Annotated in this window: 48 protein-coding genes and 1 pseudogene (2 of these 49 only partly in view); 30 read left to right on the forward strand and 19 right to left on the reverse strand. The window is 73.3% G+C overall.

From position 1 onward, the window contains the following. Together ngg and GA0070560_RS06460 are read right to left on the reverse strand one after the other, a co-directional pair. On the reverse strand, positions 1-1739 hold the 5' portion of the coding sequence (gene ngg, locus GA0070560_RS06455) for an N-acetylglutaminylglutamine synthetase (protein ID WP_091292517.1). It extends 91 nt beyond the left edge of the window; 1739 of the gene's 1830 nt are visible here — the first part of the coding sequence; the start codon lies at positions 1737-1739; the stop codon falls past the left edge of the window. Positions 1740-1741: 2 nt separating this feature from the next. Further along, a complete protein-coding gene (locus GA0070560_RS06460) occupies positions 1742-3526 on the reverse strand; it encodes an N-acetylglutaminylglutamine amidotransferase (protein ID WP_091292519.1) in 1785 nt (594 codons plus the stop codon). Positions 3527-3906: 380 nt separating this feature from the next. On the opposite strand from GA0070560_RS06460, the gene GA0070560_RS06465 reads away from it, so the two are divergent. Then, positions 3907-4233, forward strand: coding sequence for a hypothetical protein (locus GA0070560_RS06465; protein WP_091292520.1), 327 nt, complete (start codon positions 3907-3909; stop codon positions 4231-4233). An 80-nt stretch (positions 4234-4313) separates the two neighbouring features. On the opposite strand, the gene msrA is transcribed toward GA0070560_RS06465, so the two are convergent. Both msrA and GA0070560_RS06475 read right to left on the reverse strand, forming a co-directional pair. After that, on the reverse strand, positions 4314-4976 hold the full coding sequence (gene msrA, locus GA0070560_RS06470; protein WP_091292522.1) for a peptide-methionine (S)-S-oxide reductase MsrA: 663 nt from the start codon (positions 4974-4976) through the stop codon (positions 4314-4316). A 74-nt stretch (positions 4977-5050) separates the two neighbouring features. Beyond that, positions 5051-5470 carry an HIT family protein gene (locus GA0070560_RS06475; protein WP_091292524.1) on the reverse strand — a complete coding sequence of 140 codons (420 nt, stop codon included), beginning with the start codon at positions 5468-5470 and terminating at the stop codon, positions 5051-5053. A 192-nt stretch (positions 5471-5662) separates the two neighbouring features. Between GA0070560_RS06475 and GA0070560_RS06480 the strand changes: the two genes are divergently transcribed. From GA0070560_RS06480 to ilvA, 4 genes are read left to right on the forward strand one after another with little or no spacing between them, the layout of a single operon-like run. Next, a complete protein-coding gene (locus tag GA0070560_RS06480; protein WP_091292526.1) occupies positions 5663-6805 on the forward strand; it encodes a cystathionine gamma-synthase in 1143 nt (380 codons plus the stop codon). 16 nt (positions 6806-6821) lie between these two features. Further along, positions 6822-8231 carry an amidase gene (locus GA0070560_RS06485; protein ID WP_091292528.1) on the forward strand — a complete coding sequence of 470 codons (1410 nt, stop codon included), beginning with the start codon at positions 6822-6824 and terminating at the stop codon, positions 8229-8231. Positions 8232-8242: 11 nt separating this feature from the next. Then, positions 8243-9049 (forward strand): DUF4328 domain-containing protein, encoded by an 807-nt coding sequence (locus GA0070560_RS06490; protein ID WP_245675385.1) that lies wholly within the window; start codon positions 8243-8245, stop codon positions 9047-9049. Then, on the forward strand, positions 9046-10266 hold the full coding sequence (gene ilvA, locus GA0070560_RS06495) for a threonine ammonia-lyase (RefSeq protein WP_091292532.1): 1221 nt from the start codon (positions 9046-9048) through the stop codon (positions 10264-10266). Before GA0070560_RS06490 ends, ilvA begins: the two co-directional genes overlap by 4 nt. 70 nt (positions 10267-10336) lie before the next feature. On the opposite strand, the gene greA is transcribed toward ilvA, so the two are convergent. Together greA and GA0070560_RS06505 are read right to left on the reverse strand one after the other, a co-directional pair. Continuing rightward, complete coding sequence (greA, locus tag GA0070560_RS06500) at positions 10337-10837, reverse strand: transcription elongation factor GreA (protein WP_091292534.1); 501 nt, start codon at positions 10835-10837, stop codon at positions 10337-10339. Between the two features lie 144 nt (positions 10838-10981). Beyond that, positions 10982-11416, reverse strand: coding sequence for a DUF4307 domain-containing protein (locus tag GA0070560_RS06505; RefSeq protein WP_091292536.1), 435 nt, complete (start codon positions 11414-11416; stop codon positions 10982-10984). A 186-nt stretch (positions 11417-11602) separates the two neighbouring features. Between GA0070560_RS06505 and mca the strand changes: the two genes are divergently transcribed. From mca to GA0070560_RS06520, 3 genes and pseudogenes are all read left to right on the forward strand, one after another. Then, positions 11603-12484 carry a mycothiol conjugate amidase Mca gene (gene mca / locus GA0070560_RS06510; RefSeq protein ID WP_091292538.1) on the forward strand — a complete coding sequence of 294 codons (882 nt, stop codon included), beginning with the start codon at positions 11603-11605 and terminating at the stop codon, positions 12482-12484. Positions 12485-12532: 48 nt separating this feature from the next. Continuing rightward, the gene (locus tag GA0070560_RS06515; RefSeq protein WP_091292540.1) at positions 12533-12826 is read left to right on the forward strand and encodes a hypothetical protein; all 294 of its coding nucleotides are present in this window, start codon (positions 12533-12535) and stop codon (positions 12824-12826) included. A gap of 178 nt (positions 12827-13004) precedes the next feature. Then, positions 13005-15537: pseudogene (locus GA0070560_RS06520) on the forward strand (putative bifunctional diguanylate cyclase/phosphodiesterase). A 131-nt stretch (positions 15538-15668) separates the two neighbouring features. Here the strand turns inward: GA0070560_RS06520 and GA0070560_RS06525 are convergent. Next, entirely contained in the window at positions 15669-16700 is a 1032-nt protein-coding gene (locus tag GA0070560_RS06525; RefSeq protein WP_091292542.1) for a phosphatidylinositol-specific phospholipase C domain-containing protein, read from the reverse strand. Between the two features lie 134 nt (positions 16701-16834). On the opposite strand from GA0070560_RS06525, the gene GA0070560_RS06530 reads away from it, so the two are divergent. Then, positions 16835-18871: a thioredoxin domain-containing protein gene (locus GA0070560_RS06530; RefSeq protein WP_091292544.1), complete on the forward strand. Its 2037-nt coding sequence runs from the start codon at positions 16835-16837 to the stop codon at positions 18869-18871. A gap of 4 nt (positions 18872-18875) precedes the next feature. On the opposite strand, the gene GA0070560_RS06535 is transcribed toward GA0070560_RS06530, so the two are convergent. Continuing rightward, a complete protein-coding gene (locus tag GA0070560_RS06535; RefSeq protein WP_091292546.1) occupies positions 18876-19526 on the reverse strand; it encodes a pyridoxine/pyridoxamine 5'-phosphate oxidase in 651 nt (216 codons plus the stop codon). A 134-nt stretch (positions 19527-19660) separates the two neighbouring features. Here GA0070560_RS06535 and GA0070560_RS06540 point away from each other — a divergent pair, with 134 nt between their 5' ends. Both GA0070560_RS06540 and purE read left to right on the forward strand, forming a co-directional pair. Continuing rightward, positions 19661-20833: a 5-(carboxyamino)imidazole ribonucleotide synthase gene (locus tag GA0070560_RS06540; protein ID WP_091292548.1), complete on the forward strand. Its 1173-nt coding sequence runs from the start codon at positions 19661-19663 to the stop codon at positions 20831-20833. Between the two features lie 40 nt (positions 20834-20873). After that, on the forward strand, positions 20874-21365 hold the full coding sequence (gene purE / locus GA0070560_RS06545) for a 5-(carboxyamino)imidazole ribonucleotide mutase (RefSeq protein WP_091292550.1): 492 nt from the start codon (positions 20874-20876) through the stop codon (positions 21363-21365). Positions 21366-21966: 601 nt separating this feature from the next. Here purE and GA0070560_RS06550 read toward each other — a convergent pair. Then, positions 21967-26889 (reverse strand): zinc ribbon domain-containing protein, encoded by a 4923-nt coding sequence (locus GA0070560_RS06550; protein WP_091293005.1) that lies wholly within the window; start codon positions 26887-26889, stop codon positions 21967-21969. A 155-nt stretch (positions 26890-27044) separates the two neighbouring features. Next, positions 27045-28472, reverse strand: coding sequence for a UDP-glucose dehydrogenase family protein (locus tag GA0070560_RS06555; protein WP_091292553.1), 1428 nt, complete (start codon positions 28470-28472; stop codon positions 27045-27047). Between the two features lie 250 nt (positions 28473-28722). On the opposite strand from GA0070560_RS06555, the gene GA0070560_RS06560 reads away from it, so the two are divergent. Then, a complete protein-coding gene (locus GA0070560_RS06560; RefSeq protein WP_091292555.1) occupies positions 28723-29886 on the forward strand; it encodes an acyl-CoA dehydrogenase family protein in 1164 nt (387 codons plus the stop codon). Between the two features lie 42 nt (positions 29887-29928). On the opposite strand, the gene GA0070560_RS06565 is transcribed toward GA0070560_RS06560, so the two are convergent. After that, complete coding sequence (locus GA0070560_RS06565) at positions 29929-30600, reverse strand: hypothetical protein (RefSeq protein ID WP_091292557.1); 672 nt, start codon at positions 30598-30600, stop codon at positions 29929-29931. A 23-nt stretch (positions 30601-30623) separates the two neighbouring features. Between GA0070560_RS06565 and GA0070560_RS06570 the strand changes: the two genes are divergently transcribed. Next, positions 30624-31139, forward strand: coding sequence for an acyl-CoA thioesterase (locus GA0070560_RS06570; RefSeq protein WP_091292560.1), 516 nt, complete (start codon positions 30624-30626; stop codon positions 31137-31139). Positions 31140-31312: 173 nt separating this feature from the next. Then, positions 31313-33298 (forward strand): acetoacetate--CoA ligase, encoded by a 1986-nt coding sequence (locus GA0070560_RS06575; RefSeq protein ID WP_091292562.1) that lies wholly within the window; start codon positions 31313-31315, stop codon positions 33296-33298. Positions 33299-33614: 316 nt separating this feature from the next. On the opposite strand, the gene GA0070560_RS06585 is transcribed toward GA0070560_RS06575, so the two are convergent. Beyond that, a complete protein-coding gene (locus GA0070560_RS06585) occupies positions 33615-34304 on the reverse strand; it encodes a TIGR03089 family protein (RefSeq protein ID WP_091292565.1) in 690 nt (229 codons plus the stop codon). Between the two features lie 152 nt (positions 34305-34456). Here GA0070560_RS06585 and GA0070560_RS06590 point away from each other — a divergent pair, with 152 nt between their 5' ends. Further along, entirely contained in the window at positions 34457-35602 is a 1146-nt protein-coding gene (locus tag GA0070560_RS06590) for a glycosyltransferase family 4 protein (RefSeq protein ID WP_091292567.1), read from the forward strand. A gap of 63 nt (positions 35603-35665) precedes the next feature. Beyond that, complete coding sequence (locus GA0070560_RS06595) at positions 35666-36757, forward strand: mannose-1-phosphate guanylyltransferase (protein WP_091293007.1); 1092 nt, start codon at positions 35666-35668, stop codon at positions 36755-36757. Between the two features lie 63 nt (positions 36758-36820). Here the strand turns inward: GA0070560_RS06595 and GA0070560_RS06600 are convergent, their stop codons facing one another. Next, positions 36821-37426 carry an NUDIX hydrolase gene (locus tag GA0070560_RS06600; RefSeq protein WP_091292569.1) on the reverse strand — a complete coding sequence of 202 codons (606 nt, stop codon included), beginning with the start codon at positions 37424-37426 and terminating at the stop codon, positions 36821-36823. A 39-nt stretch (positions 37427-37465) separates the two neighbouring features. On the opposite strand from GA0070560_RS06600, the gene GA0070560_RS06605 reads away from it, so the two are divergent. Continuing rightward, the gene (locus GA0070560_RS06605; protein WP_091292572.1) at positions 37466-38503 is read left to right on the forward strand and encodes a hypothetical protein; all 1038 of its coding nucleotides are present in this window, start codon (positions 37466-37468) and stop codon (positions 38501-38503) included. A gap of 273 nt (positions 38504-38776) precedes the next feature. Beyond that, positions 38777-39775 carry an ArsR/SmtB family transcription factor gene (locus GA0070560_RS06610; protein ID WP_091292574.1) on the forward strand — a complete coding sequence of 333 codons (999 nt, stop codon included), beginning with the start codon at positions 38777-38779 and terminating at the stop codon, positions 39773-39775. A gap of 28 nt (positions 39776-39803) precedes the next feature. On the opposite strand, the gene GA0070560_RS06615 is transcribed toward GA0070560_RS06610, so the two are convergent. Together GA0070560_RS06615 and cofD are read right to left on the reverse strand one after the other, a co-directional pair. After that, positions 39804-40892, reverse strand: a complete 1089-nt coding sequence (locus GA0070560_RS06615) for a coenzyme F420-0:L-glutamate ligase (RefSeq protein WP_091292577.1) — start codon at positions 40890-40892, stop codon at positions 39804-39806. Then, positions 40889-41836, reverse strand: a complete 948-nt coding sequence (gene cofD / locus GA0070560_RS06620) for a 2-phospho-L-lactate transferase (protein WP_091293009.1) — start codon at positions 41834-41836, stop codon at positions 40889-40891. Before cofD ends, GA0070560_RS06615 begins: the two co-directional genes overlap by 4 nt. Positions 41837-41933: 97 nt before the next feature. On the opposite strand from cofD, the gene GA0070560_RS06625 reads away from it, so the two are divergent. The 6 genes from GA0070560_RS06625 (at position 41934) to GA0070560_RS06650 (ending at position 48527) form a co-directional block, all read left to right on the forward strand. Next, a complete protein-coding gene (locus GA0070560_RS06625; RefSeq protein WP_091292579.1) occupies positions 41934-42842 on the forward strand; it encodes a hypothetical protein in 909 nt (302 codons plus the stop codon). Between the two features lie 147 nt (positions 42843-42989). Next, positions 42990-45521 carry a bifunctional FO biosynthesis protein CofGH gene (locus GA0070560_RS06630; protein ID WP_091292582.1) on the forward strand — a complete coding sequence of 844 codons (2532 nt, stop codon included), beginning with the start codon at positions 42990-42992 and terminating at the stop codon, positions 45519-45521. 126 nt (positions 45522-45647) lie between these two features. Next, positions 45648-45929, forward strand: a complete 282-nt coding sequence (locus GA0070560_RS06635) for a hypothetical protein (protein ID WP_091292584.1) — start codon at positions 45648-45650, stop codon at positions 45927-45929. Between the two features lie 101 nt (positions 45930-46030). Then, positions 46031-47428 (forward strand): DUF4331 domain-containing protein, encoded by a 1398-nt coding sequence (locus GA0070560_RS06640; RefSeq protein WP_091292586.1) that lies wholly within the window; start codon positions 46031-46033, stop codon positions 47426-47428. 16 nt (positions 47429-47444) lie between these two features. Continuing rightward, on the forward strand, positions 47445-47795 hold the full coding sequence (locus tag GA0070560_RS06645) for a phospholipase (RefSeq protein ID WP_091292589.1): 351 nt from the start codon (positions 47445-47447) through the stop codon (positions 47793-47795). 474 nt (positions 47796-48269) lie between these two features. Further along, positions 48270-48527: a WhiB family transcriptional regulator gene (locus GA0070560_RS06650; protein ID WP_007455784.1), complete on the forward strand. Its 258-nt coding sequence runs from the start codon at positions 48270-48272 to the stop codon at positions 48525-48527. A 107-nt stretch (positions 48528-48634) separates the two neighbouring features. Here the strand turns inward: GA0070560_RS06650 and GA0070560_RS06655 are convergent, their stop codons facing one another. Then, complete coding sequence (locus GA0070560_RS06655) at positions 48635-49084, reverse strand: metallopeptidase family protein (protein ID WP_091292591.1); 450 nt, start codon at positions 49082-49084, stop codon at positions 48635-48637. Between the two features lie 154 nt (positions 49085-49238). Between GA0070560_RS06655 and GA0070560_RS06660 the strand changes: the two genes are divergently transcribed. Beyond that, entirely contained in the window at positions 49239-49607 is a 369-nt protein-coding gene (locus GA0070560_RS06660) for a DUF3499 domain-containing protein (RefSeq protein ID WP_091292594.1), read from the forward strand. Between the two features lie 175 nt (positions 49608-49782). Here the strand turns inward: GA0070560_RS06660 and GA0070560_RS06665 are convergent, their stop codons facing one another. The 3 genes from GA0070560_RS06665 to GA0070560_RS06675 all read right to left on the reverse strand — a co-directional run bounded on the left by GA0070560_RS06665 (position 49783) and on the right by GA0070560_RS06675 (position 53258). After that, positions 49783-51159, reverse strand: a complete 1377-nt coding sequence (locus GA0070560_RS06665) for an NAD(P)/FAD-dependent oxidoreductase (protein WP_091292596.1) — start codon at positions 51157-51159, stop codon at positions 49783-49785. A gap of 86 nt (positions 51160-51245) precedes the next feature. Further along, positions 51246-52592, reverse strand: coding sequence for an aspartate aminotransferase family protein (locus GA0070560_RS06670; protein WP_091292598.1), 1347 nt, complete (start codon positions 52590-52592; stop codon positions 51246-51248). 153 nt (positions 52593-52745) lie between these two features. Continuing rightward, positions 52746-53258 carry an Lrp/AsnC family transcriptional regulator gene (locus tag GA0070560_RS06675; protein ID WP_091292601.1) on the reverse strand — a complete coding sequence of 171 codons (513 nt, stop codon included), beginning with the start codon at positions 53256-53258 and terminating at the stop codon, positions 52746-52748. 208 nt (positions 53259-53466) lie between these two features. Here GA0070560_RS06675 and GA0070560_RS06680 point away from each other — a divergent pair, with 208 nt between their 5' ends. The 5 genes in view from GA0070560_RS06680 to GA0070560_RS06700 are tightly spaced (at most 40 nt apart) and all read left to right on the forward strand, a layout consistent with a single transcriptional unit that may run on beyond the window. Further along, positions 53467-54651 carry a polyamine ABC transporter substrate-binding protein gene (locus tag GA0070560_RS06680; protein WP_091292603.1) on the forward strand — a complete coding sequence of 395 codons (1185 nt, stop codon included), beginning with the start codon at positions 53467-53469 and terminating at the stop codon, positions 54649-54651. 5 nt (positions 54652-54656) lie between these two features. Beyond that, positions 54657-55823 (forward strand): ABC transporter ATP-binding protein, encoded by a 1167-nt coding sequence (locus GA0070560_RS06685; RefSeq protein ID WP_091293011.1) that lies wholly within the window; start codon positions 54657-54659, stop codon positions 55821-55823. A 40-nt stretch (positions 55824-55863) separates the two neighbouring features. Then, positions 55864-56775, forward strand: coding sequence for an ABC transporter permease (locus GA0070560_RS06690; protein WP_091292605.1), 912 nt, complete (start codon positions 55864-55866; stop codon positions 56773-56775). After that, the gene (locus tag GA0070560_RS06695) at positions 56775-57608 is read left to right on the forward strand and encodes an ABC transporter permease (RefSeq protein ID WP_091292607.1); all 834 of its coding nucleotides are present in this window, start codon (positions 56775-56777) and stop codon (positions 57606-57608) included. The genes GA0070560_RS06690 and GA0070560_RS06695 overlap by 1 nt, the downstream gene beginning before the upstream one ends. Continuing rightward, positions 57605-57671, forward strand: partial view of an NAD(P)/FAD-dependent oxidoreductase gene (locus GA0070560_RS06700; protein WP_091292609.1) — the start only. The gene runs 1355 nt beyond the window's last position; only the first 67 of its 1422 coding nucleotides appear in the window; the start codon lies at positions 57605-57607; its stop codon lies beyond the right edge, outside the window. Before GA0070560_RS06695 ends, GA0070560_RS06700 begins: the two co-directional genes overlap by 4 nt.

Below are 57671 nucleotides of genomic sequence, written 5' to 3' on the forward strand. Positions count from 1 at the left end.
GGCTGGGGCTCGTGGTTGGCCAGCCCCGGCCGTTCGTTCGCCTCGATGAAGACGTGCTCGGGTCGGTCGGGGGAGGCGACCAGCAGGTCGAGCCCGGTCACCGGAATGTCCAGCGCCCGGCTCGCCGCCACGCAGGCCTCGGCGATGGTGGGATGCAGTTCGGCCGTCACGTCATGGATCGTCCCACCGGTGTGCAGGTTCGCGGTACGCCGCACCGCCAGCACCTGTCCCTCGGTCAGCACGTCGTGCATCCGGTACCCGGCCTCCGCCACCACCTCGCGGGTCATGTCGTCGATCGGGATCCGGGACTCGCCTCCGGTCGCGGCGGCCCGCCGGCGGCTCTGCCGCTCGATCAGCTCGGTGACGTCGTGGACACCGTCCCCGGTGATCTGCGCCGGCCGGCGTACCGCCGCCGCCACCACCTCGTGGTCGATGACGACCACCCGCAGGTCCTCGCCGGCCCGCATCTCCTCGATCAGCACGTCGGGGCAGAACCGCCGGGCCAGGTGCACCGCCGCGGTCAGCGCCTGCGGCGTGCGTACGCCGACGGTGATGCCGTTGCCCTGCTCGCCCCGGGCCGGCTTGACCACGACCGGGCCGACGTCCTCCAGGAAGGCCAGGTCGTCCGGCTCGCCGGTGGCGGTCCGCCCACGCGGCACCGACAGCCCCGCCTCGGTGAGGATGCGCCGGGTGACCCGCTTGTCGTCGCAGCGGCTCATCGCCACCGCCGAGGTCAGCTCCGACAGCGACTCCCGGGTGTGGACGGTCCGGCCGCCGTTGCTCAGCCGCAGCTCGCCCCAGTGCGCGTCGGTCACCTCCACCCGGATGCCGCGCCGCATCGCCTCGTCGGCGACGATCCTCGCGTACGGGTTGAGCTCGTCGTAGCCCTCAGGGGCGGCGGGCAGGAAGAGCCGCTCGTTGATCGGGTTCTTCCGCTTCACGCAGAGCGTGTTGGTGCGGTGGAAGCCCAACCGCTCGTACAGCCGGATCGCGCCGGAGTTCTCCGCCAGCACCGACAGGTCGACGAAGGCGCGGCCGCGTTCGTCCAGCCGGTCGGCCAGCGCGGTGAGCAGCGCCTGGCCGGTGCCGGGCGGCGCGGAGTTGAAGTCGACGGTCAGGCACCAGAGGCTCGCGCCGTCGTCCGGGTCGGCGAAGACCGCCACGTGGTCCACCCCGGTGATGGTGCCGACGATCTCACCGGTGCTCCCCTCGGCGACCAGGTGCAGGAAACGGTCGCTGCGGGCGTTGTCCACCAGCACCTCGACCGGCGCGGTGACCATGCCGTTGCACGCGTAGATCCGGTTCACCGCGTCCGCGTCGTCGGCGTCGCGCAGCGGGCGGATCACCAGCCCCGGCACCTCGCCGCCGTCGTCGATGGCCGCCGGCCGCCGCTCGCCGAGCGGCAGCCGGTAGGTTAGCGACGGGTCGATGAACAGCTCGTCGGGGAGCCGGGAGACCAGCACGTGCGGATCGCGCAGGTAGATGCAGATGTCCCGCGCGCCGGCCGCCTCGGAGCGCAGCACGTCCGCCACGTCCGCCTGGTCGGTGAAGGTCTGCCCGAAGACCAGCCGTCCCCAGCCGCAGTCCAGCACCACGTCCGCCGCGCCGGTGGTCCGCTCGCGCGGTTCGGGTGCGCCGGGAGCCACCGGGTCGCCGCCGGGGCCGACCCGCTCCCGGCGTCGGCCCAGCACCCGCTCCCGGTCGGTCCGGGCCGCGCCGGTCGCCAACGTCTCGGTCACGGTCAGTCGATTCCGTGGCTCTGGAGCCACATTTCCAGGAGTCCCAGTTGCCACAGCTTGTTTCCGTTCAACGGGGTCAGTTCGGCGTTCGGATCGGCGAGCAGCGCGTCGACGTAGTCGGCCCGGAACAGGTCCCGGCGGCGGGCGGCGGGCGCGGAGAGCGCGTCGCGTACCCGGTCGAGGAGCTTGCCCTCGAGGTGGGTGAGGCCCGGCACCGGGAAGTAGCCCTTCGGCCGGTCGATGACCTCGTGCGGGAGGACCCGGCGGCCGATCTCCTTGAGCACGCCCTTGCCGCCCTGGGCCAGCTTCAGCTCCGGCGGGCAGCTCGCGGCGAGTTCCACGAACTCGTGGTCGAGGAACGGCACCCGGGCCTCCAGCCCGTGCGCCATGGTCATGTTGTCGACCCGCTTCACCGGGTCGTCGGTGAGCATGATCTGGGTGTCGATCCGCAGGCCGGCGTCGACCGCGGTGTCCGCCCCGGCCCGGGCCAGGTGCGCGGCGACGAACTCCCGCGCCGGGTCGCCGTCGGCCAGCCAGTCCGGGTTCAGCACCCGGGCCAGGCCGGCCGCGTCCCGGTCGAAGAACGCCGCGGCGTACGTCTCGAGCGCCTGCTCCCGGTCGATGCCGGCGAGCGGCGGGTACCAGTGGTAGCCGCCCAGGATCTCGTCCGCGCCCTGGCCTGACTGGACCACCTTGACGTGCTTGGCGACCTCCTGGCTGAGCAGGTAGAACGCGACGCAGTCGTGGCTGACCATCGGCTCGCTCATCGCCGCCACGGCCGCCTCCAGCGGCGGCACCAGGTCCTGGGCGGCCACCCGGAGCTGGTGGTGGTCGGTGCCGAAGGTCTTCGCGACCAGGTCGGAGTAGACGAACTCGTCGCCCTCCCGACCGCCGACGGCGTCGAAGCCGATGGAGAAGGTGGCCAGACCGGTCTGCCCCTCGCCGGCCAGCAGCGCGACGACCAGGCTGGAGTCGAGCCCGCCGGAGAGCAGCACACCGACCGGCACGTCGGCGACCATCCGGCGGCGTACGGCGGTGGTCAGCGACTCCAGCAGCGCGTCCTGCCAGTCCTGCTCGGACCAGCCGGCGCGCTCGGTGGCGCGGGTGAAGGCCGGGTCCCAGTAGACCCGCTCGTGGGTACGGCCGTCCGGCTCGTACACCCGGACGGTGGCCGGGGGGAGTTTGGCGACGCCGCGCAGGATGGTGCGCGGTGGCGGCACGATGCTGTGGAAGCTGAGGTAGTGCGCCAGCGCGACCGGGTCGATGGAGGTGTCGATCCCGCCACCGGCCAGCAGCGCCGGCAGGGTGCTGGCGAAGCGCACCACACCCGGGGTCTCGGCCAGGTAGAGCGGCTTGATGCCGAGCCGGTCCCGGGCCAGCACCAGCCGGCCGGTGTCCCGCTCGGTGATGGCGACGGCGAACATGCCGATCAGGTGGTCGACGAAGTCGAGCCCCCACTCGGCGTACGCCTTGACGACCACCTCGCTGTCGCCGCTGGAGAAGAAGCGGTGGCCCTTGGCCTGCAGCTCCTCGCGCAGCTCGCGGTAGTTGTAGACGCAGCCGTTGAAGACGCCGGTGAGCCCGGCGTCCGGGTCGACCAGTGGTTGGCCGCTCGCCGCCGACAGGTCGATGATCTTCAGACGTCGGTGCCCGAGGGCGACAGGCCCCTGGGACCAGACCCCACTGTCGTCGGGCCCTCGGTCACTCATCGTGGCCGCCATCCGCTCCACCGCCGCGACATCGGCGCGTGAGCCGTCACGTCGGAACTCCCCAGCCAGTCCGCACATGCCAGGCAATGCTGCCAGAGAGTATTGCGATTTGCCTGTTGAGACCATGACAGTCAGGTAACAGGGTTGCTATCATCCGCGCCCGCGCCAACCAGGTCCGTGATCCCGCCCGGGGCACTGGCGTTCCGTGTCCGTGCAGGTCACGCTGCGAGGATCCGGCCGGGTCGCCCGTGTGACAAAGACCGCACCGACGTGACGGCGTCGAGCCGGGACACCCGGAGGAGTGGACGCCGGTCGGCTACGCTCCGCCCACCGCCGGCAGTGAGGGGCGGTGCCGTGAGACGAGGTGGAGCCGGCTCGTCGCGCTCGTGACGACCTGGTGCGGATGGCTGGTGATCGTGGCCCTGATGAGCCTCAACTCCCGGCGGAGGGGGTGACTCGTGCCGGCCGAATTCCGGGGCACCCTGGCCGCGCTCGAACCGTGGCTGGTGTCCGCGGCCCTGGCGGGCTGGTGGATCTATGTGCTGGTGCGCGCCGTCCGTTCGCGGGCGGTGCCCTGGCGGTTCAAGGTGTGGTCCGTGCTCGCCTACCCGGTCGGCGTCGGCGCGCTTCTCCTGCCGCGACTGGAGTTTCCGCTCGGCGTGGCGTTCCTGGTGCTCGTCGTGATCGGCTTCGTGCTGGACGGGTTGTGGTTGCGGACGGACCTGCTGGGTCGGTTCGACGACCCGGCGCGTCCTTCGCGACCGGGTCGTCACCGCAACCGGTAACCGGCGCTGCCGGCCGGGTGGAGGCTGACGCGAGCGCCCGTCGACCTGCCTCCGCCCTTTCCGGGCGGAGCCGGTCTCGGTCAGCCGGCCGTACGCGCCACGCCGACCGGGCAGCTCAGCCCGTTCGGGCCGTGGTTGCAGTACCCGTTCGGGTTCTTCGTCGCTGCCAGGTACTGCTGGTGGTGGTCCTCGGCGAGGAAGTAGTCACCGAGCGGTGCGATCTCCGTGGTGATCTCGCCCTTGCCGGCCCGGGCCACGATCGGGGCGAACGCGTCGCGGGACGCCTGCGCGGTGGCCAGCTGCTCGTCGGTCGTGGTGTAGATGGTCGAGCGGTACTGGGTGCCGACGTCGTTGCCCTGGCGCATGCCCTGGGTCGGGTCGTGGTTCTCCCAGAAGACCTTGAGCAGGTCCTCGTAGCTGATCTGCGTCGGGTCGTAGACCACCTGGACCACCTCGGCGTGCCCGGTCCGGCCCGAGCAGACCTCCTCGTACGTCGGATTCGCCGTGTAGCCGCCCGCGTAGCCGGCGGAGGTGGTGAGCACCCCCGGCAGGGTCCAGAACAGTCGCTCGGCGCCCCAGAAACAGCCCATCCCGAAGACCGCGACCTGCGAACCGGCCGGGAACGGGCCCTTCAGCGAGGAGCCGAGCACCTCGTGACGGTCGGTGATCGGCATGGCGATCGGCCGGCCCGGCAGGGCCTGGTCGGGGGTGATCATGTCGGCCTTCATACGGCGCAGGAACACGGTGGGACTCCTCTCGTACCTCTCCCCGCGTGCAACGCCGCCGGGCCTGACTTCCTTACCCGCGCTGCCGGCGCTCAGGCCGCCGGCAGCGCGGCGGCGACCCGGTCGGCGTACTCCTGCGCCTCGGCGTCGTCGGCGTAGCGGGTGCGCGGCCAGAAGAAGCCGCGCAGGCCGTCCCCCTTCGTCCTCGGTACCACGTGGGTGTGCAGGTGCGGGACGGACTGGGACACCTTGTTGTTCATCGCCACGAACGTGCCACCGGCCCCCAGGCCGGTCTCCACCGCCACGGCCAGGCGTTGCACGAAACGGAAGTACCCGGGCAGCGAGTCGGCGGGCAGATCGGTCAGGGCGAGCATGTGGGTGCGGGGCACCACCAGCACGTGCCCCTTGAAGACCGGCCGGGTGTCGAGGAACGCCACCCCGTCCGCCTCGTCGGCGACCCGGAACGCGGGCACCTCGCCCGCCACGATCCCGCAGAACACGCATCCCGGCACCCCGGCAGCCTATCCGCCGCCCGCCGCCCGCAAGCCGGGTGGCGTGATCGACTCCATGTCGCCGAAGTGGCGGTGTCAGCGGGTGCCCGACACCGCGATATCGCCGTAATGGAGTGGATCGACTCTGCTGCCCGCCGACGCGCGGTGCGGGTTCCAGGAGATGGGACAGCGGCGGCGACTAACGTCTCGGTCATGAACCACGGCTTCGAGACGCTCGCCATCCACGCCGGCCAGGACCCCGAGGCCCGCACCGGCGCGGTGATCCCACCGATCTACCAGACAAGCACCTACGCCCAGGACGCCGTCGGCGCGCCCCGGCAGGGCTACGAGTACAGCCGCTCCGGCAACCCCACCCGCGACGCGCTCCAGGAGTGCCTCGCCGCCCTGGAGGGCGGCCCCGTCGGGCTCGCCTTCGCCAGCGGCCTGGCCGCCGAGGACACCCTGCTGCGGACGGTCTGCACGCCGGGTGACCACGTGGTGATCCCGGACGACGCGTACGGCGGCACGTACCGGCTCTTCGCCCGGGTGGCGGAGCGCTGGGGGCTGGCGTACACCCCGGCCAAGGTCTCCGACCCGGACGCCGTGCGGGCCGTGATCCGGCCCGGCAGCACGAAGATCGTCTGGGTGGAGACGCCGACGAACCCGCTGCTCGGCATCGCCGACATCGCCGCCCTCGCCGCCGTCGCGCACGACGCCGGGGCGCTGCTGGTGGTCGACAACACCTTCGCCTCGCCGTACCTGCAGCAGCCGATCGCGCACGGCGCGGACGTGGTGGTCCACTCCACCACCAAGTACGTCGGCGGGCACTCCGACGTGGTCGGTGGCGCGCTGATCGCCGCCGACACCGGGCTCGGCGACGAGCTGCGCTACCACCAGAACGCGATGGGCGCGATCAACGGCCCGTTCGACGCCTGGCTCACCCTGCGCGGCATCAAGACCCTCGGGGTACGGATGGACCGGCACTGCGACAACGCCGAGCGGATCGCCGCGTACCTGGAGGGGCACGCGAAGGTCGGTCAGGTCATCTACCCGGGCCTGCCCTCGCACCCCGGCCACGAGGTGGCCGCCAAGCAGATGCGCCGCTTCGGCGGCATGATCTCCTTCCGCGCGGCCGGCGGCGAGGAGCACGCCGTCCAGATCTGCAACCGGGCGAAGCTCTTCGTCCTCGCCGAGTCCCTCGGCGGCGTGGAGTCCCTGATCGAGCACCCGGGCCGGATGACACACGCAAGTGCTGCCGGCTCGCCGCTTGAAGTTCCCGGCGATCTCGTGCGACTGTCTGTCGGCATCGAGACGGTCGACGACCTGCTCGCCGATCTGGAGCAGGCGCTGGGCTGACCGCTGGCTGGGGAGGGTGGCCGTGCAGGACATCATGCCGACCTGGGTGGGGGCGACCGCCAAGCAGATCGCCCGGGGCGTACGCCGGGGCGACGTCTCCGCCACCCAGGTCGTCGCCGACCACCTGGAGCACATCGCCCGGGCCGACGCCGACCTCGCCGCGTTCCGCGCGGTACGCGGCGGGGAGGCGATCACCGAGGCGGAGAAGGTCGACGAGCAGGAGGACCTGGCCAACCTCCCGTTGGCCGGGGTTCCCGTCGCGGTCAAGGAGAACACCGCCGTCGCCGGCCTGCCCACCTGGAACGGGTCGGCGGCGGTGCGGACGCCCGTGGCGGAGGCCGACCACGAGGTGGTCCGCCGGCTGCGCGGCGCGGGCGCGGTGATCCTCGGGGTGACCCGGATGCCGGAGCTCGGCCTCTGGGGCCTCACCGACGACGAGACGGCGATCACCCGCAACCCGTGGGACACCGGCCGTACCCCCGGCGGCTCCTCCGGCGGCGCGGCCGCCGCGGTGGCCGCCGGGCTGGTGCCGATCGCGCACGGCAACGACGGTCTCGGCTCGATCCGCATCCCGGCGGCCTGCTGCGGACTGGTCGGGCTGAAGCCGGGCCGGGGCGTCGTCCCCTGCCAGCTCGGCGCGGAGGACTGGTTCGGCCTCACCGAGCACGGCATGCTCACCACCACGGTCGCCGACGCGGCCGTCGGCTTCCAGGTGCTCGCCGGCCGTCCCCAGGAGAAGCTGGTCCCGCCGTCGCGGCTGCGGGTCGGTGTCTCGCTCCGCTCCCCGGTGCGCGGTGTCGCGCCGGATGCGGCCAACCGGGACGCGGTGGCCGCCGCCGGCCGGCTGCTCGCCGCCGCCGGCCACGACACCGTCCCCGCCGACCCGGTCTATCCGACCGCGCTCGGCCTGCAGGGCATCGCCACCTGGTTCGCCGCGGCCGCCGCCGACGTGCGCGCCGCCGGCGTCGCGCCGCGCCACCTCCAGCGCCGCAGCCGCCGGCACGTCGCGCTCGGCGAGTGGGCGCAGCGGCGGGGATACGTCCGGGAGGCCGACCGGGCCGCCTGGCGGGACCGGTCGATCGGGTTCTTCACCGACCACTCGGTGGACCTGCTGCTCACTCCGGCACTGGCCGGACCGCCGCCGGAGGCCACCGCCTGGTCCAGCCGCTCCTGGCTGGCGAACATGAAGGCCAGCATCCGGTACGCCCCGTACGCGGCCCCGTGGAACATCGCCGGCCTGCCGTCGCTCGTGGTGCCGGTCGGCCGTCGCCCGGACGGCCTGCCGGTCGCCGCGCAGCTCATCGGTCCGCCCGGCTCGGAGCTGCTGCTGCTCGGCGTGGCGGGGCAGTTCGAGATGGAGGCGCCCTGGGCCCGGCACGCCCCCGGCTACCCGCGCGTCGGAACGGGGTCGCCGACCATCGCTTGATCGTCTAGCGTGTGCGCACCATCCCCACGCAACCCCTCGGACGGTCATCGGTGCCCTGCCCGACCTGCGCCAGCGAGGCGCCGCCCAGCTTCGACGCCTGCGGCACCTGCAACACCCCGGTCGGGTCGCCGCCGCTGTACCCGGACGTCCCCACGTACGGCGTACGTCAGATCGGAGTGGCCGCCGCGGTCGCGGTGGGCGTCGGCACCCTGAGCTACCAGCTGTTGGGGTTGGTGGCGCTGGCCGTCCCGACGCTGGCCGAGCAGGCGCAGGGGCAGGACGACGGCCGGTCGGCGCTGGTGGCCGTGGCCGCGACCGGCCTGGTGGGGTTGTTGCACCTGGTGTCGCTGGTCACCGCCGGGGTGCTGGTCATCATCTGGACCTACCGCGCCCGACGCAACCTCGACGCGTTCCCGGGCAGCCGGGCGTCACTCAGCGCCGGCGTGGGGATCGCCGGCTGGCTGGTGCCGCTGGTCAACCTCGTCCTGCCGTTCCTGGTGCTGGCCGAGCTGGCCCGCGACAGCCTCTGGCGGGAGCGCACCCCGCCGTCGGTCGTCCTCTGGTGGGCCGGCTGGCTGGCCTTCATGGTCGGTGACCGGATCTCCGGCAACATGGACGATCCATCGGCCTTCTGGCAGCTGCTCCCGATGGTCGGCTGCGCTCTGGCCGGCACCGCGCTGGTCGTCCTGATCATGCGGATCTCGTCCGCCCAGGAGGCGCGCGTGGCGTCGGGGAGGCCCGCCTGGCCGGTCCTGCCGGGGACGACGGTGACGTCACCGCAGGTCCCACCGGTGCCGGGTGGCACGATCGGGGCATGACGGAACTGGTCGGTCTCGCCGACGTACGGGCCGCGCGGGATCTGCTCGCCGGCGTCACCCGCACCACGCCGCTGGAGCCCTCCCGGCCGCTGAGCGCCGCGCTCGGCGGACCGGTCTGGTTGAAGTGCGAGAACATGCAGCGCGCCGGGTCGTACAAGGTGCGCGGCGCGTACGTGCGGATCTCCCGGCTGTCGGCGCAGGAGCGGGCCCTGGGCGTGGTGGCCGCGAGCGCCGGCAACCACGCCCAGGGGGTGGCGCTCGCCGCCGGTCTGGTCGGCACGCACGCCACGGTCTTCATGCCGGTCAACGCGCCGCTGCCGAAGGTGGCGGCCACCAAGGGGTACGGCGCGCAGATCGAACTGGTCGGCAACACGGTCGACGAGTCGCTGGTGGCGGCGCAGACCTTCGCCGAGCGCACCGGGGCGGTGCTGATCCACCCGTTCGACCACCGCGACGTGATCGCCGGCCAGGGCACGGTGGCGCTGGAGATCCTCGAACAGTGCCCGGCCGTGAAGACGATCGTCACCGGGGTCGGCGGCGGTGGCCTGATCTCCGGGATGGCGGTGGCGGCCAAGGCGTTGCGCCCCGACGTACGGGTGGTCGGGGTGCAGGCGGCCGGCGCCGCCGCCTTCCCGCCCTCGCTGGCCGCCGGCGAGCCGGTGCGCCTGCCGGCCTTCTCCACCATCGCCGACGGCATCGCGGTCGGCCGGCCGGGGGAGATCACCTTCACCCACGTCCGCAAGCTCGTCGACGAGATCGTCACGGTCGCCGAGGAGGACATCTCCCGGGCGCTGCTGATGCTGCTGGAGCGGGGCAAGCAGGTGGTGGAGCCGGCCGGCGCCGTCGGCGTGGCCGCGCTGCTGGCCGGGATGGTCGAGGTGGAGACCCCGGTCGTCGCGGTGCTCTCCGGCGGCAACATCGACCCGCTGTTGATGCTGCGGGTGATCGAGCACGGCCTGGCCGCCGCCGGGCGCTACCTGCGGGTGACGGTGCGCTGCTCCGACCGCCCCGGCCAGCTCGCCTCGCTGCTCGCCGAGATCGCCGAGCACCGGGCGAACGTGGTGGACGTCGAGCACCAGCGGGCCAATCCGCACCTGCGCCTCGGCGAGGTGGAGGTGGCGCTGTCGGTGGAGACCCGCGGTGTGGCCCACTCCGACACGCTGATCAGCGCGTTGCGGGCCAGCGGCTACCAGGTGGTCTTCGCGGCCGAGGCGTGACACCTGACGGCGCCACGCCTCGGCGTACGCGGGAAGGTCCCGCCGGGTCGTGGACCCGGCGGGACCGGAGTCAGCCGGAGAAGGGCTCGAAGCTGACGATCGTCACCTTGATGTCGGCGCCGCTCGGCGCCGTGTAGGTGCAGGCCTGGCCGGCGCGGCCACCCAGGATCGCCTTGCCGAGCGCCGACTCGGGGCTGTAGACGGTCAGCTCGGTGGTGGACGCGATCTCGCGCGACCCGAGCAGGAACGTCTCGGTGTCGTCGGTGTCGTCGTCGAAGTAGATCGTCACCACCATGCCGGGCGCCACCGCGTCGGCGGTCGGTGCCTCGCCGACCTGGGCGGTGCGCAGCAGCTCCTTGAGGTAGAGGATGCGACCCTCGGCCTTGCCCTGTTCCTCGCGGGCGGCGTGGTAGCCACCGTTCTCCCGCAGGTCGCCTTCCTCACGCCGGGCGTTGATCTCGGCGGCGATCACCGGCCGGTTGGCGATCAGCTCGTCGAGCTCGGCCTGGAGGCGGTCGTACGCGTCCTGGGACAGCCAGGTGGCGGGCGCCTCTTTGCCGTTGGTGGACACAGGGCGTTCTCCTCGGTTGTGCGGACTGGCTGACAGGTGAGTTACCAAGTTACCAGCGCGGCACACCCCGGGGTGTTGTCGATCAGCAGGGGGCAACCGAACGCGAATCGGACGTCGGAGCGTCCGCGCCGGTCGGCGCAGGGCTCAGCCGGCGGGCCGGCAGCGGACCACCTCGCCGATGAAGGGGCGCGCGGTGGTGGCGACCCGGTGCCGCACGGTGAGGTGCCGCTCGCCGGGCGCGGCGTCGACGGGCACCTCCGCCCGGCCCACCTCGGCTCCGTCGTGCGAGCGGGCCCGCAGCAGGCACACCGCCGCACCGCCCTCGGGCACGGTGACCCGGAAGTCGACCTGTACACCGGTGTCGGTGATGTCGGTGTAGGTGATCACCTCGGCGTCGTAGTCCGGGTCGCCGTAGCGGGCGTACTGCTGCACGGCGACCAGGCTCAGCCCGGCGACCACGGCGGCCACCAGCAGCCGGACCAGCAGCGGACGGCGTCGCCCGGGCTCGCGCCGGCGGCCGTACCGACCGGGCGGGAACACCGGCGCGCCCGATGGGATTGTGGCGTGCGTCTCGGTCACCGGCGGGCATCTCCTGGCGTCGTTGTCGGTGGCATCGGCAAGAATGGGAGGGTTCCATTCTCCCAGCCCGTCCTTCGTCAAGGATGACAGGTCGGTGCCGGCAGGGTCCGGTGCGGGGGGAGGATTCCGGCAGGTCAGCCGGGGCCCGGGCGGGTCGCCGGCGGACACAGACGAGGAGCGCCCGAGTTGGCAGAGCAGCTGCGTCTCATGGCCGTGCACGCGCACCCGGACGACGAGTCCAGCAAGGGCGCCGCGACCACCGCCAAATACGTCGCCGAAGGCGTGGATGTCCTGGTCGTGACGTGCACCGGTGGCGAGCGCGGCAGCGTGCTCAACCCGAAGATGGACCGGCCCGACGTCTGGGCCAACATCGCCGACATCCGCCGGGCCGAGATGGACGCGGCCCGGGCCGTGCTCGGCGTGGAGCAGGCGTGGCTCGGCTTCGTCGACTCGGGGCTGCCCGAGGGTGACCCGCTGCCGCCGCTGCCCGAGGGCTGCTTCGCCCTGCAGGACGTCGAGGTCGCCGCCGGCCCGCTGGTGCGGTTGATGCGCGAGTTCCGCCCGCACGTCGTCACCACGTACGACGAGGAGGGCGGTTACCCGCACCCCGACCACATCATGACTCACAAGATCAGCGTTGTGGCGTTCGACGCGGCCGGCGACCCGGAGCGCTATCCGGAGCTCGGTGAGCCCTGGCAGCCGCTCAAGCTCTACTACGACATCGGGTTCTCCAAGGGCAAGATCATGGCCCTGCACGAGGGGATGCTCGAAGCCGGTCTCGAATCGCCGTACGAGGAGTGGATCACCCGCTGGGAGGGCCGCCCGGACAAGGGCCCCCGGATCACCACCCGGGTCGAGTGCGCCGACTACTTCCCCGTCCGCGACGACGCGCTGCGGGCCCACGCCACCCAGATCGACCCGGACGGCTTCTGGTTCCACGTGCCGATGGAGCTGCAGAAGCACGCCTGGCCCACGGAGGACTTCGAACTCGTCCGCTCGCTGGTCGACAGCCCGCTGCCCGAGTCGGACCTCTTCGCCGGGGTACGCGAGACGGTCCATGCCCGCTGACCGGGCATCGGGCTACGCTGAAACCCCACCGCACATCGGAGACCCACCATGCTGACCGCTGCCCAGGTGCTCGCGGCGAACAACTTCGGTGACACCCGCACGGGTGGCCTGGCCGGGCCCATGGGCCTGCTCCTCATCCTGCTGCTGTCCGCCGCCACCATCCTCCTGATCCGCAACATGAACTCCCGGCTGCGCCGGCTGCCCGACCGCTTCCCCGACCAGCGCGGGTCGGCCGACGGTGGCCGGTCCGACGCGTCCGCCGTCGATCCGACCGACGGGACGGGGCCGCAGGAATCACGTACGAATGCTCCCAACGGCCACCAGCAGCACCGGAACGGGTGATCGGGTCGTGATTCACGCCGATCCGGGTCGTCGCCCCCTGTTGCGGCCACCCGGATTGGCTTAGCCTTCCGCCGGGGGATCGAAAGTCCCTGAGCCGTGCGCGGGAGGGGGGCGCCATGACCGTGGCAGCAACGTCCGTGCCGCGCGCCTCCCGGACGCCGGCGGACGGAGCGGGCCGGTGAGCTCCGGCAGGGCCGGCGATCCCGTCGACCGGCCCGACCCCCGCGGCACCCCGCCGCGGGTCCTCCTGCTGGTCGCCGCCGTCACACTCACCGCGCTGGCAGCGGTCGTGATCGGCCTGACCGTCCCGGTCACGCTCCCGCCGGACGACCCCCTGCCCGCGCCGGCGCGCTTCGGCCTCGCCGTCGCGGCGTTCGCGGTCGCCCAGTTGGCCCGGCTGCGGTTCCGCACCGCGACCGGCATGGTCAGCATCACCTGGGGCGAGGCCGCCCTGATCGTCTGCCTCTACTTCGTGCCGCCCGGGTGGCTGCCCGCCGCCGCGCTGCTCGGCGTCGGCCTGGCCTGGGGCGGGATGTCCCTGGCCGTCGACCGCCGGCCCCCGGTCGAGGTGCTGCGGATCGCCGCCTCGCTGACCGCCGCCACCGCGCTGGCCGTCACGGTCGCCACCGCGTTCGGCTCGCCGCTGCTGGCCGCGCCCACCCCGGGGCTCGCGACGGCCCTGATCGCCGGCTCGGTCACCTACCTGCTCGCCACCGCCTGCCTCGGCGGGGTCACCCTGGCCCTACGGCACGGCGTCCCCGTCGGCCCGCCGATCCTCGCCGCGCTCCGCGGCAAGCTGCTGATGTTCGTCGGCAACGTGGCGGTCGGTCTGGCCGTGGTGGCGCTGCTGGAGATCGACGCCCGCTGGCTGCTGCTGCTCCCGCCGCCGCTCTGGCTGCTCCAGCAGACCTACCGGCACCGGCTGCGGGCCGAACGGGAACGCCGGGACTGGCGGGCGTTCGCCGAGGCCACCGCCGCGCTCAACCAGCTCGACGAGCGGGGGGGTGGCCACCGCCGCGGTGACCGGCGCGCTGCACCTCTTCGGCGCCGACCTGGTCGACGTCGACGTGGTCCGGGGGGACGGCCGGTGGCGGCGCTACCGGGGTGACGCCACGGGCCAGGTGCGCGACCGGGAGGTGGGCCCGCCCGGGCCGTCCACCGCCGGTGAGCACGAACTGACCCGCCAGCTCGCCGTCGGCGAGGTCGTGGTCGGCCAGCTGCGGGTCCGCTTCCCCACGTCGGGGCCACCGAGCGCTCGCGAGCGCGACGCGGTGGCCGCCTTCTCCGACGCCCTCGCCGCCGCGCTGCACGACGCGGCCACCCATCGGGAGCTGCGGCTGGTCAGCGCCCGATCGTCGTACGAGGCGGTGCACGACGCGCTGACCGGGCTGGTCAACCGGGCGGCCATGCTCAGCAAGGGCGACCAGTCGCTGCGGCAGCTCGCCCACGACCATCCCGTCGCCCTCCTGCTGCTGGACATCAACCAGTTCAAGGAGGTCAACGACACCCTCGGGCACGCGGCCGGCGACCAGTTGCTGCGGCTGACCGCCAACCGGCTGGGCACGCTCGCCCGCCCCGGCGACCTGCTGGGCCGCCTCGGCGGCGACGAGTTCGCCCTGCTGCTGACCTCGGTCCCGGTGGTCGGCGACCGGGCGGCCCCGATGGCGTACGCGCTGCGCCAGGCCCGGGAGATCGCCGAGCGGCTGGCCGCACCGACCGAGGTGGCCGGGGTGCGGATGTCCGTCGAGGTCTCGGTCGGGGTGGTGGTGGCCGGTGCGGGCACCGCCGACCTGACTGAGCTGCTGCGCCGGGCCGACATCGCGATGTACCAGGCCAAGGAGGGCGGCGGCAGCGTCGCCGCGTACGACAGCTCCCGTGACGCCGCGAGCACCGACCAGCTCGCGCTGCTGGCCGAGCTGCGGGAGGCGTTGCAGACCGACGACCAGCTGGTGCTGGCCCTGCAACCGGCGGTCGACCTGGCCACCGGCGCCCCGACCGGGGTGGAGGCGCTGATCCGCTGGCGGCACCCCCGGCGCGGCTGGCTCGGCCCGGTGGACTTCATCCGCCCGGTGGAGAACAGCGAGCAGCTCGGCACCTTCACCCGGTACGTGCTGGACAAGGCGCTCGCGGTGGCGGCCGACTGGACCCGGCAGGGGCTGGACGTGCCGATCTCGGTGAACCTGTCGGCGCGCAGCCTGCTCGACCCCCGGCTTCCGGCCGAGATCGCCGACGCGCTGCGCCGGCACCAGGTGCCGCCGCACCGGCTGGTCCTGGAGATCACCGAGACGGTGGTGATGAGCGAGCTGGAGGTGATCGACGAGGTGCTGGCGACCCTGCGGGCGATGGGCGTTCAGCTCGCCGTCGACGACTTCGGCACCGGCTTCTCGTCGCTGACCTTCCTGACCCGGATCGCCGTGGACGAGTTGAAGGTCGACCGTTCCTTCGTGATCCGGATGGCCGACTCGCCGGAGGCCGCCGCGATCGTCCGGACCACCGTCGGGCTCGCCCACGAGTTGGGGCTGCGGGTGGTCGCGGAGGGGGTGGAGACCGCCGAGCAGCGACTCGCCCTGGCCGAGCTGGGCTGCACCGCCGCGCAGGGCTACCACTTCTTCAAGCCGATGCCGGCCGACAAGATCGGCGCGGTGCTCGGGTCGCTGCGCGACTCCGCCGAGTCGAACGTTCTCCCGCTGCGCGCCGACGGCGCCTCCTGACCGTCTGCGGCGGTGATCGACTCCATGCCGGCGAGATGGCGGTGTCCACGTCCGTCCGACCCCGCCACATCGCCGACGTGGCACGCCCGGCCCCGCCCGAACAGGCGGGCGGGGCCGGGGGGCCGGAGGGGTCAGCCGCGGGGGACGACCTCGCCGACCACGGTGGGCATCGCGGCCCAGTCCGCCGAGGCGATGCTGGCGTGGGCGGCCGCGAGCTGGGCGACCCGGGCCCGGGCGGCCTCGACGTCACCCGCCGGCACGGCCGGGGCGACGTTCTGCGCGTCGGTCATCACCAGCAGGTAGTGGTTGGCGTCGTACCAGGAGGTGTCGATCCCGCCGGTGACGTACGCGCCCGCGTCACCGTCGAACAGGACGAACCACGGGCGCAGACCGGCGTCGGCGTACCGGGTGCGAGGGTCGCCGGCCTGGGCCCGGTGTACGGCGGGGAACGCCTGCGCCCGCTCCAGCGTGCCGGCCGCGGCGAGCGCCCTCAGGTTCTGGGCGTATTCGACGTCGGTCCAGAGGGTGTCGGTCGGGTTGCCCTCCTCGACCGTGCCCGGGATCAGCTCGACGATCACCTTGCCGGCGAGCTGCTGCCGGCTCGGCCAGGCGTTCGCCCGGGCGGCGGCGTCGAGCGTCGGGTACCCGCCCTTCAGGTCGGCCGGGCGGAAGACCCGGGTGCCCAGGCGGGCCGCGAGCAGCGCGTCGAGCTGGACCGGCCCCTGCCCGGTACGGGAGCTGAAACCCGTCTTCAACTCCAGCTTGAGCTGGATCGGGCCGGCGTCGGGGTGGGCGTCGAGCCAGAGCCGGATGTCGTCCAGGCAGTGCTCCAGGTTCTTGTTGCGGGTGCCGGTGTAGAGCTGGGCGGCGCTGGTGGCGGCGACGCAGTTGTTGTCGTTGCCGAGCGGGTTGGAGTGGCTGACCCGCCACTGCCGGGTGAACACGTCCGGCCAGACGTCCAGCTCGATCAGGCCGGGCCGCGCGTCGAGCGCCTGCGCCAGGTAGGTGTAGGTGCTCTTCTCGTACGCGTTGTGGGTGCCGACGGCGGTGGTCCCGGAGACGCGGGTCTGCGGGTCCACGGCGGCGGAGGCGGGTTGTCCGGTGAGCACCGCCGTGAGCACCGCGACCGAGGTGAGGGCTGTCAGGGTACGGAATCCGCGCATGCGTGCCTCCTCGCGAGGCCGGCGACCACCGCCGGCATGCACAGATATAAATAGATGAACGTGAACGAGGGAAGGCCCCCGGGATGCCGTCGGTCCGACCGCCGGGTGCGTCGCGGGATGGATATGGTCGTCGGGTGAACCGACTCGCGGACGCCACCTCGCCGTACCTGCTCCAGCACAAGGACAACCCGGTCGACTGGTGGCCCTGGTGCGCCGACGCGTTCGAAGAGGCGAAGCGGCGCGACGTGCCGGTGCTGATCTCCGTCGGCTACGCGGCCTGCCACTGGTGCCATGTGATGGCCCACGAGTCGTTCGAGGACGAACACGTCGGCGCGCTGGTCAACGACGACTTCGTGGCGATCAAGGTGGACCGCGAGGAGCGGCCGGACGTCGACGCCGTCTACATGGCCGCCACCCAGGCGATGACCGGGCAGGGCGGCTGGCCGATGACCGTCTTCGCCACGCCCGACGGCACCCCGTTCTTCTGCGGCACCTACTTCCCGAAGCCGAACTTCGTCCGGCTGCTCCAGTCGGTCGCCACCGCCTGGCGCGACCAGCGCGAGGCGGTGCTCCAGCAGGGCGCCGCCGTGGTCGAGGCGATCGGCGGGGCCCAGGCCGTGGGCGGCCCCACCGCCCCGCTCACCGCCGAACTGCTCGACGCCGCCGCCGACCAGCTCGCCCGTGAGTACGACGAGACGAACGGCGGTTTCGGTGGCGCGCCGAAGTTCCCGCCGCACATGAACCTGCTCTTCCTGCTGCGGCACCACCGGCGTACCGGATCGGCGCGCAGCCTGGAGATCGCCCGGCACACCGGTGAGGCGATGGCCCGGGGCGGCATCCACGACCAGCTCGCCGGCGGCTTCGCGCGCTACTCGGTGGACGGTCACTGGACGGTGCCGCACTTCGAGAAGATGCTCTACGACAACGCCCTGCTGCTGCGCTTCTACACCGACCTCTGGCGGCTCACCGGCGATCGGACGGCCCGCCGGGTCGCCCGGGACACCGCCCGCTTCCTCGCCGACGAGCTGCACCGGCCGGGGGAGGGGTTCGCCTCGGCGTTGGACGCCGACACCCAGGGCGTCGAGGGCCTCACCTACGCCTGGACGCCGGCACAGCTCGTCGAAGCGCTGGGTGAGTCCGACGGCCGCTGGGCCGCCGACCTCTTCGACGTCACCGAGTCCGGCACCTTTGAACACGGCATGAGCGTGCTGCGGCTGGCCCGCGACGTGGACGACGCCGACCCGGAGATCCGGGCCCGCTGGCAGGACGTCGTCGGACGGCTGCTGGCCGCCCGGGACACCCGCCCGCAGCCGGCCCGCGACGACAAGGTGGTGGCCGCCTGGAACGGGCTGGCGATCACCGCCATCGCCGAGTTCCTCCGGGTCGCCGCCGGGTACGCCTCCCGCGAGGACGAGGACGCGAACCTGATGGAGGGCGTCACCATCGTCGCCGACGGGGCGATGCGGGACGCCGCCGAGCACCTGGCCGCCGTGCACGTGGTGGACGGGCGGCTGCGCCGCGCGTCCCGCGACAAGGTGGTCGGCGAGCCGGCGGGCGTGCTGGAGGACTACGGCTGTGTCGCCGAGGCGTTCTGCGCCATGCACCAGCTCACCGGCGAGGGGCGGTGGCTGGAGCTGGCGGGAACCCTGCTCGACACCGCCCTGGCCCGCTTCGCCGCCCCGGACGGCGGCTTCTACGACACCGCCGACGACGCCGAGCAGCTGGTCACCCGCCCGGCCGACCCGACGGACAACGCCACCCCGTCCGGTCGTTCGGCGATCGTGGCGGCGCTGGTGGCGTACTCCGCGCTGAGCGGGGAGAGCCGGTACCGGGAGGCAGCCGAGAAGGCGCTCTCCACCGTCGCGCCGATCGTCGGGCGGCACGCCCGGTTCACCGGCTACGCGGCGACCGTGGGGGAGGCGCTGCTCTCCGGGCCGTACGAGATCGCGGTGGTCACCGACGACCCGGAGGGGGACCCGCTGGTCGCCGCCGCGGTGCGGCACGCCCCGCCCGGCGCGGTGGTGGTGGCCGGCCGCCCGGACCAGCCGGGGGTGCCGCTGCTCGCGGACCGGCCGTTGGTCGACGGGCGGCCCACCGCGTACGTCTGCCGGGGCTTCGTCTGCCAGCGGCCGGTGACCTCGGTCGACGACCTGGTCGCCCAGCTCGGTTGACGGGTCACGGCCAGAGCAGCTCGCGGTCCCAGCCGTCCGGGGTCCGACGGTAGCGGAGCCGGACGTGCCGGCGTTCCCGGTCGGCCTGCCAGAACTCGACGGACTCGGGGCGTACCAGGTAGACGGTGTGGGCCTCGGCGACGAGGTCCGGGTCGGCGGCCAGCGCCGCGCGGACCCGGGCGAGTTCCGTGTCGAGGGCCGACCGGTCGGTGAGCTGCTCGCTCTGCCGGCCGGCCAGGGTGGCGACCCGGGAGCCGAGCGGGCGGGCCAGGAAGTCGCGCCGGGAGACCTCGGGGTCGGCCGGGCGGGTGATCCCCCGGACCCGCACCTGCCGGCCCAGTTCCCGCCAGTGGAAGGTCAGCGCCGCCCGGGGATCGTCGGCGAGCTGCCGGCCCTTGGCGCTGTGGGCGCTGGTGGCGAAGTGCCAGCCGCCGGCGTCGAGGTCCTTGAGGATGAGCACGCGCGCGTCGGGGAAGCCGTCGGCGTCCACCGTCGAGACGGTCATCGCGTGCGGCTCGTCCACCCCGGCGCTCACCGCCGTGGCGAACCAGGAGGCGAAGAGGGGCACCGGATCGTCCGGCACGTCGGTGGGGTCGAAGGAGGGCATCTCGTGTGCCAGCACCGGAAGTCCACGCAGCGTGTCACGGGTCGTCATGACGTGATCATGTCAATCGCCGGCCGTCGGAGTGGCCCCGCCCGCCGGCCGGGGCACGGGGTCGGTGGGTTCCGGCGGGTGCCGCCGGCCCTCCGATCGGGCGCCGCCGGCCGTCCCGATAGGCTGGCGGCGCTATGGATTCCCGTACCGGTCTGCCTGTCGTCGGCATGGTGGGCGGGGGCCAGCTGGCCCGGATGACCCACCAGGCCGCGATCGCCCTCGGCCAGTCGCTGCGCGTGCTGGCGCTCGCCCCGGACGACGGCGCCGCCCTGGTCGCCGCCGACGTCCAGTACGGCGACCACACCGACCTCGCCGCGTTGCGCACCTTCGCCAAGGGCTGCGACGTCGTCACCTTCGACCACGAGCACGTCCCCACCGAGCACATCCGCACCCTCACCGACGAGGGGGTGAAGCTCTTCCCGCCTGCGGACGCCCTGCTGCACGCCCAGGACAAGCGGATCATGCGGGAGCGCCTCACCGCGCTGGGCGCGCCGAACCCGGCCTGGCGTCCCGTCACCACGCCGGCCGAGCTGGTCGCCTTCGGCGAGGAGCAGGGCTGGCCGGTGGTGCTCAAGGCGGCCCGGGGCGGGTACGACGGCCGGGGCGTCTGGATGGTCGCCGACGCCGGTCAGGCCGCCGAGCTGGCCGCCACCCTGCTCGCCGGCGGCACCTCGCTGCTCGTCGAGGAGCGGGTGACGCTGCGCCGGGAGCTGGCAGTGCAGGTGGCCCGCTCGCCGTTCGGGCAGGTCGCCGCGTACCCGGTGGTGGAGACCGTGCAGCGGGACGGGATCTGCGTGGAGGTGCTCGCCCCCGCCCCCGCCCTGCCGGAGGAGCTGGCGCTCGCCGCCCAGCAGCTCGCCATCGACCTGGCCACCGCGCTCGGCGTGGTCGGCATGCTGGCGGTGGAGCTGTTCGAGACGCCCACCGGGCTCGTGGTGAACGAGCTGGCCATGCGTCCGCACAACTCCGGGCACTGGACCATCGAGGGGGCCCGCACCTCGCAGTTCGAGCAGCACCTGCGGGCCGTGCTCGACTACCCGATGGGGGACACCTCGCTCACCGCGCCGGTCGTCGTGATGGCGAACGTGCTCGGCGGTGAGCCGGGCGGGATCTCCATCGACGAGCGGCTGCACCACCTCTTCGCCGCCGAGCCGGGCGCCAAGGTCCACCTGTACGGCAAGCAGGTGCGACCCGGCCGCAAGATCGGGCACGTCACGCTGCTCGGCGACGACCTGGACGACGTACGGGCCCGGGCTGCGCGAGCCGCCCGCTGGCTGCGCGAGGGACACAGTGAGCGCGAGGAGTGAGCTCGCGAGCCCCGCGGTCGCGAACGAAGGGAAGTCGGGCATGAGCACCGTCGGGCTGATCATGGGCAGCGACTCGGACTGGCCGACCATGAAGGCCGCCGCCGAGGCGCTGGACGAGTTCGGCGTGCCGTACGAGGTGGGCGTCGTCTCCGCGCACCGCACCCCGGGCAAGATGATCGAGTACGGCCGGTCCGCCGCCGACCGGGGCCTGAAGGTGATCATCGCGGGGGCGGGCGGGGCCGCCCACCTGCCCGGCATGGTCGCCTCGGTCACCCCGCTGCCGGTGATCGGCGTGCCGGTGCCGCTCAAGCACCTGGACGGGATGGACTCGCTGCTCTCCATCGTGCAGATGCCGGCCGGCATCCCGGTGGCCACGGTCTCCATCGGCAACGCCCGCAACGCCGGCCTGCTCGCCGTGCGGATCCTGGCCGCGAGCGACCCGACGCTGCTCAAGCGGGTGGCCGACTTCCAGGCCGCCCTGGAGGCAATGGTGGCGGAGAAGGACGCCGCCCTGCGCGCCTCGCTCGGCTGAGCCGCCTCCCGGCCGGTTTTTCGGTGCCGGTCCCGTGACTGGTGCCCGGCCGGCCGGGCCCGCCTCGGTCGCCGTCTCCGTCGCCGATTCGGGGCGCGTGCTACCCGGTCAGCTCGCTCCATCCGCTGGCTGCTGGCTGGCTGGCTGCGGCTGCTGCGACGGCGGCGGCTGCTGCGGCTGCTGCGGCGATGAACTGCCGGATGCAGCATCGGCGACTCACTGTCCGTGGTCTGAAGCGGATGTCACGTAGTGTCATGTGCTTCGCGTCGGCGAGATGGGGTCGTCGCGTCCTTTGCTCTGCTTACCCGGACGCACCACCGCGCTGACCAGCACTGATGTGGCGAGTCCTCTGTATGGACTCCGGCCGGTCAGTCACTATCGGTGAGTGGTGCGTGGATGGGTGCAGAGCAAAGGATGAACACCGCATCACCCGGCCCTGCCCGAACCTCACCCACCGTGACGGATGCCCGATCCGCGCCGGGTCCCTGACGACCGACGAATGCACACCACCGCCGTCCTTCGGGAGCGCCGACGGAGATACCGGCACCATCCGCCCCGGGCCCCGGCCCCCGGGCCCCGCCCTCCGACCCGGGGCGCGGGCTCAGCGCATGCCGCGCAGCGCCGTCTGCAGGCGCTCCTGGGCCCGGCGGCGGCGCTCGTTGCTCGCACCGAGCACCAGCAGCACCAGCCCGACCGGGATCAGCACCAGCCACGGGCCGAAGCTGAACAGGGCGTGCACCGCCGCGATCGCGGTCACCGTGGCCCCCACGATCACCGGCGCCTGCTGCTGGCTCATCGAGCCGAAGACCAGTACGGCCACCGCGCCGAGCAGCAGCAGCACCTGCCGGAGCATGCTGGAATCGGTCGCCAGCACGATCGCCAGGGTCGGCACGAATGCGGCGACCAGCGCCGGGCCGTACGCGACCCAGCTCGACAGGTCCGGCCGGTGCCGTAGTTCGAGGACCCCCACCAGCAGCGCCAGCGCCGCGAACGGCAGCGTGTACGCCTCGGCCAGCGCCACGTCGGCGACCCGCATCAGGATCCACCAGGCGGTGATCTCACAGGCCACCACCGACCAGAACAGTATCCGCCGTTCCACCGGGCGCCGGCCGGGCCGGATCGCCGCCACCCCGAGCACGGCGCCCCAGGCGGCGAGCAGGGCGGCGATGTGCCGGGGCGAATCGAAGGCCAACGCCAGGGCGATCAGCGCGGCGGCGTACCCGCTCCACTCCACGGTGGCCGCCTCACGCTGCGCCTCGGGGCGGCGCAGCCGGGGCAGGGTTGCCGCGAAGACCTGCAACGCCGCGCCGACGGCCAGCACCCCGAACGCCGACCAGACCGCGGCGAACCCGGCCACCAGGCCGGCGGTGAGCACGAAGAGCTGCGCCATCAGCGAGGCGAAGAGCCAGCCCAGGATCCGCGCCCGCTGGGTGGTGCCGAAGAGCGCCGCCACCGTGCCGACGCCGACCGCCCCGCCCAGGGTGAACAGGGTCAGCCCCCGGGTGCCGAGACTGCCGGCCAGCCCGGCGCCGCCGGCGGCCAGCCCGATCACGAAGACCAGCACCCGGGCGACCCGCAGCGACCGGGCCCGCTCGACCAGCGGCGGTGGCGGGGTCAGCGCGAGCCCGAGCATCGAGATGGTGAAGACCGCGAGCGACGCCAGTGTGCTCTCCGGCCAGGCGTGACCCAGGGCGGTCGGCGTGATCAACAGGGTCACCGCGAGCCCCGGCAACACCACCGGTACGGCCCGCGAGCGCCGCCCGTCGCTGAGGCCGGTGGCGGCAAGCGCCGCCGTCGCGGTGAGCAGCAGGGCGGTGAGCACATGCGTGCCGTCGACCGCCTCCGGCGGCGGGGTGAGCAGCTCCGGGGGCGGGCCCTGCCAGATCCGGGAGAGCATCCGGTGCGGCTCCACCAGCGCGACGTAGAGCAGCGGGGCCAGCGAGACCAGCGCCAACAGGGTCGGTAGGGCGGCTGCGGCGAGGGCACCGGCAGCGGGGCTGACCCGCCAGCGGCGGCGCGTGCCGTCGTCCGGCAGCCGACGCAGGGCACCGTCCAGCAGCACCGCCCAGCGGCGTACCGGCTGGGCCGAGCCGACGGGCGGGACGGTGGCCGCCCGGACCAGTTCGGCGAGCACCCCGAGCAGCGCGGCAGCGGCGGCGTACACCCCGGAGGGCAGGCCGGCGACGATGGCGGCCAGCGCGCTGATCGTCGCACCTCCGACGACCGCCGCGCTCGCGTACGGCAGGTACTGCGGCACCTGGCGGCGGACCGCAGCCACCGCCGCCAGCCCGACGCTGGAGGCGGCCAGCGCGGCGGTCAGCACCACCTGGGCCGGATGACCGAACTCCGCGGCCAGCGCAGCGACCGCCCCCGGCAGCGCGAGCAGGGCCGCTCCGGCCGCCACCCCGCCGATCTGCACCAGGTGCGGCGGCATCCCCTCGGTCTCGACGTCCTCCACCAGGGACGGCGCGAACGTGCGAGCCAGGCTGGCGACGACCAGGCCGATGAGCGCGACGCCGCCCAACGCCAGCGCGGTGGTCCACGGGCGAACCAGGCCGGCCCCGGCCGCGTGCAGCGCGACGGCGCCGGCCACGGTGGCCCGGGACAGCGCCCCGCGCGGATCGACGGTGGCCGCCGAGGCCGTGCCGAAGACGGTGGCCACCGCCAGGCCCACCAGCACCGGCGACCACCACGGCAGGTCGAACGCGGCGGGCGCGCCGATCGTGGCGAGCACCGCGGCGGCGCCGGCCACGTCGTACTTCCAGGGCGGTGGGAGGAGGATCCCGGCGGCGGTGCCGAGCAGCGCCAGCGCGACCGGCGCCTGCCAGGCGGAGCCGCCGGTCGGCGCAGCCGGCCAGCCGGTCAGGTCACCGGCCCAGATCGGGCCCGGGGTGGCCAGCACCCCCCAGCCGCCGCGCAACGCCGACCAGCCGGCGATCAGCCCGATCAGCACCCCGCCGACGGCGATGCCGGCCACCGGGCCGCGCCGCCACTCCTCCGGCATCGCACGGGCGGCGACGGCGACCACCAGGACCAGCGCGGCGGCCACCACGAGCTGCCCGCCCGGGGAGATGACCGCGGCGATCCGGGCCAGCGTGGCGATCAGCGCCGCGGTGACCGCGGCGGCGGCCAGGTCCGAGCTGTCCAACGTGGCGTCTGAGCGGCGGGACGCGTCGATCTTCGGCGCGAGGAGCAGCAGCAGGGTCGCGACCAGCAGCAGCCCGCCCACCCAGGCGTCGGCGGCGGTCCGGCCCGGCGCGAAGAAGGCTGCCCCGACGACGGCGAACGCGCCGAGCCCGGTGCCGACCGCGTGCGGCAGGGCGATGTGCCGCTGGGAGACCTGGACCATCGCCGCGTACCCGAGGGTCACGCAGACGGCGAGGAAACTCGCGGCGAGGATCGGGACGGTCAGCTCGCGCAGCACCGCCGGGGTGGGCGCGGGGCCGGCCGGTTCGGTGGCGGCGACGAAGGCGGCCACCGCCCCGGGCAGCGCGAACGCCGCCCCGCCGGCCGCCCAGCCGGAGAGCGTGTCGGCGACCGCCGGGGTGATCCGCACCCGGGGCGCGAGCGCGACCAGCACCCCGGCCAGCATGAGCGCGGCCAGCGCCGCCGCGGTCAGCGCGGGCCGGCTCAGCGCGGCGCCGGCCCCGATGATCCCCACGACGGTCGCGGTGACGGCGTGCGCCAGCGCGGCCCGTTCGGTGCCGGCGGAGAGACCGAGCACCCCGATGGCGACCGCGGCCAGCACCATCGGCCAGGGCGCCGCCGCCCAGCCGAGGCCGAGGGAGGCGGGTACGGCGAGCGCGGTCAGCCCCGCGCCGACCACCGCGAACTCCCGGCGGATCTCCGAGGGCAGCGCGAGCACCGCCGCCACGGACAGCAGCAGGGCGCTGGCGGCGAGCTGCCAGGTGGTCGGCCCGACCGCGGCGGCCAGCTCGGCGGGGAACCGGTCCAGGTCGGCCGACCAGGCGGGCTGGGCGGCGCGGACCGGGGCCAGGCCGGCCCGCAGGGCACCTCCGGCGACCACCACGCCGCTGACCGTCAGCGCCGCCGCCGAGGCGAACTGCGGGCCGCGCCGGGCCGCCTCCGGTACCGCCCGGACGGCCAGCCCGGTGAGCGTGATGACGGCGGCGATCAGCAGCAGCGCGCGGCCGGGGAAGGCGACCGAGGCGATCCGGCCCAGCGCCCCGATCACGGCCAGGGTGAAGATGCCGGCGCCCACGTCGGGCAGCGGTGGCCGACGCAGCACCATCGTGCCGGCCAGGGCCACCGCCGCCGCCAGCAGCAGCGCCGCGCCGGCCACCACGGCCGTCGGCACGGTGCTCGCGCGCAGCAGCGCGGTGACGCCGTACGCCAGGGCGAGCGCCACCGCCGCGCCGTGCAGCAGCCAGGTCAGCTGGGGCAGCCACGGCACCGGTCGGGCCGCCTCCTCCGGCGCGGGGGCAGTCGCCTCGCCGACCACCTCGCCGGACTCCTCGGGGGCCGTCTCCGGCCGGGTCTCGCCGGAGGTGCGCTGCCGGGGCGGGACCGGTGTGGTCGGGGAAGCCGGGCCGCCCGGCGGCAGGTCCTCGCGGACCGGGCGTTCGAGGAGCAGCCCGGAGCGGGCCAGCCAGAGGTCGAGCACCGCCACCACGGTCAGCACGAGCGCCCACCCGCCCGGACCGGTGACCCGGTCGTACGCCAGCAGCGGCACCACGGGTTGGGCGGCGAGCACGGCGGCGAAGCGGGGCGCGCGCAGGCCGGTGCCCCTGGCGTAGGCGAAGGCGACGCCGGCGGTGACCGCGAAGATCATGCCGGAGAAGACCGCGCCGGAGGCACCCCCGTTGCCGATCCGGTCCACCGCCCACAGCGCGTACCCGGCGAGCGGCACCAGCAGCAGGCCGACCGTGGCGATGGTCTCGGCGGTCGAGGTGAGTCCACGCCGGGCCAGCACGGGCGGGGCGAGCAGCAGCAGCACGGTGGCGACGAGCAGGATGCCCAGCCGGGCCAGCGCGTCCATCGAGCTGGTGGCGACGGCGGCGAAGACCACGGCGGCCACGGCGAGCAGCAGCGCGCCGAGTCCGAGGGGAATGTTCTGCACCTCGCGGGAGGACGCCTCGGGCGGGTGCTCCGGGTCGTCCGCGTCCAGCCAGGTCGCGGCGGCGCGGGGCGGCGGGGGCGGTGGTTCGTCGGGACCGGCGGGGGAGGAACCCTGCCGGGGCACCCGGGACGGCGCGCCCGTGGCGGCGGTCGGCGGGCGGCGGCCGGGCTTGCGGCGCAGCACCCGCCGGGGGCGGGTGGCCTGCTTGACCTGTTCCTCACCGGCGTGCGCGAGGATGTCCCGCTGGAAGAGGGCGGCCTGCATCTTCGCGGCGATCTGCCGTTGCTCGGCGGCGATCGCGGCGTCGCGGGCCTTCAGTTCCGCGATGGAGCGTTCGATCTCCGCCAGGTGCTCGCGCCAGCGCGGCTGCTCGGCCCCGCAGTGCGGGCAGTGGGCGGCCGGCGTGAACTGCCGCCCGCACGAGGAGCACTGAAAGTTCTCCACCACACCCCTCCACCCGGCCGGACCGCACTGTGGATCCCCACTGTCGCAGCATGCCCTGACCCGGCGCGGATTTCGACACCCGGCAGTGCGATTCGGGACAACAAAAACGCGCCGGTCGGGAAGCGGTGCTTCCCGGCCGGCGCGTCAGGACGAGGTCAGGGGCGGCCCATGCCCCGGTACTCCCAGCCGGCCTGGGTCCACAGTGCCGAGTCGAGGCAGTTGCGTCCGTCGACCACCTTGCGGCCGGCGACCAGTTCGCCGAGGGCGATCGGGTCGGCGTTGCGGAAGTCGGCCCACTCGGTGAGCACGCACACCAGGTCGGCTCCGGTGACGGCGTCGTTCACGCTGGCCTCGTAGGTCAGCTCGGGGGCCACCCGGCGGGCGTTCTCGGTGCCCTGCGGGTCGTAGACGTGCACGTCGGCGCCGGACTTGTGCAGCAGCGCGGCGACGGCGAGCGCCGGGGCGTCGCGGACGTCGTCGGTGTTGGGCTTGAAGGTCGCGCCGAGCACGGCGATGCGGGTGCCGGCGAAGTCCGGGCCGGCCGGGCCGGAGCGGCGGCCGAGCAGGTCGGCGGCGAGCTGGAGCACCCGGGTACGGCGGCGCAGGTTGATCAGGTCCACCTCGTGCAGGAAGCGCAGCGCCTCGCCGGCGCCCAGTTCCTGCGCCCGGGCCTGGAAGGCGCGGATGTCCTTGGGCAGGCAGGCCCCGCCGAAGCCGAGGCCGGCCTGCAGGAACCGGTTGCCGATGCGCGGGTCGTACCCGATGGCCCGGGCCAGCTGCGTGACGTCGCCGCCGGAGGCTTCGCAGACCTCGGCCATCGCGTTGATGAAGGAGATCTTGGTGGCCAGGAAGGCGTTCGCGGCGACCTTGACCAGCTCGGCGGTGGCGAAGTCGGTGACCACCAGGGGGACCTCCCGGTCCTCGGTGGCGGCCAGGTCGAAGACGCCCTTGTGGGCGGCGTAGAGCATGGCGTTGGCCCACTCGCTCTTGACGCCGACCACGATCCGGTTGGGGCGCAGCACGTCGTCGACGGCGAAGCCCTCCTGGAGGAACTCCGGGCTCCAGGCCACCTCGACGCCCAGGTCGGCCGGGGTGTGCTTGCCGACCAGCTGCTCCACCCACTCGGCGGTGCCGACCGGCACGGTGGACTTGCCGACGATCAGCGCCTTGCGGGTCAGGTGCTGGGCCAGGCTGGTCACCGACGCCTCGACGTACGACAGGTCCGCGCCCATCCCGTCGGCGCGCTGCGGGGTGCCCACGCAGATGAAGTGCACGTCGCCGAACTCGGCGGTCTCGGCGATGTCGGTGCTGAACCGCAGCCGCCCGGCGGCCAGGTTGCGCTTGAGCAGCTCGTCGAGGCCCGGCTCGTGGATCGGCACCTCACCGGCGTTCAGCTTGGCGATCTTGTCGACGTCGACGTCGAAGCCGAGGACCTCGTAGCCCAGCTCGGCGTAGCAGATCGCGTACGTCGCGCCGAGGTACCCGGTGCCGAGGAAGGTGACCCGGGGCCGCGGCGCACCCGAGGGCGGCGTCACCGGGGCGATGGCGGGCACCGGCTGGATGTTCGGGTACGGGATCGTCACGCCTGTCTTCTCCGCTCGCACTGGCGGCGCTTCGTTGCGTCGCAATCGGCTGGGGCGCCATGGCCGGGCACCGAGGGGAACTTTGTCGTCTTGTGTGAGGGTAGTTGTGCCGTGTCGACGCCTGTCGTGCGCGAGCCTACCCGCCGGTAGGGTCCGGCCGGACCTGGTGGCTATCCTTCAGTCTGCGGCAGTCGGCGGTCTCTCGGACGCCACAGACTGCGCATGATAGCGGTGAAAGGGGAGGGCCGACATGGCCGCAGAGCAGTCGTTCGACGTCTACCGGTTGCCCGAGGAGCACGACGCGATCCGTGAGGCGGTCCGCGAGGTCTGTGACGCGAAGGTGGCCCCCAACGCCGCCGAGGCGGATGAGACCGGTGAGTTCCCGAAGGCGTCGTACGACGCCCTGCGGGCCGCGGACTTCCACGCCCCGCACATTCCCGTCGAGTACGGCGGCGCCGGGGCGGACGCCCTGGCCACGGCGATCGTGATCGAGGAGGTGGCGCGGGCCTGCGCCTCGTCCTCGCTGATCCCGGCGGTCAACAAGCTCGGCACGATGCCGCTGATCCTGGCCGGCTCCGAGGAGTTGAAGCAGAAGTACCTGACGAAGGTCGCCTCCGGCGACGCGATGTTCTCGTACTGCCTCTCCGAGCCGGAGGCGGGCAGCGACGCGGCGTCGATGACCACCAAGGCTGTCCGCGACGGCGACCACTGGGTGCTCAACGGCGTGAAGCGGTGGATCACCAACGCGGGCGTGTCGGAGTTCTACACGGTCTTCGCTGTGACCGATCCCACAGCTCGCTCGCGCGGCATCTCCGCCTTCGTGGTGGAGAAGTCCGACCCCGGGGTCAGCTTCGGCGCGCCGGAGAAGAAGCTCGGCATCAAGGGTTCACCGACCCGTGAGGTCTACTTCGACAACGTCCGGATCCCGGCCGACCGCATGATCGGCGCGGAGGGCACCGGCTTCGCCACCGCGATGAAGACCCTGGACCACACCCGGGTCACCATCGCCGCCCAGGCCGTCGGCATCGCCCAGGGCGCGCTCGACTACGCCAAAGGCTACGTCCAGGAGCGCAAGCAGTTCGGCAAGCCGGTCGCGGACTTCCAGGGCGTGCAGTTCATGCTCGCCGACATGGGCATGAAGCTGGAGGCGGCCCGGCAGTTGACGTACGCCGCCGCCGGGAAGTCGGAGCGGGGCGACGCCGACCTGACCTACTTCGGCGCGGCCGCCAAGTGCTTCGCCTCGGACGCCGCCATGGAGATCACCACCGACGCGGTGCAGCTGCTCGGCGGCTACGGCTACACCCGGGACTACCCGGTCGAGCGGATGATGCGGGACGCCAAGATCACCCAGATCTACGAGGGCACCAACCAGGTCCAGCGCATCGTCATGGCCCGTCAGCTGCTCAAGGGCTGACGTTCGGGCGGGCGGGCCGGTCACCCGGCCCGCCCGCGGCCGTCAACTGTTCTCGGTGCTGCTCTCCGACTTGGCCCCGTACCGGGGCGGCGGGGCCGTCCACGGCGACTCGGTGCCGGCGCGCCGGGGCAGCGGCTCATTGGGCGTGTCCGCAGCCGGGTAGCCGAGCGAGGGCGGGGCGGTGTCCGCCTCGCTGCGCGGGGCGGGCGGCGGCCAGTCGCTCAGCGTGAAGGTGTTCTCCGGGGGTGTGTCGTCGGCCGGGGTCAGCTCCGCCCCGGACGTCGACGGCACCGGCTGGCGCCGCCACCGCTGGAAGCTGAACGTCGCCATCAGCAGCAGCAGGCCGATCAGGAACAGGGTGCCGTTCTGCACGGGCAGGCTCAGCGGCAGCGGGTCCCCGAGGACCTTGCCGCCGTCCGGGATCCGGTCGAGCACGTTGAACGGTGCGATGAACATCCCGACGTACGGGGTGATCAGCAGCAGCCCGGCGACGAGCGGACCGAGCGGCGAGACGCGCAGCGTGCCGAGCAGGCCGAGCAGGATGCCGGCGACGCCGAGGTAGACGGCGGGTTCGATCAGGTTGGGCGTGCTGAACGTGCCGATCTCCACCCAGCGGCGCACGGTCCGGTCCGACCCGTCCTGCCCGAGGGTGACCAGCACCCAGGTGATCGGCGCCACCACCAGCCCGGCGAGGAAGCTCCAGAGATGTCGCATTGGCGCACCGTACCGTTTCCGGCATGACCGAGCACCCCTCCGCCCCACAGGGCAAGCCGACCTCGTACTCGCGGGTCACGCTGAGTCGCATCATGACTGCTGTCGATGTCAATCTGTACGGCACCGTGCACGGCGGGGTCCTGATGAAGTTCGTCGACGACGTGGCCGGCGCGGCGGCGGCCCGGCACAGCGGCGGCACGGCGGTCACCGCCGCGATCGACGAGATCGTCTTCTCCGAGCCGGTCCGGGTGGGTGACCTGGTCCACGCGCACGCCCAGGTCAACTGGACCGGGCACACCTCGATGGAGATCGGGGTGAAGGTGGTCGCCGAGCGGTGGGACCAGGTCGAGGACGCGCCGGTCCGGGTGGCAACCGCGTACCTGGTCTTCGTCTCCGTCGACCTGGGCGGCGCGCCGCGGCCGGTCCGGCCGGTGTTGCCGGAGACCCAGGAGGACGAGCGCCGCTACCGGGAGGCGGAGATCCGCCGGGCGCACCGGCTGGCGAAGCGGCGGGCGATCCAGGCGCACCGGGCGGGCTGAGGCGGCACCGGAGGGTGGGCGTCGGCCCCGCCCACACACCGGGCGGGCCGGTGGTGTGGGCCGGCCACGCCCCGTCACCGGCACCCGGTGCGGAGAATGGCGCTGCGAGGTAGGGCAAGATGGCGCCACGGCCCATGGACAGTGTCGTGCGGGGCCTCAGGGAGGGTGGAGCAGTGGGTGACGTGCTGTGGACGCCGCCGGCGGACGTACTCCAGCGGTCGCGGATCGGGAACTACCTGCGCTGGCTGCGTGAGCACCGCGGGCTCGACTTCGCCGACTACGACGAGCTGTGGCGCTGGTCGGTGACCGACCTGGACGCCTTCTGGCGTTCGATCTGGGACCACTTCGAGGTCGTCGCGCACACCCCGCCCACGGCGACCCTGACCGACGCGGGCATGCCCGGCACCCGCTGGTTCCCCGGCGCGACGCTCAACTACGCCCAGAACGTGCTGCGGATGCCGGGCCGGGCCGACGACGACCCGGTGGTGATCGCGCACGGCCAGACCCGCGCGCCGGTCACGCTGACCGCGGCCGAGCTGCGCGAGCAGGTCCGCCGGGTGGCGGCCGGGCTGCGCCGGCTCGGCGTGGTCGCCGGGGACCGGGTGGCGGCGTACGCGCCGAACATCGGAGAGACGTACGTGCTGCTGTTGGCCACCAGCAGCCTGGGCGCGATCTTCTCGTCCTGCGCCCCCGAGTTCGGCACCCGCAGCGTCACCGACCGGTGGCAGCAGATCGAGCCGAAGGTGCTGGTGGCCGTCGACGGCTACCGGTACGGCGACAAGCCGGTGGACCGGCGCGGCGAGGTGGCCGCGATCCGGGCCGCGCTGCCGTCGCTCCAGCACACCGTCGGCATCGCGTACCTCGACCCGGCCGGCGTGCCGGCCGGGGCGATCACCTGGGACGAGTTGGCGGCGGAGACCGACGAGCCGCTGACCTTCACCCCGGTGCCGTTCGACCACCCGCTCTACGTGCTCTACTCCTCCGGCACCACCGGGCTGCCGAAGCCGATCGTGCACGGCCACGGCGGCATCCTGCTGGAGCACCTGAAGATGCTGGCCCTGCACCACGACCTGGGCCCGTCGGACCGGTTCCTCTGGTTCACCACCACCGGCTGGATGATGTGGAACTTCCTGGTCTCCGGCCCGGCGGTGGGGGCGGCGATCGTGCTCTTCGACGGCAACCCGGGCCACCCCGACCTGGGGGCGCTCTGGCGGCTGGCCGAGGAGACCGGCACCACGTACTTCGGCACCTCGGCGCCGTTCCTGCTGGCCTGCCGCAAGGCCGGGCTGGTGCCGAAGGAGATCGCCGACCTCTCCGCGCTGCGCGGGCTCGGCTCGACCGGTGCGCCGCTGCCCGCCGAGGGCTTCACCTGGGTGTACGAGACGGTCGGCGACCGTCTCCAGCTCCAGTCGCTCTCCGGCGGCACGGACGTCTGCACCGGCTTCGTCGGCGGGGTGCCGCTGCTGGCGGTGCACGCTGGCGAGATCACCTGCCGGGCGCTCGGCGCGCGGGTGGAGGCCCGCTCCGCCGACGGCACCCCGGTCGTCGGTGAGCTGGGCGAACTGGTGATCACCGCGCCGATGCCGAGCATGCCGGTCGGCTTCTGGAACGACCCGGACGGCCGCCGCTACCGCGAGGCGTACTTCGAGGTCTATCCGGGCGTGTGGCGGCACGGTGACTGGATCACCATCAACTCCCGGGGCGGCTGCGTGATCACCGGTCGCTCCGACGCCACCCTGAACCGGGGCGGCGTGCGGCTGGGCACCGCCGAGTTCTACTCGGTGGTGGAGGGGCTGGACGAGGTCGTCGACTCGGTGGTCGTGCACCTGGAGGACGACGAGGGTGGCGCGGGTGAGCTGCTGCTCTTCGTGGTCCTCGCCGAGGGCCTGGAGCTCGACGACGACCTGCGGCGCAAGATCTGCCGCGAGCTGCGCACGTCGCTCTCGCCCCGGCACGTACCGGACGAGATCCACCAGGTACGCGCCGTGCCGCGCACCCTGAGCGCGAAGAAACTCGAGGTCCCGGTCAAGAAGATCCTCACCGGTACCCCGGTCGACAACGCCGCCGCCAAGGGCGCCCTGGCCAACCCGGAGTCGTTGACCGCCTTCGCCGCCCTCGCCCAACGCCGCACCGCCACCGACACCCCCACCCCCGCCTAACTCGGAAGTAGACCTACTTCCTCCCGATCAGGGCCGCTTCGCGCAGCGGAGCGACAGCGACCAACCCCCACCCACCCCACCCACCCCACCCACCCCACCCACCCCACCCCACCCCTGCCCCGCCCCGCCGCCCCCGCGATCTTGCACTTGTGGTCGCGACTGAACGGGCAAATGCCGCGAAACGGCGACCTGAAGTGCAAGATCGACGGGGTGGAGGGACGGGGTGGAGGGACGGGGTGGCGGGACGGGGTGGAGGGACGGGGTGGAGGGACGGCGGGGAGGGACGGCGGGGAGGGGAGGGGTGGGGGCGGGGCAGTCAGGTGAGGGGGCGGGTGATCTTCTCGGTGGTGGTGCGGGACGTCACGCGGGTGGGGTCGAGGTTGGCGCAGAGAACCAGTGTCGCGGCGCGGGTCAGCGGGGCGAGCAGCCAGTCGACCGGGTCCGGGTGGCGGGCCGTGTCGACCAGGAGGCGGTCGCCGACGGCGATGCCCAGTTCGGTCGCGCGGGCGTCCGCGCGGGCCAGCAGGTCCGCGTCGCCCGGGCCGCCCTGCGGGTACGGCGTGAAGTGGTCGCCGTGGCCGCGTACCTCGCCGACGAAGTCGGCGAAGCCGGCCGGCACCTGGCGCATCGGCAGCCCGAACGGGTCCAGCGCGAGGGCGTAGCGCTCCCCGGCCGACCAGGCGTCCGCCTCGGCGACCCGGGAGGTGGCGGCGAAGAGCACGGCCACGTCGCCCGGAGCGTCGACCACCGTCAGCTTGGCCGACCAGCAGCCCAGCAGCACCGCGGCGGTCTGCCAGTGCGGCGGGAGCAGCACTCCGGCCACGTCGCCGGGGGCGAGGGCCAATTCGTCGACGAGCAGGTTGGCGGTCTTGGCCACCCAGTTCGCCAGCGTGGCGCCGGACAGTTCGGTGCGCTCGCCGGTGGCGTCGTCGTACCAGGTCAGCAGGGGGCGGGTGGGGTCGGTCGCGATCGCGTCGGCGAAGACCCGGGCAATGTTGTCGGCCATCGGCGCGAACGATACGCCGGTCGGTGTCCGTACTCGATGTCGATGACAAGTCGGCGTACCGTCGGGTCGCAGTCGGCGTCCGGACCGGGCACCGGCGTAGGCTTGCCCGGAGTGTTGTTCCCCACAGCCCCGCCAGTTCAAGGAGTCGCCCCGTGACCGCCGGTCGCCCGCCCCGCGTACTCATCGACGCCACGAGTGTCCCCGCCGACCGTGGCGGCGTCGGTAGATACGTCGACGGCCTCCTCGGCGCCCTCGGCACGGTCTGTGGATCGGCGGTCGACCTGGTCGTCGTCAGCCTCCGCACCGACCTGGAGCGTTACACCCGCATGCTGCCGGGGGCGGAGGTCGTCCCCGCGCCGGCGGCCGTCGCCCACCGCCCCGCCCGCCTCGCCTGGGAGCAGACCGGCCTGCCGCTGCTCGCCCAGCAGGTCGGCGCCGAGGTGCTGCACTCGCCCTTCTACACCTGCCCGCTGCGGGCCGGATGCCCGGTCACGGTCACGGTGCACGACGCGACCTTCTTCACCGAGCCGGAGCACTACGACAAGTCCCGGCGGACGTTCTTCCGCAGCGCGATCAAGACGTCGCTGCGCCGCGCCGACCGGGTGATCGTGCCGAGCAAGGCGACCCGCGACGAGCTGATCCGGCTCCTCGACGCCGACCCCACCCGGATCGACGTGGCCTACCACGGCGTCGACCACGCGGCCTTCCACGCGCCCGGCGACGAGGAGAAGGCCCGGGTCCGGGCCCGGCTGGGGCTGGGCGGGAGCAGCTACGTGGCCTTCCTCGGGGCGAAGGAGCCGCGTAAGAACGTGCCCAACCTGATCCGGGGCTGGGCCCGCGCGGTGGCCGACCGGGAGAACCCGCCGGCCCTGGTGGTCGCCGGCGGCCAGGGGCACGACGACGACATCGACCGCGCGGTGGCCGAGGTCCCGTCGCACCTGCGGCTGCTGCGCCCCGGCTACCTGCGCTACGCCGACCTGCCCGGCTTCCTGGGCGGGGCGCTGGTGGCGGCCTACCCGTCGTACGGCGAGGGATTCGGGCTGCCGATCCTGGAGGCGATGGCGTGCGCCGCCCCGGTGCTGACCACCCCCCGCCTCTCCCTGCCCGAGGTGGGCGGGGACGCGGTCGCCTACACCAGCGAGGACCCGGACCAGATCGCCACCGACCTGGCCGCCCTCCTCGACGACGAGCCGCGCCGGTTGTCGCTGGCCAAGGCGGGCTTCGACCGGGCGAAGGAATTCACCTGGGAGTCCAGCGCGGAGGTGCACATCGCGGCGTGGAGCCGGGCGCGGTCCTGACCGGGCGCCGACCGTACGGCCGACCCGGCTTCCCGCCTGTGCCGGTTCGGGCATGATGTGCTGATGCTCTACGCCGTCATCCCGGCGGGTGGCAGCGGCACGAGGTTGTGGCCGCTGTCCCGCGCGGGGCACCCCAAGTTCCTCCACCCGCTCACCGGCACCAACGCGTCCCTGCTCCAGGCGACGGTGGACCGGTTGGGACCGTTGACCACACCGGAGCGGATCCTGGTCGTCACCGGGGCAGCCCACGCGGCGGCGGTGGCCCGGCAGCTGACCGGGCTGCCCGAGGAGAACATCCTGGTGGAGCCCTCGCCCCGGGACTCCTGCGCGGCGATCGCGTTGGCCGCGGCCGTGATCGCGCAGCGCGACCCAGAGGCGGTGATGGGCTCCTTCGCGGCCGACCACCTGATCCGGGACGCCGACGCCTGGGTGGAGACGGTCCGCGCGGCGGTGCGCGGCGCGGAGCAGGGGCTGCTGATGACGGTGGGCATCACCCCGACCCGCGCGGAGACCGGCTACGGCTACCTGGAGACGGGCGAGCCGACCGGTGACGGTCCGCTGCGTCCGGTGGCCGAGTTCAAGGAGAAGCCGGCGGCGCCGGTCGCCGAGGCCTACCTGCGCTCCGGACGGCACCTCTGGAACGCCAGCATGTTCGTCTGGCGGGTGGACGTCTTCCTCGCCGAGCTGGCCCGCCAGCAGCCGGCGCTGCACGCCGGGGTCATCGCCATCGCCGCCGCCTGGGGCACCCCCGAGCAGGACGACATCCTCGGCACGGTCTGGCCCACGCTGCCGAAGATCTCAGTGGACTACGCGGTGATGGAGGGCGCGGCGACCGCCGGCCGGGTGGCGACGGTCCCCGGCGACTTCGGCTGGAACGACGTCGGCGACTTCCACACCCTCGGTGAGGTGCTCCCCGCCGACGAGGCGGGCAACGTCGTCCTCGGTACCGACGGCAAGCCCGACGTGCTGCTGCACGACACGCACGACCTGGTGGTGGTGCCGCAGTCCGGTCGGCTGGTGGCCGCGCTCGGGGTACGGGACCTGATCGTGGTGGACACCCCGGACGCGGTGCTGGTCTGCCCCCGCGACCGCGCCCAGGACGTCAAGGCGCTGGTCGACGAACTGAAGGGACGCGGCGAGGAGGGCCTGGTCTGACCGCCGGCCACCGGTGGCGGCGCGGGGTCGGCAGACGCCGGTCGGCGGGCCGGCAGGGGCGGGTCAGCGGGCCGGTGCGTGTCGGGTCAGGGCGGCCAGTGCCGGCGCGACGAGCTGGGCCGTCCCGCCGGCCAGCGGCTCGGGCAGCCGGTCCGGCGGGAACCAGCCCAGCGCCTCGGACTCGTCGCTGACCCGCTCGACCGCGCCGGGCGGGGCGAAGACCGCGAAGCGTACGTCGTGGTGCAGCGAGCCACCCTGGCAGCCGACCGGGTGGATGTCGACGTCGATCGGCACCGGGTCCACCACCAGGCCGGCGATGCCCGACTCCTCGGTCGCCTCGCGCAGGGCGGCGGCGGCCAGCGTACGGTCGGTCTCCTCGCAGTGCCCGCCGAGCTGGACCCACTTGTGGAACTTGCCGTGCAGGCAGAGCAGCACCCGGGAACCGGTGGTGTCGAGGATCAGCGCGCTCGCGGTGACGTGACCGGGCCGGTGGCTCCGGTCCATCGCCACCGGGCCCGCGGTGAGCAGGTCGAGGGTGCGGTTCCGCGCCTCGGCGGCCGCCGGGCTGGTGGGCGCCCATCCGGTCAGCACCGCGACCGCGTCGGCGTGCAGCGCGCGATGCCGGTCGGTGGGGCCGGCGGAACGTGGGGCGGGGGTGGTGTCGGGCACCCCGACACTCTACGAGCGTCGGCTCCGTACCCTGGCCCGGTGACCTTGCGACTCGTCGAGTTCGTCGTGGCCGGCAACGAGGCCAGTGATCTGCTGCCGGTCCGTTCCCCGGCGGTGCTGCGCGCCCACCGGGCCCGGCGTGGCTTCTGGACCGTGTTGGACGAGGGCCCGGTGGAGCGCTGCCTGGCCCTGCTGCTGGAACTCGAGGACGGCGAGTGGGTCGCCCACCACGTGCCGGCCGACGCGGGCCCGGAGAACGGCCGTACCGAGGACGGTGAGGCGCTGGCCCACCATGACGGCTGGGTGTACGTCTTCGGCTCGCACTTCGGCTCGAAGGGCGGCCCGCTGCGCCCCCGCCGCGCGTTCGTGGCCCGGTTCCGGGAGGACGACGCGGCCCTCGGGACGCTGCCGGTGCAGGTGGTGCGCAACAGCTTCCGGGTGCACCGCGCGATCAACGACGCGCTGGCGAAGGCGCCGTTCGCCCCGTTGTCCCCGGGTGAGCGGGTGCGCAGCCGGTTCATCGTCGAGACGCGGGCCCGGGGGACCGCCCGGGCGAAGAGGTGGGTGACCCGGCTGGCCGAGGACGACCTGCCGCTCAACGTGGAGGCCGCGGCCTTCGCGCCGGACGGCACCGTGCTGCTCGGGCTGCGGTTCCCGGTGACCGCCGCAGGGGAGCCGACCCTGGTCGAGCTGTCCGGGGTGCCGGAGATGTTCACCGGCGGGGACTGGCCCCGGGCCGGCCGGGCGTACGCGCTGACCGGGGTGACCCCGCCCGGCACCCTGGTCGGCTTCCGGGCCGTCACCCCCACGCCCGACGGCGGGTACGCGGCGGTGGTCGGTTCGATCGACGCCCTCGGCAAGGGTTCGGTGCTGCTGGACGACCACCCGGAGGGTGGTGAGGTGACTTCCCGGCACGTCCGGTTCCGCTGGGAGCCGGGTGCCGACGAGTACCGGATCGCCGGGGAGGTGGTGGCCGACCTGGCGCCCTTCCACCACGTCGAGGGCCTGGCGGAGCAGGACGGGGCCTGTTTCTACGTCACCGACGAGGACCACCGGGTGGCGCTCTGGATCGGCTGACCGTGGGACGCCGACGCCCGGGTGACACCTCTGCGGAACTGGGGCCGCAGACCCTCGTGGTGCCGCCCGGGCGCCGCGTCCACCCGGCCCCCGTGACCCGGGCGCGTGACGGGAGTACCCCCGTGCACGCCGTACCGGGCAGTAGGAGCATGCCAAGCGACGGCGGGGCACGTCGAGGAGTTTCAGCCCACGCTTAAAAGTGCAGGTTAGTGCCGCACGGTACAGTGCAGAGGGTCGGCGGGCGTCCCTCTGCCCGCCCTCGGGAGCGCCACCATGCTGACGATCCACTTCTCCCCGGAGGACATCCTCCGGACCCGGATGGCCCCGGCCGCGGACCCGGTCTGGGAGCTGGTACTCAGCCTGCACCTGCTCCAGGGGCGCAGCAGCGACCCACTGATGGCGCACTGGCGTCAGGGCGTCACCCGCGAGCTGCGTCGCGACGCCGCCTCGGAGCGGCTGCGGCTGCTCTTCGCGCTCAACCCACCCCGCGGATACTTCCCCGACTTCCTCACCCCGTACGACAGCGTCGAGGGCTTCGAGGCGGGGCTGGAGGCCGTCCGGTCCACCCCGGCCGGGATCCTGCACCGGGACCTGACCGTGCTGGCCGGCGCGAACACCCTGCCCACGTCGGCCGCCCCGCTGGCCCGGGGCGAGCCGGAGGTGCTGCGGCACCTGACCGAGTCGATGTCCCGGTACCGGTCGGTGGCGCTCACGCCGTACTGGGGGCGGATCCAGGCGGCGGTGGAGGCGGACCGGACCCGCCGGGCACGCGCCCTGCTCGACGGCGGCGTGGAGGGACTACTGAACAGCCTGCGCCCCGCCATGATCTGGAAGTCCGACCGGCTGGAGATCCACGGGTACCCGGACAGCCGGGAGCTGCACCTGGGCGGGCGCGGGCTGCTGCTGGTGCCCTCGTTCTTCTGCGCGCGCACCCCGGTGGCCCTGCTCGACCCGGCGCTGCCGCCGGTCCTGGTCTACCCGGTGGACCGGTTGGGTGGGCTCGTCCCGGGTGACGGTGCCGGCGGGGCCGGGAACGGGGCCGGCCGGGAGGCGCTCGCCGCGCTGCTCGGGCGGACCCGGGCGGCCGTGCTGGCGGCCAGCGACGACGGCTGCACCACCGGTGAGATGGCCCGCCGGCTGCACATCTCGCCGGCTGCCGCCAGTCAGCACACCGCCGTGCTCCGCAGGGCCGGGCTGCTGGTGAGCCAGCGGGACCGCAACACCGTGCTGCACACCCTCACCCCGCTGGGCCGCGCCATGCTCGACGCCTGACGCCACCGTGGGCGCGCCTGCCGGGGTGTCAGAGCGCCAGGCAGGCGCTCGCCGTGCTGCCCGCGGGCGGGGGCAGCAGCGCCGACGGCACGCCCTCGGCGGCCAGCGCGGTCCGCAGCCGCTGCACGTCGGTGCCGAAGCGCACCAGGTCGGCGCGGTCGATCGGGGTGGGCGCCGCGCCGAGGAGCAGTCCGGTGGCCTGCTCCGGCCAGCCGGGCACGCTCGCCACCAGTCCGGCGCGTACCTCGTCGTCGGTGACGTGGGTGAAGGCGGTGCCGGGCGCGACCACCTCGGCCACGGCGGCGATCGCCCGGGCCACCGCCGCCGGGTCGGCCGGCGTCGCCCCGGGCCCGTCGGTCAGGGTCGCGGCCTCCCGCAGCCCGGCGGCCTTCGCCTCGGCGGTGCCGAGGGAGAAGAGGTCCATCGCCGCGTCCCGGATCAGGGTGGCCGCGCCGCCGCCGTCGTCGGTACGGGTGGCGGCCAGGTAGCCACGGACCACCGCGACCGGGACCTGGTCGCACTTGCCCTTGATCAGCTCACCCGCGCCGGCCAGCTCGTCCACCACGGCCATCTGGGTGAGCTGCAGCTCGTTGCCGTACGGGTCGATCTCGCCCCGGTGGTCCCGGAGGGCGGACATGCCGGCCACCCCGAGCGCGACGTCGGTGAGCCCGTTGCGCCAGGGCCGGCCCATCGTGTCGCTGATGATCACGGCGACGTCCAGCTCGTAGCGCTCGCGCAGCGCCGCCCGCAGCGCCCGGGCGGAGGCGTCCGGGTCCGTGGGGAGCAGCACCAGCCGGGTCTTGCCGACGTTGGAGGCGTCGATCCCGGCGGAGGCCATCACGAAGCCGTGGTGGGTCTGCACGATCCGGGTCGCGCCCCGGGTCGCCACCACCCGCGCGGTCTCGGTGGCCAGCACCTCGTCGCGGGCCGCGAGCCGCTCCGGCCCGTCCGCCGGCACGTCGACCAGCCGGCCCTCCGCCTTGGACACGATCTTGCTGGTGACGACCAGCACGTCCCCGTCGCGCAGCCACGGTGCGGCGGTGGCGATCAGCGCCGCCAGATCGTCACCCTCGGTCACGTCGCCGATGCCCGGCACCGGCAGGATCTCCAGCCTCACACCAGCTCCAACGCGGCCCGGACCATCTGCGCCGTCGCCGCCTCGTCGGTCATCCGCAACGGCGCGGACCGGACCGTCGTCCCCGGCACCACCGTGCCCTCGTCCTCCGGCGCCACCAGCCAGGCGTCGAGCAGCCCACCCTCGCTCCGCGCACCGTACAGCCGGCCGACCCCGGCCGCGCTGCACTCCACGCCCAGCACGGACAGGCAGCGGTCGGCCATCCCCCGGACCGGGGCACCACCGATGATCGGCGAGACGCCGACGACCGGGGCGGAGCCCTCGGTGACCGCCTCGCGCAGGCCCGGCACGGCCAGCACCGGGGCGACGCTGACCACCGGGTTGCTCGGCGCGATCAGCACCACGTCCGCGCCGGCGATCGCCTCCAGCACCCCGGGGGCCGGCTTCGCGCTCTCCGCGCCGACGAAGACGAACCGGTGGGTCGGGATGTCCGCCCGGTGGCGCACCCACCACTCCTGGAAGTGGATCGCCCGCTGGCCCTGCTCCCCGTCGACCACCACGTGGGTCTCCAGGCGGTCGTCGGTGGCCGGCAGCAGGCGTACGCCGGGCTGCCAGCGGGTCGCCAGCGCCTGCGTCACCTCGGACAGCGGATATCCGGCGTTGAGCATGGTGGTCCGCACCAGGTGGGTGGCGACGTCCTTGTCGCCGAGGCCGAACCAGCTCGGCTCGGCGCCGTAGGCGGCCAGTTCCGCCTTGACCGTCCAGGTCTCGCCGACCCGACCCCAGCCCCGCTCCGGGTCGGCCCCGCCGCCCAGGGTGTACATGACGCTGTCCAGGTCCGGGCAGACCTTGAGCCCGTGCAGGAGCAGGTCGTCCCCGACGTTCACCACGGCGGTCACCTCGGCGCCCACCTCCCGGGCGTACGCCCGGACGCCGAGCAGGAACCGGGCGCCCCCGATGCCGCCGGTCAGAACCACGATGCGCATGCCGTCCATCCTCGCGTACGCGACGCCTGCGATCGGCCGGTGGTCCGGGAGACTAGGCTCACGTCGGCATCTGTCCGTTTCGCCCGAGGGAGAACTCGTGACCAGCCCCGCCGAGCCGGCGTCGAACGACGCCTCGCAGGCCAGGAACCTCACCCGCCCGTTGCGCGAACTGGCCGCGCTGGTGCTGCTCGGCGCGAACGCCGTGCTGCTCTTCGTCGGACTGATCCGGCTGCTCGCGCCGGCCAACGAGTACAGCACCTTCTCCGGCCGCGCGGGCAGCACCTTCTTGGCGTTCGTGGGCATCGAGTCGACGGTCCTGCCGCTGCTGGCCGTCCTGCTCGCCACCCACGTCCCGCCGGTGGTCGGCCGGGCGCGGCAGATCACCCAGGCCGCCGTCGCCGAGTACGCCTTCGGCGCGCTGTTCGGTGCGCTGACCTTCCTGATCTGGCTGGTCGGCCGGCTCGCCAAGGCGGAGGTGCTGGAGGCGCTGCTGGGCACGCTGACCCGGGCGGCCTGGTTCGCGATCTTCGGGGTGGCCGCCTTCGTCGCGTACCAGGTGTGGCGGACCCTCTACCACGTTCCGAAGCCCAAGCCGCAGCCCGGCGTGTACGGCCAGCCGCAGCCGGGCTGGCCGCAGCAGCCCGCGCAGGGCGGCTTCCCCTCCGCCGGGTACCCGCCGCCGGGCCAGTCCGGCTTCCCCGGCCCGGGTGCCCAGTACGGTCAGCCCGCCCCCGCCGCGGCCCCGCCGTTCGGCGCCGCCCCGCAGCCGGCCCCGCCGTACGGCCCGCCCCAGTCGGCGCCGCCGTACGGGAGCGTGCCGCAGTCCGCGCCGTCCTTCTCCGGGCCGAACACCGCCCCGCCCTTCGGGCAGCCGCCGTCGGCCGACCCGACCCAGGCCATCCCGCGGCAGCCCGGTGAGGCCGGCACGTCGCCGGCCGGGCCGGGTGGCGAGGACAGCGACCGGACCCAGCGGTTCCAGCGGGACGACCCCCACTTCCCCCGCTGACCTGGACGCCCTGCCGGGCGGGACGCGCGGGCGTCCCGCCCGTGGCGGGTCCGGCGGTGGTGAGCGGGCCGCCCGCGCTGCCGGGGGCGACGTCACACCGCGTTCCGTGCGCGTCGCGCCGTCGGCCGCAACGCATAGGCTGAGCGGATGGTTGACCGCACCGATCCCGGCCCGACCACGGCGAGCGTGCGGCGCGCGCTGCGTCGGGCGGCCTCCGGGCGCGCGTTGGACGTCGAGGAGGCGACCGCGCTGCTGGCGGCCCGGGGCCCCGAGCTGGACGAACTGCTCCGGATCGCCGGGGAGGTGCGCGACGCCGGGCTGCGGGCGGCCGGGCGGCCGGGCGTGGTGACGTACTCGAAGAAGGTCTTCATCCCGCTCACCCGGCTGTGCCGGGACCGCTGCCACTACTGCACCTTCGCCACCGTGCCGCACCGGCTGCCGGCGGCGTTCCTGGAGCAGGACGAGGTGCTGACGATCGCCCGCGAGGGGGCGGCGCTGGGCTGCAAGGAGGCGCTGTTCACCCTCGGCGACCGGCCGGAGGAGCGCTGGCCGGCGGCCCGACGTTGGCTGGACGAGCGCGGCTACGACTCCACGCTGGACTATCTGCGTGCCTGCGCGGTGGCGGTGCTGGAGCAGACGGGGCTGCTGCCGCACCTCAACCCGGGTGTGCTCTCCTGGTCGGAGCTGCAACGGCTCAAGCCGGTGGCGCCGAGCATGGGGATGATGCTGGAGACCACCGCGACCCGGCTCTGGTCGGAGCCGGGCGGCCCGCACTTCGGCTCGCCGGACAAGGAGCCCGCCGTCCGGCTGCGGGTCCTCGACGACGCCGGCCGGGTCGGGGTGCCGTTCACCACCGGCATCCTGATCGGCATCGGCGAGACCCCGGCCGAGCGGGTCGACGCGGTCTTCGCGATCCGCCGCGGCATGCGGGAGTACGGCCACCTCCAGGAGGTGATCGTGCAGAACTTCCGGGCCAAGCCGGACACCGCGATGCGCGGCATGCCCGACGCGGAGCTGCACGACCTGGCGGCCACGGTGGCGGTCGCCCGGGTGCTGCTCGGCCCGAGGGCCCGCATCCAGGCCCCGCCCAACCTGATCGAGGGCGAGTACGACCTGCTCCTGCGCGCCGGCATCGACGACTGGGGCGGGGTCTCCCCGCTGACCCCGGACCACGTCAACCCGGAACGCCCGTGGCCGCAGCTCGACGAGCTGGCCCGGCACACCGAGAAGTCCGGCTTCACGCTGCGCGAGCGGCTGACGATCTACCCGGAGTACGTCCGGGCCGGCGACCCGTGGCTCGACCCGAGGCTGCTGCCGCACGTCGGCGCGCTGGCCGACCCGGAGACCGGCCTCGCCGTGGAGTCCGCCCGTCCGGTCGGGCGCCCCTGGCAGGAGCCGGACGAGACGTACGGCGGTCGGACCGACCTGCACGCCACCATCGACACCACCGGCCGCACCGGCGACCGGCGGGGCGACTTCGACAGCGTGTACGGCGACTGGTCGGAGGTGGCCGGCAAGGTCGCCCCGGAGGCGGCAGCCCGCGGGCCGGGCGGGGGCGTACCGGTGGCCGGCGGTGACCTGGCGGCGGGCCTGCGGTTGGCGGCGGACGACCCGGCGGCGCTGCTGGAGCCCCGGCACGCCGACGCCGCGCTGGCGCTGTTCGGCGCGGACGGCCCGGCGTTGGACGAGTTGTGCCGGCTCGCCGACGACGTCCGGCGGGACACGGTCGGCGACGACGTGACGTACGTGGTCAACCGCAACATCAACTTCAGCAACGTCTGCTACGTGGGCTGCCGGTTCTGCGCCTTCGCCCAGCGGGAGCGGGACGCCGACGCGTACCGGCTCTCGGTGGAGCAGGTCGCCGACCGGGCCGAGGAGGCGTGGGCGGCCGGGGCGAGCGAGGTCTGCCTGCAGGGCGGCATCGACCCGAAGATGCCGGTGACCGGCTACGCCGACCTGGTCCGGGCGATCAAGGCCCGGGTGCCGGGGATGCACGTGCACGCCTTCTCCCCGATGGAGATCGTCACCGCCGCCGCGAAGGCCGGGGTGCCGGTGCGGGAGTGGCTGACCCGGCTCCGCGAGGCCGGCCTGGACACCATCCCGGGCACCGCCGCCGAGATCCTCGACGACGACGTGCGCTGGGTGCTCACCAAGGGCAAGCTGCCGGCCGCCGCCTGGGTCGAGGTGGTCTCGACGGCCCACGGGCTGGGCATCCGGTCCAGCTCCACGATGATGTACGGCCACGTCGACCACCCCGGCCAGTGGCTCGCGCACTTCCGGGTGCTGGCCGGCGTGCAGGACCGCACCGGCGGCTTCACCGAGTTCGTGGCGCTGCCGTTCGTGCACACCAACGCGCCGATCTACCTGGCGGGCATCGCCCGGCCGGGTCCCACCTGGCGGGAGAACCGGGTGGTGCACGCGATGGCGCGACTGCTGCTGCACGGCCGGATCGACAACATCCAGTGCTCCTGGGTGAAGCTCGGCGACGACGGCACGGTGGCGATGCTCCGGGGCGGCTGCAACGACCTGGGCGGCACGTTGATGGAGGAGACCATCTCCCGGATGGCCGGTTCCGGGAACGGATCGGCGCGTACCGAGGAGCAGCTGCGGGCCATCGCGACGGCGGCCGGACGACCGGCGCGCAAGCGGACGACCGCGTACGGTCACCGATCCGGATAGCGTCGAACCTTTCTCCGGCGGGAGCCGTACCACTGGTCGCCGGCGGCGGTTTGGGCGAGGGCCGCTGCCGGCAGCCTCGCGCTCCACACCGCGCGCGCTGACGCGCCGCCGGAGGAAAGGTTCCCCATGACGAGTGAAGTGCGGAAGCGTCCCTGGCCGCGACTGACCCGCAGGCAGACACTGACCGCCGCCGCGAGCGCCACGCTCGGCGCGGCGGCGCTGACCGTGACCGGTGTGTCGGCGGCGCAGAACGCCCCGTCGGCCGCGCGTTCGAAGGACGACCGGATCGTCGTCCACCTGCGCGACGCCGCCTCCGGGACGATGGACATCTTCGTCGGCACGTCCCGGATCGAGGTACGCGACCGCGGCCTGGCGGACCGGCTGCGCAGCGCCGCCGGGCGGCGCTGACCCCGTTCTCGTTCCGCTCTTCCGCACGACCCGGCGCAGGCTCCCGGCGCCCGGCTCGTCATGCCCCGACGTCCTCCTGATCCCGCAAAGGTTGGCCCGCCATGTCCTCCCACCGCGAAGCACCGGAGATAAGCAAGGACCCGGTCGCCGACAGCTCCGACCTGTACGCCTTCGTCACGCCTGACCGGCCCGACTCGGTGACGTTGATCGCGAACTACGTGCCGTTGCAGCTCCCCTCCGGCGGACCGAACTTCTTCGAGTTCGGCGACGACGTGCGGTACGAGATCCATATCGACAACGACGGCGACGGCCATCCCGATGTGACCTACCGTTTCGAATTCACCACCGAGATCACGAATCCGAACAGTTTTCTCTACAACACCGGGCCGATTGAGTCGCTGGACAGCAGGAACTGGAATCGCCGCCAGTTCTACAAGCTGACCAGGGTGACCGACGGCCGGGAGCACGTGCTGGCGCACAAGCTGCCCTGCCCGCCGTGCAACGTCGGCCGGCTCTCCATCCCGAAGTACAACGACCTGGTCCGGCAGGCGACGTACCGCCTCTCGACTGGTGAGAAGGTCTTCGCCGGGCAGCGCGCGGACGGCTTCTTCGTCGACCTGGGGGCGATCTTCGACCTGGGTACGCTCCGGCCGTTCCAGCAGCTTCACGTGGCCGGGAAGAACATCTTCAAGGCCGAGGGTGAGCCGGTCAACGCGCTGGACCGGATGAACGTCCACAGCATCGCGGTGCAGGTGCCGCTGAGCAAGGTGCGCCGCAGGGCCAACCGGTACGGCGCCGCGGACCGCGCCTCGGTCATCGGGGTGTGGACGACGGCCTCCCGCCGGCAGGTGAGGATCCTCGGCGACAGGGTCGCGGCGGACTCCGCCGCCGGGCCCTGGACGCAGGTGTCGCGACTCGGCAACCCGTTGTTCAACGAGGTCATCGTGCCGATGTCCAAGAAGGATCTGTGGAACACGCTGCCGCCGTCGGAGGACAAGCGCTTCGCCCGCTTCGTCGAGCAGCCGGAACTAGCCGCCCTGCTGCCGGCCCTCTACCCGGACGTCTTCCCCAACCTGGACAGGCTGAACAGGTCCAGGAAGGCGCGGGCCGACCTGGTGGCGATCATGCTCACCGGCATCCCGTCCGGGCTGATCGACGGGTTCACCAACAACACCGGCGACGTCCAGGCCGACATGCTGCGGCTCAACACGGCGATCAGGCCGTCGGCGAAGCCGGACCGGTTCGGCGTGCTCGGCGGTGACCTGGCCGGCTACCCCAACGGTCGGCGGGTCGGCGACGACGTGGTGAGCATCGCGCTGCGGGCGGTGGCCGGGGTCACCGTCCCGCTGGTGGACAGGAACTTCACGCCGGACGCGGCGGCCGGCGCGGTCACCCCGGGGCTGAGCGCGGCCGACGTCACCGCGCCGTTCCTGCGCAACTTCCCCTTCCTCGGCACGCCGTACGACGGGTTCAACAACCCGCCGGCGTCGGCGTCCTGACCGGACGGAGACCGGCATGCACGAGCACCACCACGACCACCGGTACGGGCCGACGGAGAGCGGGACCGTCATGCTCGACCTCGGTGCGGACACCGGCGCGCTGATCATCTACACCGGACGTGATCTGCACGGTCGGGAGATCGAGATCAGCCGGGCCGACCAGCCCGCAGCGAAGCGGATTCATGCGGCGGTGCGCGAGCGGATCGTCCGGGACGGGGTGTTCCACAGTGCCGTCTACCCGGACCTGCCCGGAGGGCTCTATACCGTCTGGTGGGACGAGGAAACGCCCGCCGGGGCGATCTCCGTCACCGGGGGCGCGATCGCCGAATTCGCCTGGCCGAGCAGTGCTCCGCCGGGGGTGGGCTGATCGCCGTGCCGTGCTGGAACCGTCGCGCCCCGTCCACATTGTGGACGGGGCGCTGTCGGCATTTCCGCCTCGACGGGCGGCTCGCGCCGAACCGCGTTAACCTGTGCCCCACTGAGAACCTGATCTTGGTTGGCTGGTCCACCGGAGCCTCCGCCGGCGTACCCCGGCGGCGTCCGCGATGGCGACGCCACGGCAGAAATCTCGGGCAACTCGCCGGAGAGGGCGTTACTCGTCCGGGGTCTGAATCGATAGGGCAGGTTGCGAGGCTGGGCGGCCGAAGTGGTTGCCCGCGAAGGTGTCGGGAGGGCGACTCCATTATCAAGTTCGGCTTGACGGCGCACGCATTACACGCGTGTAATTTGAATGGGGTTGTTCGCGCGGAACGCAACAAATTGGGACCGGACGGACAAGCACGCCTTTCGCGTGGGGGGTTGCAGCGGCGGTGAACGCCGGTGCGCGACAAGGAGGCATCTGATGGACGGCCAGCTCGAGGTGGCCGACCTGCTCGGAAACGCGCCGGAATGGCAGGAGCGGGCGCTCTGCTCGCAGACCGATCCGGAAGCGTTCTTTCCCGAGAAGGGCGGCTCGACCCGCGAGGCGAAGCGGATCTGTTCGCGGTGCGAGGTCAAGACGGAATGCCTCGAATACGCTCTCGGTCACGACGAGCGGTTCGGGATCTGGGGCGGGCTCTCCGAGCGGGAGCGGCGCAAGCTCAAGCGGCGGGCCGCCTGAGTCGAGGTCGAGCCGGGGCGGTGGGGGCCGCCCGGCTCACGTCCGGCGGAGCGTCGCTCCGCCGGTGCACCGGCCAGGGTCGCGGGGGCGGCCCGGCCAGGGGTCGGTCAGGCCAGCTCGTCCGGGTCGACCCCGAGCAGGTTCGCCACCTGCTCGATGATCACATCGTGCACGAGGTCGGCGAGGTCCTCCCGGTCCATCGCCCGGAACTCCAACGGACGCCGGTAGAGCACGATCCGGGGCGGCACCTCCTGCCGACCGGGTCGCCCCGGCAGCAGCCGGGCCAGCGGCACCTCGCCGTCCTCCAGCACGTCGGAGTCGTAGACGTTCAGGTCCGGTGGGACGTCCTCGACGGCGAACTCGACGCCGGCCAGCTCCTTGGCGAAGCGGCGCTCCAGCGTCTCGACGGTGTCGAGCACGAGGTCGTCGAAGACCTCGGCCTTCGTCCGGGCCAGCGGCACGGTCGCCGGCACCAGCCGCCCGCGCAGGCCGCGGCCGTGGCGGTCGCGGTGGGTGCGCCGGCCGGGGCCGGGGCGGCGGTGTTCCGGGCTCGTCATGAGGCAAAGGGTAGCTGCCGCGATGGCCTGGCCTGCGGCAGCGCCGCGTACCTGGCGCGCCGGGTGGCCGATGGTGCGAATTGTGATCACCGTGACGGGCGTGTCGGAACGCGAACCAGTGCGCCGGACCCGGTATTGGGGATACCCTGCCGCCGTGAGGTCACCACGGCGCTGCTCCCGTAACGGCTGCCCCCGGCAAGCGGTCGCCACGCTGACCTATGTCTACAACGAGTCGACGGCCGTGGTGGGTCCGCTCGCGGCCTTCGCCGAGCCGCACACGTACGACCTCTGCGAGCCGCACGCCCGGAGCCTGACCGCCCCGCGTGGCTGGGACGTGGTCCGGCACGAGGGCGAGTTCGAGCCGCCGCCGCCCACCACCGACGACCTGGTCGCGCTGGCCGAGGCGGTCCGCGAGGCCGCCCGCCCGGTCGCCCCGCGCCCCCCCGAGGGCGACCAGACCACCCACCAGGGCCCGCAGACCGGCCGCCGCGGCCACCTCCGCGTCATCCCCCCCACCCACTGACCCACCCCGCCCCCGCCCCCGCCCCCTGCCGCTGCGCGCCTCCGTGCCGCTGCACCACTGAGCTGATCAAGAGGTTTGCGGGTGATTTCGGCCCGGATTCCGACCAGAACTTCTTGATCAACCCTGGGTGGCGTGGGCGGGGTGGGTGACGCGGGGGAGCAGGGTGGTGGGTGGGTCAGTGGCCGAGGAGGCGGGAGAAGGCGGCGGCGCGGCGGGAGGGGCGGCCGGTGCGGAGTTCGGCGCGGTCGGCGTCGGACATCACGCGTAGGCCGGCGTTGACCGCGAGCCAGCGCAGGGGCTCCGGCTCCCAGCGGGGAGAGCGGTGGCCGACCCAGGGCAGCCGGGTCAGGTCGCTTTCCCGGCCCAGGATCAGGTCCGCGAGGGTACGGCCGGCGAGGTTGCTGGCGCCGACCCCGTCGCCGACGTAGCCGCCGGCCCAGCCCAGCCCGCTCGCCCGGTCCAGCCCCACCGAGGCGTGCCAGTCCCGGGCCACCCCGAGCGGCCCGCCCCAGCTGTGGGTGACCGGCACGTCCGGACCGAGCACCGGGAAGAGCTCGCCCAGCGTCCGGCGCAGCGCGGCGAAGACCCGCGGCTCCCGGTCGTACGCGGGGGAGACGCGGGAGCCGAAGTGGTACGGGGCGCCCCGGCCGCCGAAGGCGAGCCGGCCGTCGGCGGTGCGCTGGCCGTAGACGATGACGTGCCGGTGGTCGGAGAAGGTCTCCCGGCCGGTCAGCCCGATCTCGTCCCACGTCGAATCCGGCAGCGGCGCGGTGGCGACCATCAGCGAGTACACCGGGGCGATCGTGCGCCGGTGCCCGGGCAACCCCGGCGTCCAGCCCTCGGTGGCGCGGACGACGACGGGCGCCCGGACCGTCCCGTGCCCGGTGACCGCCGCGCCGGCCCGGATCTCGGTCACCGGGGTCCGTTCGGCGATCCGCACCCCGCGCGCCTCGACCGCCCGGGCCAGCCCCCGGACCAGCTTCGCCGGGTGCACGGCGGCGCAGTGCGGGGTGTACGTCCCGCCACGTACCCCCTCGGCGGCGCAGCGGGCGGACGCCTCGGCGGCGTCGAGCAGCACCAGGTCGTCCGGGTCGAGGCCCTGGGCGTGGGCCGCCGCCACCTCGGCGCGGGCCCGGCCGAGCTGGACCTCCGAGCGGGCCAGCACCACCGTCCCGCCCTGCCGCCAGTCGCAGTCGACGCCCTCGACGGCGATCACCCGGCCGACCTCGTCGACGGTCTCCCGCATGGCCCGCTGCATCGCCAGGGCCCGGTTTCGGCCGTGCCGGCGGGCCAGGGCGGGCAGCGAGGTGGGGAAGAGCGCCGAGCACCAGCCGCCGTTGCGCCCGGACGCGCCGTACCCGGCGATCTCGGCCTCCAGCACGGTGATCCGCACGGTGGGGTCGGCGACGGCCAGGTAGTACGCCGTCCAGAGCCCGGTGTAGCCGGCGCCGACGACCACCACGTCGGCGTCCGTGTCGCCGTTCAGCGGCGGGCGCGGGATCAACGGCTCGTCCACCGTCGACAGCCAGTACGACAGCTCCTGGTAGCGCATGCGGGCTCCGGGGGTGGGAAGGAGCCGGGCCGGACGGGCGCCACGGGGTAGGCGTCCGTCCGGCCCGGTCGCCGTGCGAGGAAGGGCTACAGGCGGGTCCACGCCTCGGTCAGCACCGCGCGCAGGATCTGCTCGATCTCGTCGAACTGCTGCTGCTCGGCGATCAGCGGCGGGGCGAGCTGCACGACCGGGTCGCCCCGGTCGTCGGCGCGGCAGTAGAGCCCGGCGGAGAAGAGCGCCGACGACAGGAATCCGCGCAGCAGCCGCTCGGACTCGGCCTCGTCGAAGGTGGCCCGGGTGGCCTTGTCCTTGACCAGTTCGATGCCGTAGAAGTAGCCGTCGCCCCGGACGTCGCCGACGATCGGCAGGTCGGTGAGCTTCTCCAGGGTGGACCGGAAGGCGTCCTCGTTGGCGCGGACGTGCCCGATCAGGTCCTCCCGGGCGAAGACCTCCAGGTTGGCCAGGGCCACCGCGCAGGAGACGGGGTGGCCGCCGAAGGTGACCCCGTGGGCGAACATCCCGGTCTCGGTGAGGAACGGCTCCATCAGCCGGTCGCTGGCGATCATCGCGCCGAGCGGGGCGTACCCGGAGGTGATGCCCTTGGCGGTGGTGATGATGTCGGGCCGGTAGCCGTACCGGACGGCGCCGAAGTACTCGCCGAGCCGGCCCCACGAGCAGATCACCTCGTCGGAGACGAGCAGCACGTCGTACGCGTCGCAGATCTCGCGGACCCGCGCGAAGTACCCGGGCGGCGGCGGGAAGCAGCCGCCGGAGTTCTGCACCGGCTCCAGGAAGACCGCGGCGACGGTGTCCGGCCCCTCCCGCTCGATGGCCCGGGCGATCTCGTCGGCGGCCCAGCGGCCGAACGCCTCGGGGGAGTCGCCGTGCTCGGGGGCCCGGTAGAAGTTGGTGTTGGGGACCTTGATGCCGCCGGGCACCAGCGGCTCGAAGTCGCTCTTGATGCCCGGCAGGCCGGTGATCGACAGCGCCCCCATCGAGGTGCCGTGGTACGCGATGTACCGGCTGACCACCTTGTGCTTGTTCGGCTTGCCGGTGCGCTTGAAGTACGCCCGGGCCAGCTTCCACGCCGCCTCGACGGCCTCCGAGCCGCCGGTGGTGAAGAAGACCCGGTTGAGGTCGGCCGGGGTCAGCGAGGCGATCTTCTCGGCCAGCTCGACTGCCTTCGGGTGGGCGTACGACCAGAGCGGGAAGTAGGCCAGCTCGGCGGCCTGCTTGGCGGCGGCCTCGGCCAGTTCGGCGCGCCCGTGCCCGGCGTTGACGACGAAGAGCCCGGCGAGCCCGTCGAGGTAGCGGCGGCCCTGCGCGTCCCAGACGTACGCGCCCTCGCCGCGCACGATGGTCGGCACCTCTCCGGCGGAGTAGCTGGCCATCCGGGTGAAGTGCATCCAGAGGTGGTCGGTGGCGTTGGCCATGTCAGCCCCATCGGGTCCAGGGCCGGGTCAAGGGGGTGGCGCCGGCCGCTCTGCCCACGGTTATCCCACAGTCTCACCGCGAAATGCAACCCTGTCGCCGTCGACTGGCAACGGATTCAGCGTGGATGTGTGGCAGGTGCGACGGAATCCGTATCAGGCCGTACCCCAGGTGTAGGTCTGCTTGCGCAGCTTGAGGTAGACGAACGCCTCGGTCGCCAGCACGCCGTCGACGGCGCGCAGCCGTTGCAGGATCTCCAGCAGGTGGGCGTCGTTGCGGCAGACCACCTCGGCCAGCAGGTCGAACGAACCGGCGGTGATCACCACGTAGTCGACCTCGTCGAACTCGGCGAGCCGGTCGGCGACGGCCTCCAGGTCACCGTCGGTACGCAGGCCGATCATGGCCTGCCGGGGGAACCCGAGCTGGAGCGGGTCGGTGACCGCGACGATCTGCATAACCCCGGCGTCGAGCAGTCGCTGCACCCGCTGGCGTACCGCCGCCTCCGAGAGCCCGACCGCCTTGCCGATCGTCGCGTACGGCCGGCGGCCGTCCTCCTGGAGCTGCTCGATGATCTGCTTCGCCACGTCGTCCAACAGGGCGTGGCTGGCGCCTTCGCGCACGGCGACGCGCCGCCCGCCGTTGCCGTTCTCCTGCTGCCGGTTCGTCATCGACCACTCCCCATGTCCGGTACGCGCTGAGCCTAGTGCCACCGGGGAGTGTGGCGTAATTCGTCGTCCATTGCTATTCCCGCAACGGAATCCCTTGTAAGGGAGGGAACCTCATGTCAGGATCAGTCGTCCCTGGCAAAGACCCCCCTCCCGCCGGCGCGTCAACCCCGTCCCCGTCGCCGACGGACGACCCCCTAGGAGTCGTCACATGCGCACTCCCCCCATGCCCCTCACCCGACGTGGACTGCTCACCGGCACCCTCTCCTCGGCCGCCCTGCTCGCCGCGGGCGGTGTGCTCGCCGGCTGCGGCACCAAGGCTGCGACCCAGACCGAGGAGGGCTGCAAGAGCGACGACCTCTCCGCCACGGAGAAGAAGCTGGCCTTCGCCAACTGGCCCCAGTACATGGACGTGGACGAAAAGGACGAGTCGAAGCGGCCCACCCTCGACGCGTTCGTCGCCAGGACCGGCATCCAGGTCACCTACACCGAGGACATCAACGACAACAACGAGTTCTTCGGCAAGGTGCAGAACCAGCTCGCGAGCTGTCAGAGCACCGACCGGGACATCATCGTCCTCACCGACTGGATGGCCGCCCGGATGATCCGGCTCGGCTGGATCCAGAAGCTCGACCCGGCGAAGATCCCCAACGTGGCGGCGAACCTGCTGCCGTCGCTGCTCAACCGTTCCTTCGACCCGGAGAACCGGATCTCCATCCCCTGGCAGTCCGGTCTCGCCGGCCTCGCCTGGAACGGCAACGTCACGAAGGAGGTCCGCACCGTCGACGAGCTGCTCACCCGCCCCGACCTCAAGGGCAAGGTGACCGCGCTGAGCGAGATGCGCGACACCATGGGCCTGCTGCTCCAGGCAGGCGGACACGACCCGGCGAACTTCACCGCCGCCCAGTTCGACGACGCGCTCAACAAGCTCAAGAAGGCCGTCGACTCCGGCCAGATCCGCCGGTTCACCGGCAACGACTACGCCCCCGACCTGGCCAAGGGCGACATCGCCGCCTGCATCGCCTGGTCCGGTGACGTCATCCAGCTCTCCGGCGAGGACGAGAAGGTCCAGTTCGTCGCGCCCGAGTCGGGCGTGATGCTCTTCAGCGACAACATGATGGTGCCGAACAAGGCCACCCACAAGGGCAACGCCGAAGCGCTGATCAACCACTACTACGAGCCCGCCGTCGCGGCGCAGCTCGCCGCGTACGTCAACTACATCTGCCCGGTCAAGGGCGCGCAGGCCGAGATGGAGAAGATCGATCCCGAGCTGGCGGCCAACCCGCTGATCTTCCCGGACGAGGCGCTGCTGCGGAAGTCGAAGGTCTTCATGGCCCTCGACGAGAAGCAGGAGAAGGAGTACGAGTCCAAGTTCCAGCAGGTCATCGGGGCGTGATCGGGATGGGCGCGAAGCTCCGGGAACGCGATGCACCGGCCGGCGACCTGCGGCTGGCCAACCTCACCAAGCGGTTCGGCATCTTCACCGCCGTCGACGACCTCAGCCTGACCATCCCGCAGGGCTCGTTCTTCGCCCTGCTCGGCTCGTCCGGCTGCGGCAAGACCACCACCCTGCGGATGATCGCCGGGCTGGAGGAACCGACCAGCGGTCAGGTGCTGCTCGGCGCCCGGGACGTGACCCGGCTGCGGCCGTACAAGCGGCCGGTGAACACCGTGTTCCAGAGCTACGCGCTCTTCCCGCACCTCGACGTCCACCAGAACGTCGCCTTCGGGCTGCGCCGGCGCGGGAAGCGATCGACCGACGACGACGTCATGGGCATGCTCGAACTGGTGCAGCTGCGCGACTACGCCCGCCACTATCCCGCCCAGCTCTCCGGCGGTCAGCAGCAGCGGGTCGCCCTGGTCCGCGCCCTGGTCAACCACCCGCAGGTGCTGCTGCTGGACGAGCCGCTCGGCGCGCTCGACCTGAAGCTGCGCCGGCAGATGCAGATCGAGCTGAAGCGGATCCAGACCGAGGTCGGAATCACCTTCGTGCACGTCACGCACGACCAGGAGGAGGCCATGACGATGGCCGACACGGTCGCGGTGATGAACGCCGGGCGGATCGAGCAGCTCGGCGCCCCTGCCGAGCTCTACGAGTTCCCGGCCACCGCGTTCGTGGCGAACTTCCTCGGCCAGTCCAACCTGCTCGCCGCCGAGGCCGCCGGCCCCGCCGGGTCGGACGTGCCGGTCACCGCCCACGGCGCCCGCTTCTCCGTCCCCGCCGACCGCGCCCGGTCCGACCGGGGCGCGGTCTACCTGGGGGTACGCCCCGAGAAGCTGCACCTGGTCGGCTCCGCCGCCCAGGTTCCCAGCGGACACCAGCACGTCGAGGGGGTGGTCACCGACGCCTCCTACGTCGGGGTCAGCACCCAGTACCTGGTCCGGACCGGCTGGGGGAGCGAGATCTCCGCGTTCACGGCGAACAGCGGCACCGGCGGGCAGCACCCGGTCGGCACCCCGGTGGTGGCGCACTGGGATCCCCGGCACGCCTTCCTGCTGCCCCGCGAGCCCGGCCAGGACGACCGGACCACCCCGCTGCTCGACGAGCCGGTCGGAGCGCCGTCGTGAGCCGGCCGGCCGTCGGCGTCACGCGCTTCCCGGCGGCGCCATGAGCGCGCTGGCGCACGTACCGACCCCGTCCGGGCCGGCGGCCCCGGCACCGCCGCCCCGCCGGGGGCGGCACCGGCTGCTGCCGTACCTGCTGCTCCTGCCGGGCGCGGCCTGGCTGTTCGTCTTCTTCGCCGTGCCGCTGCTGCAACTGGCCGCCGCCAGCCTCTACGACCCGAGCGGCTCGCTCTCCACCGGGTACGCGCTGACCTGGGCGTTCAGCAACTACCCGGACGCGTTGCAGGCGTACTGGCCGCAGTTCGCCCGCTCCTTCGGCTACGCCGGGATCGCGCTGGTGCTGGCGCTGCTGCTGGGCTACCCGCTGGCGTACGCGATCGCGCAGAAGGCCGGCCGGTGGAAGAACCTGCTGCTGGTCTGCGTCGTCGCCCCGATGTTCACCAGCTTCCTGGTGCGCACCCTGGCCTGGAAGACCATCCTGTCGGACAACGGCTGGTTCGTCGGGCTGCTGCGCGACGTGCACCTGCTCGCCCCCGACGGCCGGCTGCTGGCCACCCCGTTCGCGGTGATCCTCGGCCTGACGTACAACTTCCTGCCCTTCCTGGTGCTGCCGCTGTACGCGAGCCTGGAGCGGCTCGACCACCGGCTGCTGGAAGCGGCCGGTGACCTGTACGCCAACCCGGTGCAGACGTTCCGCCGGGTCACCCTGCCGTTGTCCATGCCCGGCCTGATCGCCGGCACGCTGCTCTTCTTCATCCCGGCCACCGGCGACTACATCAACGCGGAACTGCTCGGCACCCCCAACGAGTACATGATCGGCAACGTCATCGACTCGGCGTTCCTGGTCCGGCTGGACTACCCGCAGGGCGCGGCGCTGTCGTTCCTGCTGATGGCGGCGATCCTCGCGGTGGTCTTCGGCTACCTGCGCCGGGCCGGCACCGAGGAGGTGTTGTGATGACCCGCGTCTGGAGATGGCTGGCCGACCGCTGGGTGATGGGCGTGGCCCTGCTGGTGCTCGGCTACCTCTCGCTGCCGATCATGGTGGTCGCCGGCCTGTCGTTCAACCGTCCGTCGAGCCGGTTGTCGTACGACTTCGACGAGTTCACCCTGGACAACTGGCGCAACCCCTGCGCCACCTCCGACATGTGCGACGCGGTGGTGCGCAGCGTGCAGATCGGCTTCATCGCCACCGTCGTCGCCACCGTGGTCGGCACCCTGATGGCGTTCGCCCTGGTCCGGCACCGGTTCCGCGGCCGCTCCGGGATCAACCTGCTGATCTTCCTGCCGATGGCCACGCCGGAGCTGGTGATGGGGACGTCGCTGCTGGCCCTCTTCGTCTCGGCGGGCGTGCCGCAGGGCTTCTGGACCGTCGTCATCGCGCACGTCATGTTCTGCGTGTCGTTCGTGGTGGTCACGGTCAAGGCACGGCTGGCCGGGATGGACCGGCGGCTGGAGGAGGCGGCGATGGACCTCTACGCCAGCGAGTGGCAGACCTTCCGACTGGTCACCCTGCCGCTGGTGCTGCCCGGCATCGTGGCCGCCGCGCTGCTGGCCTTCTCGCTCAGCTTCGACGACTTCATCATCACGAACTTCAACGCCGGCACCACCGTCACCTTTCCGATGTACGTCTGGGGCGCCGCCCAGCGGGGCATCCCGCCGCAGGTCAACGTCATCGGCACGGCGATGTTCGTGATCGCGCTGCTGCTGGTCGGCGTGAGTTCGCTGCGGGGGCGGCGGGCCCGACGTGCCCGCATCATGTCGGCTGTGCGCCCGAACGGCCCGTCATGACGCTCCCGCACACCGGCAGGGCGCTCGCCGACGCGGCGCCCGTGCCCTACTGGCTGGACCGTC

The sequence above is a fragment of the Micromonospora halophytica genome (assembly GCF_900090245.1).
GTDB lineage: Bacteria > Actinomycetota > Actinomycetes > Mycobacteriales > Micromonosporaceae > Micromonospora > Micromonospora halophytica.

Bases quoted from the DNA above. Each gene is read 5' to 3' on its own strand.
- GA0070560_RS06460 (WP_091292519.1), bottom strand. From the start codon at position 3,526: ATGTGCGGACTGGCTGGGGAGTTCCGACGTGACGGCTCACGCGCCGAT.
- GA0070560_RS06480 (WP_091292526.1), top strand. From the start codon at position 5,663: ATGAACCACGGCTTCGAGACGCTCGCCATCCACGCCGGCCAGGACCCC.
- ilvA (WP_091292532.1), top strand. From the start codon at position 9,046: ATGACGGAACTGGTCGGTCTCGCCGACGTACGGGCCGCGCGGGATCTG.
- GA0070560_RS06515 (WP_091292540.1), top strand. From the start codon at position 12,533: ATGCTGACCGCTGCCCAGGTGCTCGCGGCGAACAACTTCGGTGACACC.
- GA0070560_RS06525 (WP_091292542.1), bottom strand. From the start codon at position 16,700: ATGCGCGGATTCCGTACCCTGACAGCCCTCACCTCGGTCGCGGTGCTC.
- GA0070560_RS06535 (WP_091292546.1), bottom strand. From the start codon at position 19,526: ATGACGACCCGTGACACGCTGCGTGGACTTCCGGTGCTGGCACACGAG.
- GA0070560_RS06540 (WP_091292548.1), top strand. From the start codon at position 19,661: ATGGATTCCCGTACCGGTCTGCCTGTCGTCGGCATGGTGGGCGGGGGC.
- purE (WP_091292550.1), top strand. From the start codon at position 20,874: ATGAGCACCGTCGGGCTGATCATGGGCAGCGACTCGGACTGGCCGACC.
- GA0070560_RS06560 (WP_091292555.1), top strand. From the start codon at position 28,723: ATGGCCGCAGAGCAGTCGTTCGACGTCTACCGGTTGCCCGAGGAGCAC.
- GA0070560_RS06565 (WP_091292557.1), bottom strand. From the start codon at position 30,600: ATGCGACATCTCTGGAGCTTCCTCGCCGGGCTGGTGGTGGCGCCGATC.
- GA0070560_RS06570 (WP_091292560.1), top strand. From the start codon at position 30,624: ATGACCGAGCACCCCTCCGCCCCACAGGGCAAGCCGACCTCGTACTCG.
- GA0070560_RS06585 (WP_091292565.1), bottom strand. From the start codon at position 34,304: ATGGCCGACAACATTGCCCGGGTCTTCGCCGACGCGATCGCGACCGAC.
- GA0070560_RS06595 (WP_091293007.1), top strand. From the start codon at position 35,666: ATGCTCTACGCCGTCATCCCGGCGGGTGGCAGCGGCACGAGGTTGTGG.
- GA0070560_RS06610 (WP_091292574.1), top strand. From the start codon at position 38,777: ATGCTGACGATCCACTTCTCCCCGGAGGACATCCTCCGGACCCGGATG.
- cofD (WP_091293009.1), bottom strand. From the start codon at position 41,836: ATGCGCATCGTGGTTCTGACCGGCGGCATCGGGGGCGCCCGGTTCCTG.
- GA0070560_RS06630 (WP_091292582.1), top strand. From the start codon at position 42,990: ATGGTTGACCGCACCGATCCCGGCCCGACCACGGCGAGCGTGCGGCGC.
- GA0070560_RS06635 (WP_091292584.1), top strand. From the start codon at position 45,648: ATGACGAGTGAAGTGCGGAAGCGTCCCTGGCCGCGACTGACCCGCAGG.
- GA0070560_RS06640 (WP_091292586.1), top strand. From the start codon at position 46,031: ATGTCCTCCCACCGCGAAGCACCGGAGATAAGCAAGGACCCGGTCGCC.
- GA0070560_RS06645 (WP_091292589.1), top strand. From the start codon at position 47,445: ATGCACGAGCACCACCACGACCACCGGTACGGGCCGACGGAGAGCGGG.
- GA0070560_RS06650 (WP_007455784.1), top strand. From the start codon at position 48,270: ATGGACGGCCAGCTCGAGGTGGCCGACCTGCTCGGAAACGCGCCGGAA.
- GA0070560_RS06655 (WP_091292591.1), bottom strand. From the start codon at position 49,084: ATGACGAGCCCGGAACACCGCCGCCCCGGCCCCGGCCGGCGCACCCAC.
- GA0070560_RS06665 (WP_091292596.1), bottom strand. From the start codon at position 51,159: ATGCGCTACCAGGAGCTGTCGTACTGGCTGTCGACGGTGGACGAGCCG.
- GA0070560_RS06670 (WP_091292598.1), bottom strand. From the start codon at position 52,592: ATGGCCAACGCCACCGACCACCTCTGGATGCACTTCACCCGGATGGCC.
- GA0070560_RS06675 (WP_091292601.1), bottom strand. From the start codon at position 53,258: ATGACGAACCGGCAGCAGGAGAACGGCAACGGCGGGCGGCGCGTCGCC.
- GA0070560_RS06680 (WP_091292603.1), top strand. From the start codon at position 53,467: ATGCGCACTCCCCCCATGCCCCTCACCCGACGTGGACTGCTCACCGGC.
- GA0070560_RS06685 (WP_091293011.1), top strand. From the start codon at position 54,657: ATGGGCGCGAAGCTCCGGGAACGCGATGCACCGGCCGGCGACCTGCGG.
- GA0070560_RS06690 (WP_091292605.1), top strand. From the start codon at position 55,864: ATGAGCGCGCTGGCGCACGTACCGACCCCGTCCGGGCCGGCGGCCCCG.
- GA0070560_RS06695 (WP_091292607.1), top strand. From the start codon at position 56,775: ATGACCCGCGTCTGGAGATGGCTGGCCGACCGCTGGGTGATGGGCGTG.